The following is a 57,671-nucleotide window of genomic DNA, read 5'->3' as shown; positions in this document are numbered from 1 at the left end:
AGGCGCCTGCGCCGGTTTCGCCTTCGATTGACGAGCAGGCTTGAAATCCGCCGCAAGGCCCCCATTTATAAGTCAAGCGTTTAAGTGCTACCGCAGTTAGCCACCACTGCTGCGGCAACCAAATCCAAAGTTTCGGGAGAGTGAACATGGGCAAAATTATCGGTATCGACCTGGGGACTACCAACTCCTGCGTCTCCGTGCTGGAAAACGGCAAGGCAAAAGTTATTGAAAACGCTGAAGGCGCGCGTACCACGCCGTCGATCATCGCTTACGCCAACGATGGCGAAATCCTGGTTGGCCAGTCGGCCAAGCGTCAGGCCGTGACCAATCCGCATAACACCCTGTATGCGGTGAAGCGTCTGATCGGTCGTCGTTTCGACGAAGAAGTCGTGCAGAAAGACATCCAGATGGTCCCTTACAAGATCGTCAAGGCTGACAACAGCGACGCCTGGGTTGAAGTGAACGGCCAGAAAATGGCACCGCCACAAATCTCGGCTGAAATCCTGAAAAAAATGAAGAAGACCGCCGAAGACTATCTCGGCGAGACTGTGACTGAAGCGGTGATCACCGTTCCGGCCTACTTCAACGACAGCCAGCGTCAGGCCACCAAAGACGCCGGCCGCATCGCTGGCCTGGACGTAAAACGTATCATCAACGAACCAACCGCAGCCGCTCTGGCTTACGGCATGGACAAAGCCAAGGGCGATCACACCGTGATCGTTTACGACCTGGGTGGTGGTACTTTCGACGTTTCCGTGATCGAGATCGCTGAAGTCGATGGCGAGCACCAGTTCGAAGTACTGGCCACCAACGGTGACACGTTCCTGGGCGGTGAAGACTTTGATATTCGTCTGATCGACTACCTCGTCGACGAATTCAAGAAAGAAAGCGGCATGAACCTCAAGGGCGACCCGCTGGCCATGCAGCGCCTGAAAGAAGCCGCTGAAAAAGCCAAGATCGAACTGTCCTCGAGCCAGTCGACCGACGTGAACCTGCCGTACATCACTGCAGACGCCACCGGTCCTAAGCACCTGAACGTGAAGATCTCCCGCGCCAAGCTCGAAGCTCTGGTGGAAGACCTGGTTCAGCGCACCATCGAGCCTTGCCGCATCGCAATGAAAGATGCCGGTATCGACGTTGGCGCGATCAACGACGTGATCCTGGTGGGCGGTCAGACCCGTATGCCACTGGTTCAGAAGCTGGTCACCGAGTTCTTCGGTAAAGAAGCTCGTAAAGACGTCAACCCGGACGAAGCGGTTGCCATGGGTGCTGCTATCCAGGGCGCGGTACTGGCCGGTGACGTGAAAGACGTTCTGCTGCTCGACGTCAGCCCGCTGACCCTGGGTATCGAAACCATGGGTGGCGTGATGACCGCGCTGATCGAGAAAAACACCACGATTCCTACCAAGAAATCGCAAGTGTTCTCGACTGCCGACGACAACCAGGGCGCCGTGACCATTCACGTGCTGCAAGGCGAGCGTAAGCAAGCCGCACAGAACAAGTCCCTGGGCAAGTTCGATCTGGCCGACATTCCACCAGCTCCACGTGGCGTGCCACAGATCGAAGTGACCTTCGACATCGACGCCAACGGCATCCTGCACGTAGGTGCGAAGGACAAGGCTACCGGCAAGACTCAGTCGATCGTGATCAAGGCCAACTCCGGTCTGTCCGACGAGGAAATCGAGCGCATGGTGCGTGATGCCGAGGCGAACGCCGAGGAAGACCGCAAGTTCGAAGAACTGGCCGCTGCCCGCAACCAGGGTGACGCACTGGTTCACTCGACGCGCAAAATGGTTGCCGATGCCGGCGATAAAGTGAGCGCTGAAGAGAAGACTGCAATCGAAGCGGCCGTAGTTGCCCTGGAAGCCGCTGTTAAAGGCGACGACAAGGCTGCTATCGACGCCAAGGTTGAGGAGCTGTCCAAGGTCTCCGCTCCAGTGGCGCAGAAGATGTACGCCGAACAGGCTCAGCCTGCTGAAGGCGCTGCACCGCACGACGACAAGGCGGAAAAGGCTGACGACGTTGTCGATGCCGAGTTCGAAGAAGTCAAAGACCACAAGTAAGTTGTTGGTCGGCCGGTTGACTGCCTCAAGGCGGTGACTGGTAGGATGTCGCCGCGCGGGAGCTTGCTCCCGCGTTGGCGTATCTGGAATACGCGAATTTTTACAGCATGCGACAGCGGTCGCGTGTTGTTGGTATGGCCGGGAATGCTCCTGCTTTTCGTGCCGCAAGTACCGCAAGAATCAAAGACCAGGATCGTTGAATTGACGTGAGTTGGGTCCGGGCCTGTATTGGGGCTCAACGAGTTCGGCAAACTCAGGAGGGTTTTGTCGGACGTCCTCAAGAGTGCAAAGACTTATGGCAAAGCGTGACTATTACGAAGTGTTGGGTGTTGAGCGTGGCTCAAGCGAAGCGGACCTGAAAAAGGCCTACCGTCGCCTGGCAATGAAGCATCACCCGGACCGTAATCCCGATGACAAAGCGTCGGAAGACATGTTCAAGGAGGCCAACGAGGCCTACGAAGTGCTGTCCGACTCCAGCAAACGCGCGGCATACGACCAGTATGGCCATGCCGGTGTCGACCCAAGCATGGGTGGCGGCGGTGCCGGTTTCGGTGGTCAGAACTTCTCCGACATCTTTGGCGATGTCTTCAGTGACTTCTTCGGTGGCGGTCGCGGCGGTTCTCGTGGCGGCGCTCAGCGCGGCAGTGACTTGCGCTACACCCTGGAACTGGACCTCGAAGAAGCGGTGCGCGGTACGACCGTGAATATCCGCGTTCCGACGCTGGTCAACTGCAAGCCTTGCGACGGCTCCGGTGCCAAGAAGGGTTCTGCGCCCGTGACCTGCCCGACTTGCGGCGGTATCGGCCAGGTGCGCATGCAGCAAGGTTTCTTCTCGGTGCAACAGACCTGCCCGCGCTGCCATGGCCAGGGCAAGATCATTTCCGATCCGTGCGACTCCTGCCACGGCGAAGGTCGTGTCGAAGAGTACAAGACCCTGTCGGTGAAAGTGCCGGCCGGTGTCGATACCGGTGACCGCATTCGTCTGTCCGGTGAAGGCGAGGCGGGTGCCCAGGGTGGGCCGACTGGCGACCTGTACGTGGTGATCAATGTGCGCGAGCACTCGATTTTCCAGCGCGATGGCAAGCATCTGTTCTGCGAAGTGCCGATCAGCTTCGTCGATGCGGCGCTGGGTGGCGAGCTGGAGATTCCGACCCTTGATGGTCGGGTCAAGCTGAAGATTCCTGAGGGGACCCAGACCGGCAAGCAGTTCCGTGTACGTGGCAAGGGTGTCGCGCCTGTGCGTGGTGGTGGTGCTGGTGACTTGATGTGCCGTGTGGCGGTCGAGACTCCGGTCAACCTGAGCCGTCGCCAGCGTGAAATGCTCGAGGAGTTCCGTAGTTCGCTGGCGGATGACAACAGCCATTCGCCAAAAACCACCGGTTGGTTCGAAGGCGTGAAGCGTTTCTTCGGCGATTTGTAAGGAGGCAGGCATGCGACGTATTGCAGTGATGGGCGCCGCCGGGCGCATGGGCAAGACCCTGATTGAAGCGGTGCAGCAAACTCCGGGCGCCGGTCTGACGGCGGCGGTGGATCGCCCCGACAGCACGCTGGTCGGCGCGGATGCCGGTGAGCTGGCTGCGCTGGGTCGTATCGGCGTGCCTCTGTCCGGTGATCTGGATCGGGTGGTCGACGAGTTCGACGTGCTGATCGACTTCACGCACCCGACGGTGACCCTGAAGAACCTGGCTTTCTGCCGTAAACACGGAAAGGCCATGATCATCGGTACCACCGGTTTCAGCGTTGAAGAGAAGCAACTGCTGGCGGAAGCGGGCAAGGACATTCCGATTGTCTTCGCGGCCAACTTCAGTGTCGGGGTCAACCTGTGCCTGAAGCTGCTCGACACGGCCGCTCGCGTGTTGGGCGACGATGTCGATATCGAAATCACCGAAGCTCACCATCGGCATAAAGTCGATGCGCCGTCCGGCACTGCCGTGCGCATGGGTGAGGTGATTGCCGATGCGTTGGGTCGCGACCTGAAGAAAGTGGCGGTGTACGGTCGTGAGGGGCAGACCGGCGCTCGTGAGCGCGAGACCATTGGTTTCGCCACTGTACGCGCTGGCGACATCGTTGGTGACCACACCGTGCTGTTCGCTGCCGACGGCGAGCGTGTCGAGATCACCCACAAGGCTTCCAGTCGCATGACGTTCGCCAAGGGCGCGGTACGTGCTGCTTTGTGGCTGGACGGGCGCGAGCCTGGCCTTTACGACATGCAAGACGTGCTCGATTTGCGTTAATATGCACCCGAAATCGGGCTCGCGCACCGCGTTTGAGCCCGGTTTTGTTCCGCCAAGCGACGTCCTGTCGCATTCTCCAGCCTTTAAGGCTCATTGGCGGTAGACCAAAAAAGCCTTTTTCTGTAAGCTACAGCTTTAGTGTGTCCACTAAAAGCGCGCAGAATAATTCAGTGAAGAAGCGGGGTGACGTGTCCATACGTCACTCCGCTTTTTTACAACCTGCGATCGCCCTTTCAGGCTTTATTTACGGGAGGTCTTCTTGACTAAGCCAGCCATACTCGCCCTTGCTGATGGCAGCATTTTTCGCGGCGAAGCCATTGGAGCCGACGGTCAAACCGTTGGTGAGGTGGTGTTCAACACCGCAATGACCGGCTATCAGGAAATCCTTACCGATCCTTCCTACGCCCAACAAATCGTTACCCTGACTTACCCGCACATCGGCAACACCGGCACCACGCCGGAGGACGCCGAGTCCAACCGCGTCTGGTCTGCCGGCCTGGTCATTCGTGACCTGCCACTGGTGGCGAGCAACTGGCGTAACACGATGTCCCTGTCCGACTACCTGAAGGCCAACAATGTTGTGGCCATCGCCGGTATCGACACCCGCCGCCTGACGCGCATCCTGCGTGAAAAAGGCGCGCAGAACGGCTGCATCATGGCCGGTGACAACATTTCCGAAGCTGCCGCCATCGCCGCCGCCCAGGGTTTCCCTGGCCTCAAGGGCATGGACCTGGCGAAAGTCGTCAGCACCAAGGAAAGCTACGAGTGGCGCTCGACTGTCTGGGATCTGAAAACCGACAGCCACGCAACCATCGAAGCCTCCGAGCTGCCGTACCATGTGGTCGCCTACGACTACGGCGTCAAGGTGAACATCCTGCGCATGCTGGTCGAACGCGGTTGCCGCGTGACTGTCGTGCCTGCGCAAACTCCTGCCGCCGATGTGCTGGCACTGAAGCCGGACGGCGTGTTCCTGTCCAACGGCCCTGGTGATCCGGAGCCTTGCGACTACGCGATCCAGGCGATCAAGGATGTGCTGGAAACCGAGATCCCGGTCTTCGGTATCTGCCTCGGTCACCAGTTGCTGGCCCTGGCCTCCGGCGCCAAGACCCTGAAAATGGGTCACGGCCACCACGGTGCCAACCACCCCGTCCAGGACCTGGACAGCGGTGTGGTGATGATCACCAGCCAGAACCACGGTTTTGCCGTAGACGAAGCGACCCTGCCGGCCAACGTTCGCGCGATCCACAAATCGCTGTTCGACGGCACCCTGCAAGGTATCGAGCGTACCGACAAGAGCGCCTTCAGCTTCCAGGGTCACCCGGAAGCCAGCCCTGGCCCGAACGACGTAGCGCCATTGTTCGATCGCTTCATCACCGAGATGGCCAAGCGACGCTGATCGCTCGCCCTGATGTAGCAAAGCTTGAGGGTGGCCCTGTACCGGCGGCCCCCTCAAGGCTTCAGAGATTGAACAAGACGGCTTGCCGACTGACCTGCGGATTTGAGTGACAAACCCATGCCAAAACGTACAGACATTAAAAGCATCCTGATTCTCGGCGCTGGCCCGATCGTGATCGGCCAGGCCTGCGAATTCGACTACTCCGGCGCCCAGGCCTGCAAAGCCCTGCGCGAAGAGGGTTACCGCGTCATCCTGGTGAACTCCAACCCGGCCACCATCATGACCGACCCGGCCATGGCCGACGCCACCTACATCGAGCCGATCAAGTGGCAGACCGTTGCCAAGATCATCGAGAAAGAGCGTCCGGACGCGCTGCTGCCGACCATGGGTGGCCAGACCGCTCTGAACTGCGCCCTGGACCTGGAGCGCGAAGGCGTTCTGGAGAAGTTCGGCGTAGAGATGATCGGTGCCAACGCCGACACCATCGACAAGGCTGAAGACCGCTCGCGTTTCGACAAGGCGATGAAGTCCATCGGCCTGGCGTGCCCGCGTTCCGGTATCGCCCACAGCATGGAAGAGGCCAATGCGGTCCTCGAGAAGCTCGGCTTCCCGTGCATCATCCGTCCGTCCTTCACCATGGGCGGCACCGGTGGCGGTATCGCTTACAACCGTGAAGAGTTCGAAGAAATCTGCGCCCGTGGTCTGGACCTGTCGCCGACCAAAGAGCTGCTGATCGACGAATCGCTGATCGGCTGGAAAGAATACGAGATGGAGGTTGTCCGCGATAAGAAGGACAACTGCATCATCGTCTGCTCCATCGAAAACTTCGACCCGATGGGCGTGCACACCGGTGACTCGATCACCGTGGCTCCTGCACAGACCCTGACCGACAAGGAATACCAGATCCTGCGTAACGCCTCCCTGGCGGTACTGCGCGAGATCGGCGTGGAAACCGGCGGTTCCAACGTTCAGTTCGGTATCTGCCCGAACACCGGCCGCATGGTCGTGATCGAGATGAACCCGCGTGTATCGCGTTCTTCGGCCCTGGCTTCGAAGGCCACCGGCTTCCCGATCGCCAAGGTCGCGGCCAAGCTGGCTGTGGGTTACACCCTCGACGAGCTGTCGAACGACATCACCGGCGGCAAGACCCCGGCGTCCTTCGAACCGTCCATCGATTACGTCGTCACCAAGTTGCCACGCTTCGCTTTCGAGAAGTTCGCCAAGGCTGACGCGCGCCTGACCACCCAGATGAAGTCGGTGGGTGAAGTCATGGCCATCGGCCGTACCTTCCAGGAATCCCTGCAGAAAGCCCTGCGTGGCCTGGAAGTGGGCGTTTGCGGCCTGGACGAGAAGGTTGACCTGGCCAACCCGGAAAGCATGAGCGTACTCAAGCGCGAGCTGACCGTGCCGGGTGCCGAGCGTATCTGGTACGTGGCGGACGCCATGCGCGCCGGCATGACCGTCGAAGACATCTTCGGCATGACCATGATCGACCCTTGGTTCCTGGTGCAGATGGAAGACCTGATCAAGGAAGAAGAGAAGGTCAAGACCCTGGGGCTGACCAGCATCGACCGCGATCTGATGTTCCGCCTCAAGCGCAAAGGCTTCTCCGATATGCGCCTGGCCAAATTGCTGGGTGTGACCGAGAAGAGCCTGCGCGCTCACCGTCACAAGCTGGAAATCTTCCCGGTCTACAAGCGCGTCGACACCTGCGCCGCCGAGTTCGCCACCGATACTGCCTACCTCTACTCGACGTACGAGGAAGAGTGCGAAGCGGCGCCATCGGGTCGCGACAAGATCATGATCCTGGGTGGTGGTCCGAACCGCATCGGCCAGGGCATCGAGTTCGACTACTGCTGCGTACACGCGGCACTGGCCCTGCGCGATGACGGCTACGAGACCATCATGGTCAACTGCAACCCGGAAACCGTTTCCACCGACTATGACACTTCCGATCGCCTGTACTTCGAACCAGTGACCCTGGAAGACGTGCTGGAAATCGTTCGCGTCGAGAAGCCGAAAGGCGTGATCGTCCAGTACGGCGGCCAGACTCCACTGAAGCTGGCTCGCGCCCTGGAAGCCGCCGGCGTGCCGATCATCGGTACCAGCCCTGACGCCATCGACCGTGCCGAAGACCGTGAGCGCTTCCAGCAGATGGTCCAGCGCCTGAACCTGCGTCAGCCGCCAAATGCCACCGTGCGCAGCGAAGACGAAGCGATTCGTGCCGCCAGCAAGATCGGTTACCCGCTGGTGGTGCGTCCGTCCTATGTGCTGGGCGGTCGTGCGATGGAAATCGTCTACGAAGAAGAAGAACTCAAGCGCTACCTGCGCGAAGCGGTGCAAGTGTCCAACGACAGCCCGGTGCTGCTGGACCACTTCCTCAACTGCGCCATCGAGATGGACGTGGATGCGGTCTGCGACGGCAAAGACGTTGTGATCGGCGCGATCATGCAGCACATCGAGCAGGCTGGTGTTCACTCCGGTGACTCCGCGTGCTCGCTGCCGCCGTACTCGCTGCCAGCGCACATCCAGGACGAGATGCGTGACCAGGTCAAGAAAATGGCTCTGGAACTGGGCGTAATCGGCCTGATGAACGTTCAGTTGGCGCTGCAAGGCGACGACATCTACGTCATCGAAGTCAACCCGCGTGCTTCCCGTACCGTGCCGTTCGTTTCCAAGTGCATCGGTGTTTCCCTGGCAATGATCGCGGCTCGCGTCATGGCCGGTAAGACCTTGAAGGAAATCGGCTTCACCAAGGAAATCATCCCGAACTTCTACAGCGTGAAAGAGGCGGTGTTCCCGTTCGCCAAATTCCCCGGCGTTGACCCGATCCTCGGCCCGGAGATGAAGTCCACCGGTGAAGTGATGGGCGTGGGCGACACCTTCGGTGAAGCGTTCGCCAAGGCCCAGATGGGTGCCAGCGAAGTGCTGCCGACCGGCGGTACTGCGTTCATCAGCGTACGTGACGACGACAAGCCGCTGGTTGCGGGCGTGGCCCGTGATCTGATCAACTTGGGCTTCGAAGTGGTTGCCACTGCCGGTACTGCCAAGCTGATCGAGGCGGCAGGCCTGAAAGTGCGCCGTGTGAACAAGGTGACCGAAGGTCGTCCGCATGTGGTCGACATGATCAAGAATGACGAAGTCACGCTGATCATCAACACCACCGAAGGTCGTCAGTCGATCGCTGATTCGTACTCCATTCGTCGTAATGCCTTGCAGCACAAGATTTACTGCACCACCACCATTGCTGCTGGCGAAGCCATCTGTGAAGCGCTGAAATTCGGTCCCGAGAAGACCGTGCGCCGCTTGCAGGATCTACACGCAGGATTGAAGGCATGAGCATAACGAAATACCCAATGACCGTTCAGGGCGCTCGCGCCCTGGAAGAAGAGCACACTCACCTGACCAAGGTCGTTCGTCCGAAGCTCAGCCAGGACATCGGTACGGCCCGCGAGTTGGGTGACTTGAAGGAAAACGCCGAATACCACGCTGCCCGTGAGCAGCAGGGTATGGTCGAGGCGCGCATTCGTGACATCGAGGGCCGGATTCAGAATCAGGTCATCATTGATGTCACGACCATTCCTCACACTGGCAAGGTTATCTTCGGTACCACCGTCGAAATCGCCAACGTCGAGACTGATGAAAGCGTCACTTACCACATCGTGGGTGAGGATGAAGCTGACTTCAAGCTTGGCAAGATTTCGGTCGGCTCGCCCCTGGCTCGTGCCTTGATCGGCAAGGAAGAGGGCGATGTGGTTGCGGTGAAAACGCCAAGTGGCGTTATCGAGTACGAGATTGTCGAAGTTCGCCACATCTGAAAGCCGGCGCCCGTTTCATGCGGGCGCCATGCTTTGGCAACTGACCCAGATGTTGTGGGTCGGCGGCCTGTGGCTGTTGCAAATCGGTCTGTTGCCGGTGCTGGGGCGAATTGGCCTGGCGCCGCTGCTGATCGACGAAATCGCAGGCATGCTCAATACGCTGGTAGTGGGATTCGCTACGGCGTGTGTGATTTTTCAGGCTTTGGTGCTGGTTAAGGCCGAGGGCCCTGGCAGTCTATGGCGGGATATTCGCGGGCAACTGCTGTTGATGGCGCTGTGTGCGTGCGCGATGTACTTCGCGGTGCGTTTCGGCTGGCCGGATGCGCTGCGTTGGCAGGCCTTCAGCTATCTTGTTCTGGGCTTTTCCGGGCTGGTGCTGGTGTTGCAGCCGGTGCCGGGATGGAGTGGCAGGGTGCGCGAAGCACACCCTTGACCCTTGTCATCACTTGAAGCGATGGACGTTCGACAGCTGCTTGTTGACGCTGAAGTTCTTGCGGTAGATCAGTGCCATCTTGCCGATGACCTGGACCAGATCCGCTTTGCCGACCTTGCAGAGCTCTGCAATGGACGCCAGGCGCGATTCGCGATCGAGGATGTTGAGCTTGATCTTGATCAGCTCGTGATCCGCCAATGCGCGTTCGAGTTCGGCTAACACACCTTCAGTCAAACCATTGTCTGCCACAATCAATACTGGTTTCAGATGGTGGCCAATGGATTTGTACTGTTTCTTCTGCTCTTGAGTGAGCGGCATAATCTGACCCCTGCGTCTGATCTTGTAAAAAGCGGCGGCCAGTTTACCCGAGCGAGTCCGGGACCGCCCAGTTAATCACGACCCGTTTTATTTCCGAGGTATCCCGTGGCCCGTTCCAAGACAAGCCTTAACTGGCTGAAAGAACATTTCAACGACCCATTCGTCAAAATGGCACAAAAAGACGGGTACCGTTCCCGCGCCAGCTACAAATTGCTGGAGATCCAGGAAAAGGATCGTCTGATCCGTCCGGGCATGAGCGTAATTGACCTTGGTGCGGCTCCCGGTGGGTGGTCCCAGGTGACCAGTCGTCTGATTGGCGGGCAGGGTACGCTGATCGCTTCTGACATTCTGGAAATGGACAGCATCCCGGACGTGACCTTCATTCAGGGCGACTTTACCGAGGACGCCGTGCTGGCCCAGATCCTCGATGCCGTCGGAAATAAGGAAGTAGACCTTGTGATTTCCGATATGGCCCCCAATATGAGTGGATTACCGGCCGTAGACATGCCGCGAGCGATGTTCCTGTGCGAATTGGCACTGGATCTTTCGACTCGGGTGCTCAAGCCCGGTGGTGATTTTTTGATCAAGATCTTTCAGGGCGAAGGCTTCGACGAGTTCCACAAGAGCGTTCGCCAGCAGTTCGACAAGGTGCAGATGCGCAAGCCGACCTCGTCGCGCGACCGTTCTCGCGAGCAGTACCTGCTGGGTCGCGGTTTCCGCGGGCGCAGTGAAGGTTGAGTGAATTTTCGATCAGGGTGATAGGTTTTTTGTATTACGCCTTGTCAGAATTAGCGAATATTGTGTAGGAAGTGTTTCACAAAGGGTTACAGACGGCGCCTGCCAAGTTGTAGGTAATGTAGTAAGTTAGGCCGGTGAATATCATGCGAAGCGCGCGTCAGTAGCGGAGCTTGCTTCAGAGGGTAGTTAATTGAACGATATGGCAAAGAATCTGATCCTGTGGTTGATCATCGCGGCTGTCCTGGTGACGGTGATGAACAACTTCTCCAGCCCTAACGAGCCGCAGACCCTCAACTATTCCGACTTCATCCAGCAGGTCAAGGATGGCAAGGTCGAGCGCGTGGCGGTTGATGGCTACGTGATTACAGGCAAGCGCAACGATGGCGACAGCTTCAAGACCATTCGTCCCGCGATCCAGGACAACGGCCTGATCGGTGACCTGGTGGATAACCACGTCGTGGTCGAAGGCAAGCAGCCTGAACAGCAATCCATCTGGACTCAGCTTCTGGTCGCCAGCTTCCCTATCCTCGTGATCATCGCCGTATTCATGTTCTTCATGCGGCAGATGCAGGGCGGTGCCGGTGGCAAGGGCGGGCCGATGAGCTTCGGTAAAAGCAAGGCGCGCCTGCTCTCGGAAGATCAGGTGAAAACGACCCTGGCTGACGTCGCCGGTTGCGACGAAGCCAAGGAAGAAGTCGGCGAGCTTGTCGAGTTCCTGCGTGATCCGGGCAAGTTCCAGCGCCTGGGTGGCCGCATTCCTCGCGGTGTGCTGATGGTCGGTCCACCGGGTACTGGTAAAACCTTGCTGGCCAAGGCCATCGCTGGCGAAGCCAAAGTACCGTTCTTCACCATCTCCGGTTCCGATTTCGTCGAAATGTTCGTCGGTGTTGGTGCCAGCCGTGTTCGCGATATGTTCGAACAGGCCAAGAAGCACGCTCCATGCATCATCTTCATCGACGAGATCGACGCCGTTGGTCGCCATCGTGGTGCTGGCATGGGTGGTGGTCATGACGAGCGCGAGCAAACGCTCAACCAGTTGCTGGTTGAGATGGACGGCTTTGAGATGAATGACGGCATCATCGTGATTGCCGCGACCAACCGTCCTGATGTACTGGACCCTGCGTTGCTGCGTCCGGGCCGTTTCGACCGACAGGTTGTGGTCGGTCTGCCGGACATCCGTGGTCGCGAACAGATTCTCAAGGTTCACATGCGCAAAGTGCCGATGGGTGACGACGTCGCCCCGGCCGTGATCGCTCGTGGTACTCCAGGCTTCTCCGGTGCTGACCTGGCCAACCTGGTGAACGAGGCGTCGTTGTTCGCTGCCCGTGCCGGCAAGCGCATCGTCGAAATGAAAGAGTTCGAACTGGCGAAAGACAAGATCATGATGGGTGCCGAGCGCAAATCCATGGTCATGTCCGAGAAAGAAAAACAGAACACGGCTTATCACGAAGCGGGCCACGCCATCGTGGGTCGTGTCGTGCCTGAGCACGATCCGGTGTACAAGGTGTCGATCATCCCGCGCGGTCGTGCGCTGGGTGTGACCATGTTCCTGCCGGAAGAAGACCGCTACAGCCTGTCCAAGCGCGCACTGATCAGCCAGATCTGCTCGCTGTACGGCGGTCGTATCGCTGAAGAAATGACCCTGGGCTTCGACGGCGTGACCACCGGTGCCTCCAACGACATCATGCGCGCCAGCCAGATTGCGCGGAACATGGTGACCAAGTGGGGTCTTTCGGAAAAACTCGGTCCGTTGATGTACGCCGAAGAAGAGGGTGAAGTGTTCCTCGGTCGCGGCGGTGGCGGTCAGGGTGCAAGCTTCTCTGGTGAGACAGCCAAGCTGATCGACTCCGAAGTGCGCAGCATCATCGATCAGTGCTACGGCACGGCGAAGCAGATTCTCACGGACAACCGTGACAAGCTCGATGCGATGGCCGATGCCTTGATGAAGTACGAAACCATCGATGCCGAGCAGATCGACGACATCATGGCGGGTCGTTCGCCTCGCGAGCCGCGCGACTGGTCGGGTGGCACGGGCACTTCCGGTACCCCGCCGGCGGTGCAGGATGAGCGTCCGGAAACACCGATCGGTGGTCCTGCTGCTGACGTATAAGGTTTGAAATGACTTCTGTTCAGTCCTCGACCCGGTTGCCTTGCGGCAACCGGGTTCTTGATTTGGCCCAGACGCATGTCATGGGTATTCTCAATGTCACTCCTGATTCTTTCTCCGATGGCGGCCAATATAGCCAGCTCGACGCGGCCATGCGCCACGCCGAAGCCATGGTGGCGGCCGGCGCGACGCTGATCGATGTCGGTGGCGAGTCCACCCGTCCCGGTGCCAGGGTCGTATCGCCACTCGAAGAGCTGGAGCGCGTAGCCCCCATCGTCGAGCGCATCAGTCGCGAGCTGGATGTGATCATATCGGTCGATACCTCAACGCCAGCCGTCATGCGTGAAGCTGCGCGCCTGGGTGCCGGGTTGATCAATGACGTACGTTCGTTGCGTCGTGATGGTGCTCTGGATGCAGCGGCAGCCACCGGGCTTCCGGTTTGTCTGATGCACATGCTGGGCGAGCCGGGCGATATGCAGGACAATCCGCAGTATCAGGACGTTACAAGGGAGGTCGGAGAGTTTCTCGCCGAGCGCATGCATCAGTGTTCATTGGTGGGTATTCCCGCTGAACGGGTCATTCTTGACCCCGGCTTTGGCTTCGCTAAAACCTTGCAGCACAATCTAAGCTTGTTCAAACATATGGAGGCCTTGCATGCCTTGGGGCGGCCCCTGTTGGTCGGGGTTTCTCGAAAGAGCATGATTGGTCAGGCGTTGAGTCGTCCGGTGGGGGACCGACTGTATGGCGGTTTGGCGCTCGCGGCGCTGGCTTTGGCGAAAGGTGCGCGTATATTGCGCGTCCATGATGTAGCCGAAACAGTGGATGTGGTGCGGATGATCGCCGCAGTGGAATCAGCCGAATAAGAATGATGGAGCACTTATGAGCAAAAAATATTTTGGCACCGATGGTATTCGTGGACGTGTTGGTCAATACCCGATTACCCCTGATTTCATGCTCAAGCTCGGCTGGGCTGCTGGCATGGCTTTCCGCAAGATGGGCGCCTGCAAGGTGCTGGTCGGCAAGGACACCCGAATTTCCGGCTACATGTTTGAGTCGGCGCTTGAAGCAGGGCTGACGTCGGCAGGTGCCGATGTGATGCTGCTGGGGCCTATGCCGACTCCGGCAATCGCCTATCTGACGCGTACTTTCCATGCCGAGGCAGGCATCGTCATCAGTGCGTCGCACAATCCGCATGATGATAATGGCATCAAGTTCTTCTCCGGCAAGGGCACCAAGCTCCCGGATGAAGTCGAACTGATGATCGAAGAGTTGCTCGATACGCCGATGACCGTGGTTGAGTCGAGCAAGATCGGCAAGGTTTCGAGAATCAACGATGCGTCGGGGCGCTATATCGAATTCTGCAAGAGCAGCGTGCCGACCGGCACCAGCTTCACGGGCCTGAAGATCGTCATCGACTGCGCTCACGGCGCGACCTACAAAGTGGCGCCGAGCGTGTTCCGCGAGTTGGGCGCTGAAGTCGTCGTGCTGTCGGCGCAACCCAATGGATTGAACATCAACGACAATTGCGGTTCGACCCATATGGGGCCGTTGCAGGCTGCCGTCGTGGCTGAGAAGGCCGATCTGGGCATTGCTTTCGATGGCGACGGTGACCGCGTCCAGATGGTCGATCACACCGGTGCGGTGGTGGATGGTGATGAGCTGCTGTTCATCATTGCCCGTGACCTGCATGAGCGCGACAAGCTTCAAGGCGGCGTGGTCGGAACCTTGATGAGTAACCTGGGGCTGGAACTGGCCCTGGCTGACCTGGGTATTCCATTGGTGCGCGCCAACGTCGGTGACCGCTATGTCATTGCCGAACTGCTGGAGCGCAACTGGATCGTGGGTGGTGAAAACTCCGGGCACATCGTGTGCTTCAGTCACACCACCACCGGTGATGCAATCATTGCGGCGCTTCAGGTGTTGATGGCGCTGCGATCGCGTGACGAAAGTCTGGCGCAATCCCGGCAGGCGCTGCGCAAGTGCCCTCAGGTGTTGATCAATGTGCGATTCGGTGGCGGCGCAAGCCCTCTTGATCATCCGTCGGTCAAGGAAGCCAGCGAGCGGGTGACCAAGGCCATGGCGGGTCGCGGGCGTGTGCTGTTACGCAAGTCAGGAACCGAACCGCTGGTGCGTGTGATGGTCGAAGGCGAAGACGAAACGCAGGTTCGTGGCTATGCCGAAGAGCTGGCAAAACTGGTTACTGAAGTTTCTGCCTGAATTCGGCTTGCCAGCCATGATTGTGTTGGGTAACATCTGCGCCCACTTTGACCGACGAGGTACAGCATGCGTCGCCCTATGGTAGCTGGTAACTGGAAGATGCACGGTACCCGCGCCAGCGTCGCTGAGCTGATCAACGGCCTTCGTGACTTGGCGTTGCCGAGCAGTGTTGATGTCGCGGTATTCCCGCCTTTGCTGCATATCAATCAAGTGATTGATGGCCTGGAAGGAAAGTCGATTTCGGTCGGCGCGCAGAATTCTGCGGTGGAATCCGGACAAGGTGCGTTGACCGGTGAAGTTGCACCGAGTCAGTTGGTGGATGCAGGTTGTTCCCTGGTACTTGTCGGGCACTCCGAACGCCGCCAGATCATGGGCGAGCAGGACGCAGTGCTGATCCGCAAGTTCGCAGCGGCACAGGCATGTGGCTTGATTCCGGTGTTGTGCATAGGGGAGACCCTTGAGCAGCGTGAAGCCGGAAAAACTCTTGAGGTTGTCTCGCGTCAGCTGGGCAGTATCATCGAGGAGCTGGGTGTTGGTGTCTTTGCCAAGGCAGTGATCGCTTACGAGCCGGTCTGGGCCATTGGCACCGGGCTGACTGCAACGCCACAACAGGCGCAGGATGTGCATGCAGCCATTCGCGTCCAGTTGGCGGCAGAGAATTCTGAAGTCGCACAAGGTGTGCGGCTTCTATACGGCGGCAGCGTGAAGGCGGCCAATGCGGTCGAACTGTTCGGCATGCCGGATATCGATGGGGGTCTCATTGGTGGGGCTTCCCTGAATGCAGATGAGTTCGGTGCGATCTGTCGCGCCGCGGGAAACTGAAAAAATGCTGGAAACAGTCGTAGTCGTTTTTCATCTGCTGGGTGCATTGGGCGTAGTAGCTCTGGTTTTGCTGCAGCAGGGTAAAGGTGCGGATGCTGGCGCGTCTTTCGGAGCAGGTGCTTCAAATACTGTGTTCGGAAGCCAAGGTTCCTCTACCTTTCTTAGTAAGTTTACTGCTATACTTGCCGCAGGTTTTTTCATAACCAGCTTGGGGTTAGGTTACTTTGCTAAAGAGAAGGCTCACCAGCTGACTCAAGTAGGTCTCCCAAATCCAGCGGTACTGGAAGTTCCAAAGCAACAACCGGCTTCTGATGATGTCCCGGTGCTTCAAGAGCAAAAGTCGGCTACTCCAGCGACTGACGTGCCTCCAGCTCAAGAGCAGAAGTAAGAAGGGTTTCAAACGTAGTATTGCCGAGGTGGTGGAATTGGTAGACACGCAACCTTGAGGTGGTTGTGCCCATAGGGTGTAGGGGTTCGAGTCCCCTTCTCGGTACCAATTAGTCAGGAGAGCCCGCTGTTGCGGGCTTTCTTGCAGGTGGAAGGTTACATTGACCCTGTAGGGGATCGGTCGTATACTTCCGCCCCAGCTTTGTCGCGGGGTGGAGCAGTCTGGTAGCTCGTCGGGCTCATAACCCGAAGGTCGTCGGTTCAAATCCGGCCCCCGCAACCAGTTTAAGGAGCCCCTTTTAAGGGGCTTTTTGTTAGCTGGACACTTTCAACGCCGCTGTTCGACGGCGTTTCAAGGATGGGCGTTTCGCCCATTTTTTTATTTTGCATAGCATGCACATACATGCACTAGGGGGTTCAGGTGTCGAGCAAGCTAGAAGAGTTGCAGGCCTTGCTGGCCCCGGTGGTCGTGGCCCTAGGCTATGAATGCTGGGGTATCGAGTTTTCGGCTCAGGGTCGTCACTCGATGTTGCGCGTTTATATCGATAAAGAAGGCGGCGTGCTGGTGGACGATTGCGCCATCGTCAGCCGTCAGATCAGCGGTGTGCTGGATGTTGAAGATCCAATCTCCGTTGAGTACACCCTTGAAGTTTCCTCGCCTGGCATGGAACGCCCTCTGTTCACTCTTGAGCAGTTTGCAAAATTTGCCGGTGAACAAGTGAAGATCAAGCTGCGCTCGCCTTTTGAAGGACGACGCAACTTTCAGGGCCTTCTGCGCGGCGTAGAAGAGCAGGATGTCGTGGTGCAGGTAGATGACCATGAGTTCCTGTTGCCGATCGATATGATCGACAAGGCCAACATTATTCCCAGTTTTGACTGAGGCGTGCCAGATACTGCGGATCCCGCGGATCCAATGGCTTGCGAAAGGCGAGGCGTACGATGAGCAAAGAAGTACTGCTGGTTGTTGAGTCGGTATCCAATGAAAAGGGCGTACCGGCAAACGTGATTTTTGAAGCGCTGGAGCTGGCCCTGGCCACTGCTACCAAGAAGCGTTTCGAAGACGAAGTTGATCTGCGTGTGGAAATCAACCGCCACACGGGTGCATACGAGACATTCCGTCGCTGGACGGTCGTCGAAGAAGCAGACCTGGACGATCCGGCCATCGAAACCTGGCCGAGCAAGGTTGCCGAAACGCATCCTGGTGCCAAGGTCGGTGACGTCGTAGAAGAGAAGATCGAGTCCATCGAGTTCGGCCGCATCGCTGCACAGACTGCCAAGCAGGTCATCGTGCAGAAAGTTCGCGAAGCCGAGCGCGCTCAGGTTGTTGACGCTTACCGCGAGCGCCTGGGTGAAATCATCTCCGGCACCGTGAAAAAAGTCACCCGCGACAACGTGATCGTTGATCTGGGCAACAACGCTGAAGCGTTGCTGGCCCGTGAAGACATCATTTCTCGCGAAACTTTCCGGGTTGGCGTGCGTCTGCGTGCGCTGCTCAAGGAAATCCGCACCGAGAACCGCGGCCCGCAGCTGATCCTGTCGCGTACCGCGCCGGAAATGCTGATCGAGTTGTTCCGCATCGAAGTGCCGGAAATCGCCGAAGGCCTGATCGAAGTAATGGCTGCGTCCCGCGACCCGGGTTCGCGCGCCAAGATCGCGGTCCGCTCCAAGGACAAACGCATTGATCCGCAAGGCGCTTGCATCGGTATGCGCGGTTCGCGCGTCCAGGCAGTGTCCGGCGAGTTGGGCGGTGAGCGTGTGGACATCGTCCTGTGGGACGATAACCCGGCTCAGTTCGTGATCAATGCAATGTCGCCGGCTGAAGTGGCGGCAATTATCGTTGACGAAGATGCCCATGCAATGGACATCGCCGTTGGCGCAGACAATCTGGCTCAGGCCATCGGTCGCGGTGGTCAGAACGTGCGTCTGGCCAGCCAGTTGACTGGCTGGACCCTGAACGTGATGACCGAATCGGACATCCAGGCTAAGCAGCAAGCAGAAACCGGCGACATCCTGCGCAACTTCATCGACGAGCTGGAAGTCGACGAAGACCTGGCACAGGTGCTGGTAGATGAAGGCTTCACCAGCCTGGAAGAGATTGCCTACGTACCGTTGGAAGAAATGCTCAACATCGACGGCTTTGACGAAGAAACCGTCAACGAGCTTCGCGCTCGTGCCAAGGATCGTTTGTTGACCAAAGCCATCGCTACTGAGGAAAAGCTGGCAGACGCCCATCCGGCCGAAGACCTGCTCTCGCTTGAGGGTATGGACAAGGATTTGGCGATGGAACTGGCGGTGCGCGGCGTAATTACCCGCGAAGACCTGGCCGAGCAGTCTATTGACGACCTGCTCGACATCGACGGCATTGACGATGATCGTGCCGGCAAGTTGATCATGGCCGCCCGAGCCCACTGGTTCGAGTAATTAGGCGCGGCCTGAGGAGAGAAGTGCATGACGCAAGTCACGGTGAAACAACTGGCCGATGAGGTCAAAACACCGGTAGAGCGCCTGTTGCAGCAGATGCGTGAGGCAGGTCTGCCGCACACCGCCGCCGAAGAACATGTGACTGACAGTGAGAAGCAATCGTTGCTGACTCACTTGAAAAGCAGCCACAAGGCGAAAGTGGAAGAACCACGCAAGATTACGCTGCAGCGTAAAACCACCAGCACCCTGCGTGTTGCTGGCAGCAAGAGCATCAGCGTTGAAGTACGCAAGAAGAAGGTCTTCGTACAGCGCAGCCCGGAAGAAATCGAAGCCGAGCGCAAGCGTGAACTGGATGAACGTCGCGCAGTAGAAAATGCTGCTCGTCAGAAGGCTGAAGAAGAAGCCAAGCGTCGCGCCGAAGAAGAAGCGCGTCGCCAGCCTGCTGCTGCGTCGACCGCTCAAGCCGTACCTGTTGCAGCGCCTGCTGCGGTGGCCGAGCCAGTTCGCGAAAGCGCACCGGTTGTGGCGGCTGCTCCAGCGCCTGCGGCCGATACCCGCAAGCGTGACGAACAGCGCCGTCCGGACAAGCCACGTGCCGACGACAGCAATCGTCGCGGTAGCGGCGATGGCGAGCGCAAAAACGCTCCGCATCGTGCTTCGGTCAAGGAAAAGGCTCCGGCTCCACGTGTTGCCCCACGTACTACCGACGAAGAAAGCGATAGCTTCCGTCGTGGTGGTCGCGGCAAGGCCAAGCTGAAGAAGCGCAACGCCCACGGTTTCCAGAGCCCTACCGGCCCTGTCGTGCGCGAAGTGAAGATCGGCGAAACCATCACTGTTGGCGATCTCGCCCAGCAGATGTCGGTGAAGGCTGCTGAAATCATCAAGTTCATGTTCAAACTGGGTACTCCAGCGACCATCAACCAGGTACTGGATCAGGAAACTGCCCAGTTGGTTGCCGAAGAGCTGGGCCACAAAGTGACCCTGGTCAGCGACACCGCCCTGGAAGACTCCCTGGCCGAGTCCCTGAAGTTTGAAGGCGAGGCAGTTTCCCGTGCACCAGTCGTGACCGTAATGGGCCACGTTGACCACGGTAAGACTTCCCTGCTCGACTACATCCGTCGTGCCAAGGTTGCTGCTGGCGAAGCCGGTGGTATCACCCAGCACATCGGCGCATACCACGTTGAAACCGACCGTGGCATGGTGACGTTCCTCGACACCCCTGGTCACGCTGCGTTTACCGCAATGCGTGCCCGTGGTGCCAAGGCGACCGACATCGTGATCCTGGTGGTTGCAGCGGACGACGGCGTGATGCCGCAGACCATTGAAGCTGTCCAGCACGCGGTAGCGGCTGGTGTGCCACTGGTTGTTGCAGTGAACAAGATCGACAAGCCAGGTGCTGACCTCGATCGCATCCGTAGCGAACTGTCGGTTCACGGCGTGACGTCGGAAGAGTGGGGTGGTGACACTCCGTTCGTACCGGTCTCGGCGAAGATGGGTACTGGCGTCGACGAACTGCTCGAAGCCGTATTGCTGCAAGCCGAAGTCCTGGAACTGACTGCAACTCCTTCGGCTCCTGGCCGTGGCGTTGTGGTTGAGTCCCGTCTGGACAAGGGCCGTGGCCCGGTGGCTACCGTTCTGGTTCAAGACGGTACCCTGCGCCAAGGCGACATGGTCCTGGTCGGTTCGAACTATGGCCGTGTACGTGCCATGCTCGACGAGAACGGCAAGCCAATCAAGGAAGCCGGTCCGGCCATCCCTGTCGAGATCCTCGGCCTGGACGGTACCCCGGATGCTGGCGACGAGATGAGCGTGGTTGCCGACGAGAAGAAAGCCCGTGAAGTGGCTCTGTTCCGTCAAGGCAAGTTCCGCGAAGTCAAGCTGGCCCGTGCTCACGCCGGCAAGCTGGAAAACATCTTCGAAAACATGGGTCAGGAAGAGAAGAAGACGCTCAACATCGTCCTCAAATCCGACGTCCGTGGTTCGCTGGAAGCGTTGAACGGTGCCTTGAACGGCCTGGGTAACGACGAAGTGCAAGTGCGTGTAGTGGGTGGCGGTGTCGGTGGTATCACCGAATCCGACGCCAACCTGGCACTGGCCTCCAACGCTGTACTGTTCGGCTTCAACGTGCGTGCCGATGCCGGCGCGCGCAAGATCGTCGAGCAGGAAGGTCTGGATATGCGTTACTACAACGTGATCTACGACATCATCGAAGACGTCAAGAAAGCCCTGACCGGTATGCTCGGCAGCGATGTTCGCGAGAACATCCTGGGTATCGCCGAAGTGCGTGACGTGTTCCGTTCGCCGAAGTTTGGCGCGATCGCCGGTTGCATGGTTATCGAAGGTGTTGTGCACCGTAACCGTCCGATCCGTGTACTGCGTGAAGACATCGTTATCTTCGAAGGCGAGCTGGAATCCCTGCGCCGCTTCAAGGATGACGCATCCGAAGTACGTGCCGGCATGGAATGCGGTATCGGCGTGAAGAGCTACAACGACGTCAAGGTCGGTGACAAGATCGAAGTCTTCGAGAAGGTGCAGGTTGCTCGCAGCCTCTAATTCGCGCACTTCAGGAGCCGTGACGGGGCGTCGCATGCAAATGCGCAGCTCGTCACCAGGACTCTAAACGCAACGCCCGGTCTGGCTTTTGTCAGGCCGGGCGTTTGCCGCTTTCAGACCTTACGGGTTTCACCGTGGGGCAGTAACAGGTAACAAGACATGGCAAAAGAATATAGCCGTACCCAACGCATCGGCGATCAGATGCAGCGCGAGCTTGCACAACTGATCCGTCGTGAAGTCAAAGACCCGCGCGTCGGCCTGGTCACCATTACCGCAGTGGAAGTCAGCCGTGACGTCGGTCACGCCAAGATCTTCATCACCGTGATGGGGCAGGACAGCGCCGAAGAAATTGCACAAAGCATCAAGGTGCTCAACTCCGCCGCCGGTTTCCTGCGTATGCAGCTGGCTCGCGAGATGAAACTGCGCAGCGTTCCACAGCTGCACTTCCACTACGACGAAAGCGTCGTGCGTGGTGCGCATCTGTCGGCATTGATCGAGCGCGCAGTGGCTGAAGACAATCAGCATCCGGTTGCGGCAGAAGCCGAAGACACCAAGGAGTAATCGGTGGCTCAGGTCAAACGTATCCGTCGTAACGTCAGCGGCATTATCCTTCTCGACAAGCCGCTGGGGTTCACCTCCAACGCGGCCTTGCAGAAGGTTCGCTGGTTGCTGAACGCCGAAAAGGCAGGTCATACCGGCAGTCTCGATCCCTTGGCCACCGGCGTGTTGCCGCTGTGCTTTGGCGAGGCCACCAAGTTCTCACAATACCTGCTCGACTCCGACAAGGGTTATGAAACCCTGGCGCAACTGGGCAAGACCACCACCACGGCGGATGCCGAGGGTGAAGTTTTGCAGGAACGCCCGGTGACCGTTGGTCGCCCCGATATCGAGGCTGTACTGCCGAAATTTCGTGGGCAAATCAGTCAGATACCGCCGATGTACTCGGCGCTCAAGCGTGATGGCCAGCCGCTGTACAAGCTGGCTCGTGCAGGCGAAGTAGTGGAGCGCGAACCGCGTTCTGTTACTATTACGCGCTTGGAATTACTGGCCTTCGAAGGTGATACTGCGCGGCTGGCGGTGGATTGCACTAAAGGCACCTATATCCGCACCCTGGTGGAGGATATCGGTGAGCAACTCGGTTGTGGCGCTTACGTTGCAGAACTGCGACGTACCCAGGCCGGGCCATTCACCCTGGCGCAGACGGTTACCCTCGAAGAGCTGGAAGCGGTACATGCCGAAGGCGGCAACGAAGCGGTCGATCGCTTCCTGATGCCATCGGACAGCGGCCTGCTGGATTGGCCACTGTTGCAGTTCTCGGAAGCGAGTGCGTTCTACTGGCTCAACGGCCAGCCGGTACGTGCCCCGGATGCTCCGAAGTTCGGCATGGTGCGGGTACAGGATCACAATGGTCGTTTCATCGGTATCGGTGAAGTGAGCGAAGACGGGCGCATCGCGCCGCGTCGACTGATTCGGTCAGAATGACCGAAACCAGTCTGTGTAACAGCAGACTGGCGAGGGTGGCTGTCAACAGGCACGGTCACTACTCATTTTTAGATACAGGGATTTGTCCCTGGCCTGTTGAAACTGTTTTTCGACAAACAGTTTCCTGATAAAAGGATTGCCTCATGGCTCTCGACGTTCAAGAAAAAGCTCAAATCGTAGCTGACTACCAGCAAGCTGTTGGTGACACCGGTTCGCCAGAAGTGCAAGTTGCACTGCTGACCGCCAACATCAACAAACTGCAAGGTCACTTCAAGGCCAACGGTAAAGACCACCACTCCCGTCGTGGTCTGATCCGCATGGTTAACCAGCGTCGTAAGCTGCTGGACTACCTGAAAGGCAAGGATCTGGGTCGCTATCAGACTCTGATCGGTCGCCTGGGTCTGCGTCGCTAATAAGCGATTGCGCTAGAGGTTGGTTGTCTGTCGTGCACCAGCGGGTTTCCCGTTGGCGCATGGCAGGCTCCCAGCCTCAAGTTTTATCTGGATACCTGCTTTGCCTGAGTAGCACCTGGACAAACCGGTCGGGCCGACTCCCGACATTGCCCAAGAATTTCGCAAGAAACCAGTTCCCCCAAGAGCCACAAAGAAGGTAGGACACCGTGAACCCGGTAATCAAAAAATTCCAGTTCGGTCAGTCGACCGTTACCCTCGAGACTGGCCGTATCGCCCGTCAGGCCTCCGGCGCAGTATTGGTCACCGTTGACGACGACGTCAGCGTATTGGTGACCGTAGTCGGTGCAAAACAAGCCGATCCAGGCAAGGGCTTCTTCCCTCTGTCTGTTCACTACCAGGAAAAGACTTACGCTGCCGGTAAGATCCCTGGCGGTTTCTTCAAGCGCGAAGGCCGTCCTTCCGAGAAAGAAACCCTGACTTCCCGACTGATCGACCGTCCGATCCGTCCGCTGTTCCCCGAAGGCTTCATGAACGAAGTGCAGGTTGTCTGCACCGTCGTTTCCACCAGCAAGAAGACCGATCCGGACATCGCTGCGATGATCGGTACCTCGGCTGCTCTGGCAATCTCCGGCATTCCTTTCGATGGCCCGATCGGCGCTGCCCGCGTTGCCTTCCACGAAAGCACCGGCTACCTGCTGAACCCGACCTACGAGCAACAGGCTGCCTCGAGCCTGGACATGGTCGTTGCCGGTACTTCGGACGCCGTGCTGATGGTTGAATCGGAAGCCAAAGAGCTGACCGAAGACCAGATGCTGGGCGCGGTACTGTTTGCTCACGACGAGTTCCAGGTTGTGATCAACGCCGTCAAGGAACTGGCCGCTGAAGCTGCCAAGCCGACCTGGACCTGGGCACCTGCGCCAGAAGCCACCGAACTGCTGGGCGCTATCCGTGCCGAGTTCGGCGAAGCGATCTCCCAGGCCTACACCATCACCGTCAAGGCCGACCGTTACGCTCGCCTGGGCGAGTTGAAGGACCAGGTCGTTGCCAAGCTGTCCGGTGAAGAAGGCCAGCCTTCTTCCAGCGAAGTCAAAGCGGCTTTCGGCGAAATCGAATACCGCACCGTTCGCGAAAACATCGTTAACGGCAAGCCACGTATCGACGGTCGCGACACCAAGACCGTACGTCCGTTGAACATCGAAGTCGGTGTTCTGCCAAAGACCCACGGTTCGGCTCTGTTCACTCGTGGCGAAACCCAGGCTCTGGTCGTTGCAACACTGGGTACTGCCCGTGACGCACAACTGCTGGACACCCTGGAAGGCGAGAAAAAAGACCCGTTCATGCTGCACTACAACTTCCCTCCGTTCTCGGTAGGCGAGTGTGGTCGCATGGGTGGTGCTGGTCGTCGCGAAATCGGTCACGGCCGTCTGGCCCGTCGTTCGGTTTCGGCCATGCTGCCTGCCGCTGACGTGTTCCCGTACACCATCCGTGTTGTGTCGGAAATCACCGAATCCAACGGTTCGAGCTCGATGGCTTCCGTTTGTGGCGCTTCCCTGGCCCTGATGGACGCTGGTGTGCCAATGAAGGCGCCGGTTGCCGGTATCGCCATGGGTCTGGTTAAAGAAGGCGAGAAATTCGCCGTCCTGACCGACATCCTGGGTGACGAAGACCACCTGGGCGACATGGACTTCAAGGTAGCGGGTACCGCCAAAGGCGTCACCGCGCTGCAGATGGACATCAAGATCAAGGGAATCACCGAAGAGATCATGGAAATCGCTCTGGGCCAAGCCCTGGAAGCGCGCCTGAACATCCTCGGCCAGATGAACCAGATCATTGGCCAGTCGCGTACCGAATTGTCGGCCAACGCTCCGACCATGATCGCGATGAAGATCGACACCGACAAAATCCGTGACGTCATCGGTAAAGGCGGCGCGACCATTCGTGCGATCTGTGAAGAAACCAAGGCTTCGATCGACATCGAAGACGACGGTTCGATCAAGATCTTCGGCGAAACCAAGGAAGCGGCGGAAGCTGCTCGTCAGCGCGTTCTGGGCATCACCGCTGAAGCCGAGATCGGCAAGATCTATGTCGGTAAGGTTGAGCGCATCGTCGACTTCGGCGCATTCGTCAACATCCTGCCGGGCAAGGACGGTCTGGTTCACATCTCCATGCTGAGCGATGCTCGCGTTGAGAAAGTGACCGACATCCTGAAAGAAGGCCAGGAAGTGGAAGTACTGGTACTGGACGTGGACAACCGCGGCCGTATCAAGCTGTCCATCAAAGACGTGGCGGCAGCCAAGGCTTCGGGCGTTTAATCAAGCCTCACGCCTGACCGCTTCAACGTTATAAAAAATGCCCCGCAGTGAAAGCTGTGGGGCATTTTTTTGTCGGCAGGAAATTGAGACGTTCCGGAAGTTGCCTGCCCCTGAAGTCAGTGCTAGGTTTAGCCCACCGCCCGTGTAGCTCAGCCGGTAGAGCAGCGCACTCGTAACGCGAAGGTCGCAGGTTCGATTCCTGTCTCGGGCACCAGCAACACTTGTTTTCAGATGATCCCGAATGGTTCTGAAGGCCAGAAAAACCATGCTTGATACGGTTTTTTTGCGTCAGAGAGATCCTTGATGATCCAGATCCATCTTCCATTCCCCAGATCAACGAGAACGCCATGACAATAAAAGAATTGACCCAAGAAGCCCGACACGAAGAAGCACTGAAAAAGTACGTGCTGGATGTGCCGGATCTGATGGAGGAGATCAAGGACCTGAGTCCCGATGATCAGAAAGACCAGATTCAATGGGCTTTCGAGGACGAGGCGGAAGCCCAGGGCCTGCAGCCGTGGGAGCTGACGCTCAAGTACACCTCAACGCCGGAAGAATACGAAGCAGAACGCCTGAAGCTGCACAAAGAAGCGGCCGAGGTGTTGGGCGTCGAGTGGGAAGAGTACTGCGAGATGAACAATCTGGTGGTCTGACAAAAAACGCCAGCCTTGAAGAGGCTGGCGTTTTTCATGCGGCGCGGCGCGATCAGAGGCTCAGTCGCATCGACAGGTCTACCGCCTTCACATCCTTGGTCATCGCACCAATCGAAATATAATCCACCCCGGTTTCGGCGATGGGCAGCAACGTATTTTCGTTGATCCCGCCGCTGGCCTCCAGCTTGGCCTTGCCGGCGTTCAGGCGCACGGCTTCGCGCATGTCGTCCAGGCTCAGTTCGTCGAGCATGATGATGTCGGCACCGGCCGCCAGCGCTTCTTTCAATTCATCCAGGCTTTCCACTTCAATCTCGACCGGTTTGCCCGGGGCGATCTTGTGCGCGGCGGCGATGGCCTGCGCGATGCCGCCGCTGGCGGCGATGTGGTTTTCCTTGATCAGGAAGGCGTCATACAGGCCGATGCGGTGGTTATGGCAACCGCCGCAGGTTACGGCGTACTTTTGCGCCAGGCGCAGCCCCGGCAGTGTTTTGCGGGTGTCCAGCAGCTTGACCTGAGTCTCGGCCACGAAGTCCGCCAGGTATTGCGCACGGGTCGCCACGCCGGAGAGCAGTTGCAAGAAGTTGAGGGCGCTGCGTTCGCCGGTCAGCAGCGAACGTGCAGGGCCTTCGAGGTGGAACAGCACCTGATTGGGTGTCACCCGTTCACCGTCGGCAACCTGCCAGTGCACCGCCACCCGTGGGTCCAGTTGCCGAAACACGTTATCCACCCAGGCGGTGCCGCTGATGACGGCCGCATCGCGGGTAATGATGGTGGCTTTGGCCAGGCGTTCGGCCGGGATCAACTGTGCGGTGATGTCGCCGCTGCCGATGTCTTCACGCAACGCACGGCGCACGTTGGCTTCGATTTCGGCGGTCAGATCGGCGAGACGTAGATTCGGCATAACGGACTCCACAAACAAAGTGGCTCGATTATAGGGCCATGGCACGGACCAACCCAAGGCATCAGAGCGTTACGTTGGCACTGGCGCCTGCATTTGGTCGAATCCCTGCCGTTGTCGCGTTGTTCATTGTTGCCGAGCAAACGCCTGTTTGAGAGCTGATGCAGAGTTTTCTGGCGCAAAGGGGAGCTTTTCAAGATAATCCGCCTTGTATTTGACGTCATGAGTTTGACGAGTCGAGGCAAAACCGTTCCTGGGAGACCGAATGCACAACGACGGGAATGTAGTGCCTTTGCACAAGGCAACTACCGACCAGGTGGCTCACTCGCCACTCGCCCGCCTGCCGGCGATTCTTCTCCAGGTTCGCGACAAGGCCGCGCAACAGCTGCGGCACGGATTGCAGGCGTTGTTCGATAACGCCGACGACACCCTCTTCGAAATGGCCGACCGCGCCCACTGTGACGTCGAACAGAACATCTTCTTTCAAGCGATGCGCGATTTGCGCCTCAAGCGCAAAAGCATCGAACGGGTTTTTCTCGAACAGTTTTTCGCCGCGTTTATCCGTCTCGCCCAATACGAAAGCGTGCTTGCGGCTTTGCCCCAGACCCTGGATACCAATACCTCGACGGTGCAACCCGATGACGAGCGCGAGCGCACGGTCGCAGTGCAAGCGATGGTCAACCGAGTGCTGGACCGCGACGGTTTCGCCTTGGACCAACTGACGGCCCGGCTCTGTGCCTTGTTGGGCAAGGAGCCGGGCGATCTGCACAATCCCCTGGGTCCGGCGATGTTCTGCGAGTACTTTTTGCAAGCCGCACGCCAGTTGGGGCTGGAGATCAAGGTCAAGCTGATCATCCTCACTTTGTTTGAGCGCTATGTCCTCAGCGAGGTCGATCAGCTTTACGCAGAAGCCAATCAGTTGCTGCTCGCCATCGGTGTGTTGCCCGACCTGAAACCGGCCCCGGTGCGTCGCACCACGGACCGACCTGACCAAAGCGTCACGGGCGGACTGACCGACGAGGGCCCCGATCCGATTTCCACGCGAGATCTGTTGCGCCTGCTTTCGCACTTGCAGCAATACGTGCCGGCACCGGCGGCCGTCGATGATTTCGATCTGCGCAATCAACTCGAACTGTTGTTGACCCGGGTCAGCGTCAAAAGCGGCAGGTCGCGGGTTTTCGGGGAGGCCGATGAGGATGTGATCAACCTGGTTGCCCTGCTTTTCGAATGCATGCTCGATGATCGCAACCTGCCGGACTCCCTCAAGGCGCTGGTCGGCCGAGTGCAGATTCCACTGGTCAAGGTGGCGCTGCTCGACAAGAGCTTCTTCAGCCGCAGCAGTCATCCGGCGCGACGTCTGCTCAACGAAATCGCCAACGCGGCCATGGAGCGGGGAGCCTGTGACGATCATGAGCGTGACAGCCTGTACGTGCGCATCGACCAGGTCGTACAGCGCCTGTTGAATGACTTTGTCGATGACCCGGCGATATTTTCCGAATTGCTGGCTGATTTTCTCGCGGTTACCCAGGACGAGCGAAGCCGCATTGACCTGGCCCCGGAGCTGCGCAACGGCGTGGCGCGAATGCTTGACGATACCTTGCTGTTCGAGCGTGCACTGGAGTCGGTGATCGGCAACCTAAAGCGTCTCAATCGCGGCAAGTGATCGCGCCCCGGGGGATTATCGCGGCATACTGTGCCAATACTGTCGACATTGAAGGAATCGGTATGCAGTTGGACCCCGCGAGCGGTTGGATTCAGGGTGCGCATGTCTGCCCCTCACCCAACTTCAATGCGCGCCCCACAGGCGAAATTTCCCTGCTGGTGATCCATAACATCAGCCTGCCGCCGGCGCAGTTCGCCACCGGCAAGGTGCAGGAGTTTTTCCAGAATCGTCTGGATGTCACCGAACACCCCTATTTTGAAGGGATCGCGGATTTGCGGGTGTCGGCGCATTTTCTGATCGAGCGAGACGGTACTGTCACCCAGTTTGTTTCGTGCCTTGAGCGTGCGTGGCATGCGGGTGTCTCGTGCTTCGAGGGGCGGGAAACCTGTAACGATTTTTCCGTGGGCATCGAGCTCGAAGGCACGGATGATCTTCCGTTCACCGACGCGCAATACAGCGCGTTGACAGCCCTGACCCGCCAGTTGCAACAGGCGTTCACGGCAATCACCACAGAGCGCATCTGCGGGCACAGCGACATTGCACCGGGGCGCAAAACCGATCCAGGGCCGGCGTTCGACTGGGCACGCTATCGTGCCGCCCTGGCACAAGAGGAAGGACGATGAGTTTTCTGGTGTTGCTGTTGGCGGTGTGGATCGAGAAGTTCTCGGCCCTGCGCCATCGGGTTCAGCGTGACAATGGCTGGACACACGAGCTGAACAAGCTTGAAGCCAGCCCGCGACTTTCGAACCGACCATGGCTGGTGCTGGCGGCACTGGTCTTGTTGCCGGTGGCGTTGCTGGCTTTGCTGCTGGTTGTCATCGAGCCGGTGGCCTATGGGTTGTTGGCGTTGCCAATTCATTTGCTGGTGGTGATCTACAGCCTGGGGCGCGGTGATCTGCTGGGCGATCTCGGGCCGTTCCGCGATGCCTGGCGTCGGGAGGACCTGCAAGCGGCGGCCCATGTCGCCAAGCGCGACCTGGATATCTGCGCAGACAATGGTGAACAGCTACTGGAACAGGTCGAAGGGCATTTGCTGTGGGAGGCCTACCAGAGCTTTTTCGCGGTGATTTTCTGGTACTTCCTGTTGGGTCCGGTCGCGGCGCTGAGTTATCGCCTGCTGGCGCTGGCCGAAGAGCACGGGAAAACCCCGGCGGTGGTCGAGCGCGCCGGGCAACTGCGTCACGCCTTCGACTGGTTGCCGGTGCGCCTTCTGGCGGCGAGCCTGGCGTTGGTCGGCAATTTTGTCGCGGTCAGTCGGGTCATGCTGCATGAGCTGCTGAACTGGAATATCAGCGCCGCGCAATTGATCGTGAAAGTCGGGCTGGTGGCCGGTGAAATTCCGGCGCCGGTGGCTGGCGTGGAAGGTATCAACAATCTGGACCGTATCTGGGCGCTGCTGCTACGTGCGGCGGTGCTCTGGTATGCCGGGTTTGCGTTGTGGACGGTCCTGCATTAGTCCGGCAGTCAGAGCCATTGTGGCGAGGGAGCTTGCTCCCGCTGGGCGACGCAGTCGCCCCCCATTCAATTCAACAACGACTGCTGCGCAGCCGGACGGGAGCAAGCTCCCTCGCCACGGGGGCGATCACTTGTCCGAAGTGTTTCGCCCTGTCGTTAACCTTAAGTTACAAAACCTCCTGCCGATTTAAGTTATACAGAGATAGCGTCGAATAGTGGCTATCTGCCGTCTGTCTGCGCCTGCCAATAAAAAAAATAAGAAATTGAAGGGAGACATCCAGTGAAGAGCTTGCTCTATCCCGCTGTCGCACTGATGAACCGCCTGAGCTTCGGCATGAAGTTCAGCCTGATCAGCGTACTGTTCCTGGTGCCGATGCTGGTGACCAACTTCTATCTGGTGCGTGACTCCTACCGCGAATTCCAGGGCACGCGCATCGAACTGCAAAGTCTCGACCTGTTGGGCAGCAGCCTGGCGTTGCGGCGTGATCTGGAAACCCTGAACAACCTGGTTCAGATCAATGTCAGCCTCGGCCAATCCGGCAAGGCCGGCAATGTCGAATCGAAGATCAGCGCCCTTGAGCAGAGTATTCTGACTCGCCTGCAAGGGCTGGCGGCGATGACCAGCGACCCGGAGCAGGTCGCGGTGTTTGATGGCAAACGCGATGAAATGATCGCCGCGTTCAAGGCCCAGCAAACGGAAAACTCCCTGCAAAGCAAAAGTGCCCTGATCGGCAAGCTGGTGGGCAGCGCGCAGATTTTCAGCCAGCTCATCACTAATCAGTCCGGCCTCAGTCGCGACAACCAGAGCGACATGCGCCAGTTGAGTGAGCTCGTCACCCTCGTCACGCCACGAGTCACCCAGCTCCTGGGCGAAGGTCGGGCAATGGGGTCTTACTCGTTGGGGCAGGGGTTCATCAACTCGGCTTCGAGTACCCGTTTCGATGAGTTGCTGGCGCAGATTGAAAAGCTCCAGGCCGAGTATGGCCTGAAGTTGCAGGATGCCCTGGGTTCCAGCAAAGCCGCACGCGATAACCTGGCCGCTCAGGCCGATAGCAGCCGGGCATCCTTGAAGAAAGCCAGCGAGCTGTTCGAAGAACAAGTGGTCATGGCCGATACCCTCGACGCGCCGTGGCAGGGTTTTTACGATCAGGTCAGCGCCCTGATGGACCAGACCTACCAACTCAACGAAGCCACCCTGAAGTATCTGGGCCCGCAGTTGCAGCAACGCCTGGAGCAGAACCGCACGCACATGGTCTTGCAGGCCGTGGCGCTGTCAGTCGTGTTTGTGTTGATCTTTTATCTCTACGGCGCGTTCTACGTCTCGACCCGCACCACGCTCAAGCGCCTGGGCGCGGTGATGGACAAGGTGGCGGCCGGCGATATGACCGTGACCTTCAGCGCCCATAGCCGTGATGAGCTGGGGGAGTTGGGCGAGGTGTTCAACGGCACCGTGAAAAAAATCCATGACCTGATCGAGCGGGTGGGGCAGACCGTCAGTGAAGTCGAGCGTCAGGCCGGGCAAGTGGAAAGCGTTTCCGCGCAAAGCAACCAGGCCGTCGCCGGGCAGCGCACGCAGATCGAACAAGTGGCCACGGCCATGAACCAGATGTCGGCCACATCCCAGGAGGTCGCGCGCAGTGCCGCCGCGGCAGTGAGCAGTGCCCACAGTGTCAACGATGAAACCATCAGTGGCCGCGGCCTGGTGGAGTCGCAACAAGGCAGCATTGCCGCGCTGGCCAACGAGATCGATCAATCGGTACTGGTGATCAACCAACTGGCCAGCGACAGCCAGTCCATCAGCCGCGTGCTCGAAGTGATCAAGAGTATCGCCGAGCAGACCAACCTGCTGGCGCTCAATGCCGCCATCGAGGCGGCACGGGCCGGCGAGCAGGGGCGTGGTTTCGCCGTGGTAGCCGATGAAGTCCGGACCCTGGCCAAACGAACCCAGCAATCGACCGAAGAAATCGAGCAGATGATCGCCAGGCTCCATGGCGGTGTCGGCGCGGCGGTCAAGGCCATGGGCACCAGCCATGAAATGGCCAGCGGCACGGTCGGGCAGTCGGAGAAGGTCCAGCGGGCGCTGGAAAACATCCTGGGCGCGGTCGGCATGATCGTCGACCAGAACCAGCAGATTGCCGCGGCCGTGGAGCAGCAAACAGCCGTGGCCCACGACATCGACCAGAACATCGTCGAGATCAATCGCGCCGGAGAGCGTACCGCTGAAGGCGCACATCAGACCGAAGATGCCAGCCGGGCGTTGTCGGCCCAGGTCGTGGAGTTGAAGCAGTTGATCAGCGCATTCCGGGTCTGAAATTCTCCTCGGTACCCTGTGGGAGCGGGCAGTCATGACCAGTTAAACAACTCGCAGGCATTGGCCGTACTGGCCGCGGCCAATTGCTCGGGGCTGATTGCCATGATGTCGGCCAGTGCCGCGCAGATCGCTGGCAGGTGTGCGGGGCTGTTGCGCTGGCCGGGGAACATGGCAGGGGCCATGTCCGGCGAGTCGGTTTCCAGCACCACAGAATCCAGTGGCAGCTCGGCGAGCACGCGGTGCATGCGCAGCGCCTGCGGCCAGGTCGCGGCACCGCCGAGGCCCAGTTTGAAGCCAAGCTTGATGTATTCCCGGGCTTCTTCCTTGCTGCCGGCAAAGGCGTGGATGATGCCGGCCCGTTTCAGGCGAAACCGTTTGAGCGTGGCAATCACCGCCGCATGGCTACGCCGCACATGGATCAAGGCCGGAAGGTCGAAATCCGCCGCCAATTGCAATTGCGCCTCGAACAACGCCTGCTGGCCGTCGCGGTCCAGGGTTTCGATGAAGTAGTCCAGGCCGATCTCGCCGACCGCACACAGTTGCCGATGGCCGGCCAGGCGAGTCAGCCAGTCGCCGAGTTCGCTCAGGTGTTCCGGTTGATGATCGTCCAGGTACACCGGGTGCAATCCGAACGCGGCGTGCAGGTCGGGGTCACTCTGCACCAACTCCCAGACCCGCTGCCAATTGGCCTGATAAACCCCCAGCACCACCATCCGCCGCACTCCGAGGGCGCGGCTTTCGGCCAGCAGGGCCTGACGGTCGGCGTCGAAGTCTGGAAAGTCCAGATGGGTGTGGGTGTCGATCAGCTCCACGGTTCAGTCCTGGCGAATACGCTGCTTGAACGTGCGCGCGATGGCTTGCACGCCGGGCCGGTAATCCGACTGCTCGACGGCTGCCAGGGCCAGCGCGAGGGCCATGTCGGCGATCAGCTGGTGTTGCTGGGCCATGGCGTTGACCGGCAGCGGCAGGAAGTCCAGCAACTGGGTGTCGCCGAACGTGCCGAGGCGCAGCGGGCGGTTTTTCAGCGGGAAGTCGTGCAGCGCATCGAACACACCCTGAAGCAGCACGTAGGATGTGGTCACCAGGGCATCGGGCAAATGGCCCAGGCGCTGCAGCAACTCTTCCATCAATTGTTTACCGCACTCGCGGCTGAAGGACTCACCTTCTTCGATCAGCACCTCACCGTTGAACCCGGCGAGCGCCTCTTTGAAGCCGGCGGAGCGTTCCTGACTGATGCTGAGCTCCGGGCGGGCGCCGATCAGCGCGATCTGTTTGGGCAAGGGATCGAGCAGGCTGCGGGTCAGTTGCAGGCTGGCCTCGCGGTCGTCACTGATCACCGAGCAGAAATGCTCGGGTTCCATGACCCGGTCGATGGCGATGATCGGAATGCCCTTGGCCTGCAATTGGCGATAACTGTCGTCGCCGGCCGGCAGGCAGCTGGCAACGATCAGTGCGTCGCAGCGCCGGGCGCGGAACAGTTGCAGCAGTTGCCGTTCGCTGTCCGGTGCATCGTCGGAACTGGCGATCAGCAACTGATAACCCCGGGCCCGCGCACCTTGCTCCAGCAATTTGGCGATTCGCGCGTAACTGGGGTTTTCCAGATCCGGCAGAATGAACCCCAATGTGCGGGTGTGCCGGCTGCGCAAACCGGCAGCCTGTGGGTTAGGCGTGAAGCCATGTTGTTCGACGACCGCGCGCACGCGTTCGACGGTAGCGCTGCTGATGCGCTGTTGTTCGGCCTTGCCATTGATGACATAGCTGGCGGTGGTGACGGACACACCGGCCAACTGGGCGATATCACTGAGTTTCAACCCGCTGTTTCCTTGTTTTTTCGAGATTGCCTCGACATTTTCGTCAATCCTAACCGATTAAGGCAGGCGACCATTGTCGCAACGCATCCGACAAGTTGGACTTCAAGGATGGGCCAATATCGAGTAACGTGCCAATCGAACTAGATTAAACGTTTCAGCAGGCGTATTTTCTACGTTTTAGGCGCCTTTGGCCGGTTCTGCCGTGAAACCGCCAAAAGCGATGACCAAGCGCCTAAGCTGACTCATTCAAAACAATACCTGGTGCCCCAAGGCGCCAAAAAGGAGAAAGCATGCTCGAGCTCACTGTAGAGCAGATTTCCATAGGCCAATCGGCTGTGGATAAGTCCGCAGCGCTGCAATTGCTGGCCCGGCATCTGGTCGCCGACGGCCTGGTTGCCGAGGGGTATCTCGCCGGTTTGCAGGCACGGGAAGCCCAGGGCTCGACCTTTCTCGGTCAAGGTATTGCCATCCCCCACGGTACGCCCGAAACCCGCGACCTGGTGTTCACCACCGGTGTGCGCCTGATGCAGTTTCCCGATGGCGTGGACTGGGGCGACGGTCATATCGTTTACCTGGCGATCGGTATCGCCGCCAAATCCGATGAGCATCTGCATCTTTTGCAATTGCTCACCCGCGCCCTCGGCGAGACTGATCTGGGCCAGGCCCTGCGTCGCGCCGGTTCCGCCGAAGCCTTGCTGAAGTTGCTCCAAGGCGCGCCGCAGGAGTTGGCGCTGGATGCGCAGATGATCGGCCTCGGTGTGGCGGCTGAAGATTTCGAAGAGCTGGTCTGGCGCGGCGCACGCTTGTTGCGGCAGGCCGACTGCGTGAGCAACGGTTTCTCCGCCGTGTTGCAACAGGTCGAAGCGCTGCCCCTGGGCGATGGCCTGTGGTGGCTGCACAGCGAGCAGACGGTGAAGCGTCCGGGCCTGGCCTTCGTCACCCCGGACAGACCGCTGCGCTATCTCGGCCAGCCACTCAATGGACTGTTCTGCCTGGCCAGTCTCGGTGAGGCCCATCAAGCCCTGCTCGAACGCCTGTGCGCGTTGTTGATCGAAGGACGTGGCCATGAGTTGGGCCGCGCCACCAGCAGCCGCAAAGTCCTCGAAGTGCTCGGTGGTGAAGTGCCCGCCGACTGGCCCAGCGCACGAATTGCATTGGCCAACGCCCACGGTCTGCATGCGCGGCCGGCGAAAATCCTCGCGCAACTGGCAAAGAGTTTTGAAGGTGACATCCGCGTGCGCATCGTCGATGGCCACGACAGCGCGGTATCGGTAAAGAGCTTGAGCAAGTTGCTCAGCCTCGGCGCCCGTCGGGGGCAGGTCCTGGAAATCATCGCCGAACCGGGCATCGCGGCGGATGCGTTGCCGGCCTTGTTGGCCGCCATCGAAGAAGGCCTCGGTGAGGAAATCGAACCGCTGCCGCCGGTAAGCCAGGTGCACGAAGTGGTTGCCGATATGGCTGAAGTGGTCCTCGCCCCGATATCCGGCAGCGTGGTTCAGGCGATTGCCGCCGCTCCAGGGATCGCTATCGGCCCGGCGCATATTCAAGTGCTGCAAACCATCGATTACCCGTTGCGTGGCGAATCCGCCGGTATCGAGCGTGAGCGTCTCCAGCAAGCCCTGGCACAGGTACGCCGTGACATCCAGGGCCTGATCGAGCGCAGCAAGAGCAAAGCCATCCGCGAAATCTTCATCACCCACCAGGAGATGCTCGACGATCCGGAATTGACTGATGAGGTCGATACGCGCCTCAAGCAGGGCGAAAGCGCCGAGGCGGCGTGGATGGCCGTGATTGAAGCGGCGGCCCGGCAGCAGGAAGCATTGCAGGATGCCTTGCTCGCCGAGCGAGCGGCCGACTTGCGCGACATCGGACGCCGGGTGTTGATGCAACTCAGCGGCATCGAAACCCCGAGTGAACCGGACCAACCGTACATTCTGGTGATGGACGAGGTCGGCCCGTCCGACGTCGCGCGTCTGGACCCCGCTCGCGTGGCGGGGATCCTCACCGCCCGGGGTGGCGCTACTGCGCACAGTGCGATTGTCGCCCGGGCGCTGGGCATTCCGGCGCTGGTCGGCGCTGGCCCCGGCGTGTTGCTGCTGGCGCCGGGCACGCCGTTGCTGCTCGATGGCCAGCGTGGTCGCCTGCATGTGGACGCTGACCCGGCGACCTTGCAGCGCGCCACGGTCGAACGCGATACCCGCGAGCAGCGCTTGAAGGCGGCTGCGGAACGGCGTCATCAACCGGCGCTGACCACCGATGGCCACGCCGTCGAAGTGTTCGCCAACATTGGTGAAAGCGCTGGCGTGACCGGCGCGGTGGAGCAGGGCGCCGAAGGCATCGGCCTGTTGCGCACCGAACTGATTTTCATGGCCCACCCGCAAGCGCCCGACGAGGCGACCCAGGAAATCGAGTACCGCCGCGTCCTCGACGGTCTGGCCGGGCGACCGCTGGTGGTGCGCACCCTCGATGTCGGTGGCGACAAACCGCTGCCGTACTGGCCGATTGCGAAGGAAGAGAACCCCTTCCTCGGCGTGCGCGGCATTCGCCTGACCCTGCAGCGCCCGCAGATCATGGAAGCGCAACTGCGCGCCTTGCTGCGGGCTGCCGATAACCGTGCGCTGCGGATCATGTTCCCGATGGTGGGCAGCGTCGACGAGTGGCGCCAGGCCCGTGACATGACCGAACGCCTGCGCCGGGAAATCCCGGTCGCCGACCTGCAATTGGGGATCATGATCGAAGTGCCGTCGGCGGCATTGCTGGCGCCGGTGCTGGCCCGGGAGGTCGACTTTTTCAGCGTCGGTACCAACGACCTGACCCAATACACCCTGGCCATCGACCGTGGCCATCCGACGCTGTCGGCCCAGGCCGATGGCTTGCATCCGGCGGTGCTGCAACTGATCGACATCACCGTGCGCGCGGCCCATGCCCACGGCAAATGGGTCGGTGTATGCGGTGAGCTGGCGGCCGACCCGCTGGCAGTACCGGTGCTGGTCGGCCTCGGGGTGGATGAACTCAGCGTCGGGGCGCGCAGCATTGCCGAAGTCAAGGCGCGGATTCGCGAACTGGACTTCACTCAGACTCAAACCCTTGCCCGACAGGCCCTGGCCGTGGGCAGCGCCAATGAAGTGCGCGCATTAGTGGAGGCCCTGTAATGGCCCGGATTCTTACCCTGACCCTCAACCCGGCGCTGGACCTGACCGTCCAGTTGCCGCGCCTTGAAGCCGGCCAGGTCAACCGCAGCGATGTGATGCACACCCACGCCGCCGGCAAAGGCGTGAACGTGGCGCAAGTGCTGGCGGACCTCGGGCATCAGCTGACCGTCAGTGGCTTTCTTGGCGAAGACAACCTGCAAGCGTTCGAAACATTGTTCGCCAAACGCGGTTTTGTCGATGCCTTTATCCGTGTTCCGGGCGAGACCCGCAGCAATATCAAACTGGCGGAAAGCGAAGGGCGCATCACCGACATCAACGGGCCGGGGCCGCAGGTCAGCGAAGCGGCGCAGCAGGCCTTGATCGATCGACTGGAGCAGATTGCCCCGGGCCACGATGCGGTGGTTGTCGCCGGAAGCTTGCCATTGGGCGTCAGTGCTCAATGGTTGCAGGCGTTGATCTTGCGCTTGAAAAACCTGGGGCTGAACGTCGCCCTCGACACCAGCGGCGAGGCGCTGCGTGCAGCGCTGAAAGCGGGGCCGTGGCTGATCAAACCCAACACCGAAGAGCTGGCCGAGGTGCTGGACTGCGAGGTTGTGTCGGTCAGTGCCCAGGCCTTGGCGGCGGAGCGCTTGCACGCTCAGGGCATCGAGCATGTGGTGATTTCCCATGGTGCCGAGGGTGTGAACTGGTTCAGCGTCGGTTCGGCACTGCATGCCACGCCACCCAAGGTCAGCGTCGCCAGCACGGTGGGCGCGGGTGATTCGTTGCTGGCTGGGATGCTCCACGGTTTGCTCAGTGCCGATACGCCTGAGCAGACCTTACGCACCGCCACGGCGATTGCCGCGATGGCAGTGACCCAGATCGGATTCGGCATTGGCGACGCAGCGCAACTGGCGCAGCTCGAACAGGGTGTGCGCGTGCGTCCCCTGACAGAACAATAAGAGGGTTTGTCATGAAGTTAGCCATCGTTACGGCCTGCCCGAACGGCATGGTCACCAGTGTGCTGTGTGCCCGGCTGCTCGATGCCGCGGCCCAGCGCCAGGGCTGGAGCACCAGCGTCGAAGTCACCGATGCCGCGCATCCCGAAAAACAACTGTCGGCGGCCACCCTCGATGCGGCCGAGTGGGTACTGCTGGTGACCAGCGCGCCCGTGGACATGTCGCGGTTTGTCGGTAAGCGGCTGTTCCAGAGCACTCCGGCCCAGGCCCTGCAGGATGTGGAAGCCGTGCTGCAGCGAGGAGCGCAGGAGGCTCAGGTTTACGCCGCTGAAGTGTCCGTCGTCGAACCGGTGGCGGTCGTCGAGAACGCGCCGCGACTGGTGGCCGTCACCGCGTGCCCGACGGGTGTCGCTCACACGTTCATGGCCGCCGAGGCCTTGCAGCAAGCGGCCAAGCGCCTGGGCTATGACCTGCAGGTGGAAACCCAGGGGTCGGTCGGTGCGCGCAATCCGTTGAGCGCGCAAGCCATTGCCGAGGCCGATGTGGTGCTGCTGGCGGCCGATATCGAAGTCGCCACCGAGCGTTTCGCCGGTAAGAAAATCTATCGCTGCGGCACCGGCATTGCTCTCAAGCAAGCTGAAGCGACCTTGAAAAAAGCCCTGGCCGAAGGCCAGCAGGAAAGCGCTTCGAGCACCGCCAAGACAACGGCCAAACAAGAGAAGACGGGCGTCTATAAACACCTTCTGACCGGCGTGTCGTTCATGTTGCCGATGGTGGTGGCCGGCGGCTTGATGATCGCCTTGTCGTTCGTGTTCGGCATCACCGCATTCAAGGAAGAGGGCACGCTGGCGGCGGCGTTGATGCAGATCGGCGGCGACACTGCGTTCAAGCTGATGGTGCCTCTGTTGGCGGGTTATATCGCCTATTCCATTGCCGACCGTCCTGGCCTCGCGCCGGGGATGATCGGCGGTATGCTGGCGAGCACCCTGGGCGCCGGTTTCATCGGCGGGATCATCGCCGGTTTTCTGGCTGGTTATGCGGCCAAGGCGATCAACCGATATGCGCGGTTACCGCAAAGTCTCGAGGCGCTCAAGCCGATCCTGATCATTCCGCTGCTGGCGAGTCTGTTCACCGGTCTGGTGATGATCTACGTGGTCGGCAAGCCGGTGGCCGGGATGCTTGCCGGGCTTACGCATTTCCTCGACAGCATGGGCACCACAAATGCGATTCTGCTCGGTGTGCTGCTGGGCGGCATGATGTGCGTCGACCTCGGCGGGCCGATCAACAAGGCAGCCTATGCGTTCTCGGTGGGCTTGCTGGCGTCGCAGAGCTACGCGCCGATGGCGGCGACCATGGCGGCCGGCATGGTGCCGCCGATCGGTCTGGGCATCGCCACGTTCATTGCCCGGCGCAAGTTCGCCCAGACCGAGCGCGAAGCCGGTAAAGCGGCGCTGGTGCTGGGGCTGTGCTTCATCTCCGAAGGGGCGATTCCGTTTGCGGCCAAAGACCCGCTGCGGGTGATTCCGGCGAGCATCGCCGGCGGTGCGCTGACCGGTGCGTTGTCGATGTACTTCGGCTGCAAACTGATGGCGCCCCACGGTGGGTTGTTCGTGTTGGCGATCCCGAATGCGATCAACCATGCGCTGCTTTATTTGTTGGCGATTGTGGCGGGGAGCCTGTTGACGGCGGTGGTGTATGCGCTGGTGAAACGGCCGGAGACGGTGGAGTTGGCACTGGAGCCGGCCAGGGCCTGACACCATTAACTGTGGTGTTGGCGGGATCTGTGTCATGCCAGGGTCATAGGGCCATGCTTTAGTTTTTCCTTTTTCAGGGAGAACTCCATGAGCGATTTCAACCTCGGGCGCCGTCGTGTCATGCAAGCGGTCGGCGCCGGGCTGTTGTTGCCGGGGCTGGCGCCGGCGGTGATCGCTTCGGTCAAGGATCGGCCGCAACTCACCGACGGCGTGCAGTCCGGCGACCTGCTGGGCGACCGGGCGATCATCTGGAGCCGCTGTGACCGCCCCGCGCGGATGGTGGTGGAGTGGGACACCCGCAGCCTGTTTCCCAACCCTCGGCGATTCGTCTCGCCCCTGGCCGATGCACGCACCGATTTCACAGCCCGGGTCGAACTCACCGGGCTGCCCGCCGATCAGGCGATTTTCTATCGCGTGCAGTTCGAGGACGCCCAGAGCGGCGTTGCCAGCGAACCCTGGTTCGGTCACTTGCGCAGCGTGCCGCAAACCCGCCGTGACATCCGTTTCGTCTGGAGCGGCGACACCGTCGGCCAGGGCTTCGGCATCAACCCGGACATTGGCGGCATGCGCATCTACGAAGCAATGCGCCTGCGCCTGCCGGACTTTTTTATCCACAGCGGCGACACCATTTACGCCGACGGCCCGATCCCGGCGCAGCTCACCACGGAAGACGGCCGGGTATGGCGCAACATCACCACCGAAGCCAAGAGCAAAGTCGCCGAGACCCTCGATGAGTATCGCGGCAATTATCGCTACAACCTGATGGACGAAAACATCCGTCGCTTCAACGCCGAGGTCCCGCAGATCTGGCAGTGGGACGACCACGAAGTGGTGAACAACTGGTCGCCGGGCAAGCAGCTGGATGCGCGTTACCAGGACAAGGATATCCACAGCCTGGTGGGCCGCGCACGCCAGGCCTGGCTCGAATACGCGCCAATGCGCTTGCAGAGCGGCGATGGTGGCGGGCGGATCTATCGCAAGCTCGGTTACGGCCCGCTGCTCGATGTATTTGTACTCGACATGCGCAGTTATCGCGGTGCCAACGATGACAACCTGGGCGCTGAAAAACCCTTCCTCGGGCGTGAGCAACTGGACTGGCTCCAGCGCGAAATGCAGGCGTCGAATGCGCAATGGAAAGTCATCGCCGCCGACATGCCTATTGGCCTGGGCGTACCCGACGGCGAAGTCAGCCCCGGTGTCGCGCGCTGGGAAGCGGTGGCCAACGGTGACCCAGGCCCGGCCCAGGGGCGTGAACTGGAAATCGCTGAATTGCTCGGTTTCCTGCGGGCGCAGCAGGTGCGCAATTTCCTGTTTCTGACTGCGGATGTGCATTACTGCGCGGCCCATCATTACCACCCGGATCGGGCAGCGTTCCAGGATTTCGAACCGTTCTGGGAGTTCGTCGCCGGACCGTTGAATGCCGGTAGCTTCGGGCCTAATCCGCTGGATAAGACCTTCGGCCCCGAAGTGGTGTTCGAAAAGGCGCCGCCCGCGCAGAACGTCTCGCCGTTTGCCGGCTTTCAGTTTTTTGGCGAGGTGAATATCGATGGTCAGAGCGGGGAGTTGAGCGTGGTGTTGCGGGATCTGGACGGGGTGTCGGTTTTTGAGCAGAAGTTGCAGCCGGTTTGATGCACACCCAAGCCACTGTGGGAGCGAGCAGGCTTGCTCCCACAGTGGCTTGGGGGGTGTCAGTACACGTCGCGGCGGTAGCGGCCCTGTTCGATCAGGCGCTCCACTTCGTCGGCGCCCAGCACTTCGTTGAGTACCTGGTCCACGCCCGAAGCCATGCCTTGAAGGCTGCCGCAGATGTAGATCACCGCACCATCCTCCAGCCACGTCTTGAGCTCGGCTGCCGATTCACGCAGACGATCCTGTACGTAAATCTTTTCGGCCTGGTCGCGGGAAAATGCCAGGTCGAGACGCGCCAGGTCACCATTGATCAGCCACTCCTCCAGCTCCTTTCGGCACAGGTAGTCGTGCTCGCGATGGCGCTCGCCAAACAGCAGCCACTGACGTTGCTGACCATCGGCAATCCGGGCCTTGAGCAGGCTGCGCAACCCGGCCAGCCCCGTGCCATTGCCCAGCAGGATCATCGGCACCGGTTGGGCCGGCAGATGGAAACCACTGTTGCGCCGTACGCGCAGGCTGATGGCGCTGCCCACCGGCGCGTGTTCGGTCAGCCAGCCGGAACCGACACCGAGGTTGCCGTCGGCATGCACTTCCTGACGCACGATCAACTCCAGCACGCCATCGGCCGGGATCGACGCAATGGAGTACTCGCGCATGGCCAGCGGCACGAGGGCCTCTGCCAACGCTTGGGCGTGCAGGCCGACCAGGTGGGCGCGGTTCTCCGGCAATTGGCGGCTGGCCAGGGCCTGTTCGAGGGTTTCTTCCAGGCCGTTGAGTCGCACCTTGGTTTCACCGTGGATCCCCATGCCGTCGAGGAAGTGCTCGATGGCCCACGGGCAATTGCGCGGCATCACTTCCACCAGGTCGCCCGCCAGCCAGCTGCTGGTGGAAGGCGGCTTGAGGCCCAACAAGTACACCGGCGAACCGCTGCTGTCCGGGTTGAGCAGTTCACGATGCAGCAGGGTCCAGTTGTCGTAGCTGGGCGCTTGCCAGGTATCAACGGGGGCCTGGCCGGTCAACAGGCCCAGTTGCTGTTGCCAGTGGCGCAAGGCGTAAGGGTCACCGCTATCGACCTCCACCGGGGCGAACAGGGTCTTTGCACCCTGTTCGCCCAACCAGGCATGCAGGCGTTTGGCGAAACCGCAGAAGTGTTGATACTGCCGGTCGCCCAACCCAAGGACGGCATAATTCAGGCGTCCCAGGCTCGGTGCCCGGCCCAGTACCTTGCGCTCGAAACCGCGGGCGCTGTCCGGTGCTTCGCCGTCGCCGAAGGTGCTGACCACGAACAAGGCATTGTTCGATTCATGCAAGTCCTGCTCGCTGACGTCCGCCAACGGCTGCACTTTGACCGGCAAGCCTGCAGCCTGCAATTGCCCGGCGGTCTGCCACGCAAGTTGCTCGGCAAAACCACTTTGGCTGGCGAAGCCGATCAGCCACGCGGGCGCGTCGCTGGCGGTTTGCACCAGGTCTTTGCGTGCATCCTTGATCTTGCGTTTTTTGCGCCGACGATCCAGGTACAGCATCCAGCCGGTGATGAAGAACAGTGGCATGGTCAGTGAGGTGATGGTCAGGAGGATGCGCCCGACGATGCCGAAGTAACTGCCAACGTGCAGCGCATAGATGCTGGTCAGCAACTGCGCCTTGAGGCTCTTGTCACTGTAGCGATCCACCCGTTTGACCACACCGGTGGCCGGGTCGAGGGTGATCTGGTTCAGGGCGCGGTCGTGAGGTGAAGTTTTCAGCAGGAAGAACACGGTCGCCGGTTGACCGGCCACGGGCGGCATGCGCACGTTATAGGAACTGAGTTGCGGGCCGGCCGCGCTGTAGATGCTGCTCCACATCGCCGCGTAATCGGCCGTCGGTGCCGGACCGCTTGGCGCAGGCCCGCGTCCGCCGCGAACGCGTTCGCTCTGCGGTGAGTCGGAGAGCAAGCGGGTCAGTCCCTTGTTGTACCACTCGTAGGACCAGGACAACCCGGTCAGCGCCGCCAGGAGGTAAAACACCAGGCACCAGGTACCGGCCACCGAGTGCAGGTCCCAGTTGAAACTGCGGCCCTTTTTCTTCCAGTCCAGGGTCAGCCAGGCGCGCCAGCTTTTCCACTGGCGAGGCCAGCGCAGGTACAGGCCGGACAGGCAGAAGAACACCAGGATCAGCGTGCACGCGCCGGTGATCTGCCGACCCGTGTCGCCCATGGCGAGGAAGCGGTGCAGTTGCAGCATCAGGCCGAAGAAGCCCTGGCCGGAGGCATCGCCAAGGAGCTCGGCGGTGTACGGGTCGAAGTAGCGCATCTCGCCACGGCGCTCACCCGGCGGCGGGGTGAACCACACTTTGGCGGCGTTGCCGCTGTCGGTTTCCACCGTGAGCATCGAGACTTTTTTGCCCGACGCGGCTTCGATGTGCTCCACCAGTTCGACAGGCGGCAGCACACCGGCGACCTGTTTTTCGACCTGGAATACAGACGGGTTGAGTGTGCTCAGGATTTCATCCTGAAACGACACCGCCGCCCCGGTGATGCCCATAAGGGCCAGGACCAGCCCGGCGCTGATGCCGAAAAACCAGTGCAACTGGAACAGGGTTTTCTTCAACACGTCGCTCGCCTTGTTCGTTCAAGTTGATTCATCACGGCGCGCATTATGCCGTGGGGTTGTCGAGAAGCATTCTTTTTTACGCACAAAAGCCCCGTTCAGTTGAACGGGGCCTGGCCTTTCAAGCGCAGTCCATGTGGGAGCAAGCCCGCTCCCACAGTTTCTACATCTATCAGAAGTGGAAGTTGGTGCTCAGCAAAGCGGTACGACCGGCCGCCTGGTTGGCGAAGTGAGTCGAGAACGCCTTGTCGTAGTAGGTTTCGTCGGTCAGGTTCTGCACGTTCAGTTGCACGTCGACGTTCTTGGTCAGCTTGTAGGCCGCCATCGCGTCGTAACGAACGTAGGAATCGACCATGGTGGTGTTGGCGGCACTGCCGAACACGTCATCGACATAGAACGCACCGCCACCGATGGTCAGCCTTGGCGTGACCTGATAGGTCGTCCACAGGCTGGCGCTGTTTTTCGGCGTGTTAGGCAGTTCGTTGCCATCGTTGGCTTTGTTTGCCGGCATGTCGCCGCCATCGACTTGTTCACTGTCCATGTAGGCATAACCGGCGAAGACCTGCCATTTGTCGGTGAGCTTGCCGGTGGCCGACAGTTCGACACCTTGAACGCGGGTTTTGCCGACGTTTTCGTACGTCGTGGTGTTGGTCTGCACACGAGCGTTTTCTTTCTCGGTGCGGAAGATGTCGGCGGTCAGGGACAGACGATCATTCAGTAGGTCCCACTTGGTGCCGATCTCGTAGTTCTTGGTGGTTTCCGGCTCCATGTCGCTTTTCAGCAGGTTACCGTTGCGATCCGGCGTGCCGCCCAGCGGGTTGCCTTCCGAACCTTCGCCCAGGGTGTTGCCCGGTGGCGTGGCAGATGTCGCGTAGGACGCATAGATGCTGCCGTTTTCGGCTGGTTTGTACACCACGCCGAACTGACCGGTAACGAATTCGCTGGTGTCATCGCCTTTGGACGTGGTCACGCTGGAACCGTTGAAGGTTTTGTAGTCGGTGTCGAAATGGTCGTAGCGCAGCCCCATGTTCACCAGCCACTGTTCGGACAACGTCAGTGTATCGAACACATACAATGCGTAGGTGTTGGCCTTGGTTTCGGTGCCCGCATAGTTGCGCGAGATGGCGCCGCTCCACGGATCATTTGGAGTCGGGTTGGACAGCGAGGTACAGTTGTAACCGCTTGGCGCGCCGATCATTGCCGGCGAGCAGTTGGTGGTTACCGCTGCTGTTCCCGGGGTGGTGTCCGTGTTGACGTTGTACGAGGATTTTTCACTTTCCTCATGGGTGTATTCGACACCGGTGGAGAAGCTGTTCTTGAATCCGGCGATGTAGACATCACCAAACAGGTCGGTCTGGTTGGTGGTGGTCTCGGTGTTGCTCACGCGGGTGTTCGCCCGACGCCAGACACTGCCGTTGTTGACGTTGCCTTTACTGTCGTCCGGCTGGGTCAGGATGTAGTCCTGCATGCTGGAGCCGTGACGCAGGGTGTTCTTGATGGTCAGCGAGTCGCTCAGGTCGTGCTCGATGGCGAAGGTCGCCGTGTCGGTGCGGGTCTTGCGGAAGTCGCGATCGGTCAGGCCATAGAAATTGCTGCTGTCGCCGCCGTCATTCGGCTTGTCCGGGTTGGATTTGGTACGGGCGGCCGAGCCTCCGGTCGGGATGCTGTACGGAATACCCGAGTCCGGCAGGTCGTTGCTTTCGAGGTGGTAGTAGTCGAGGTTGACGCGGGTGTCGGTGCCCAGGCCGAAGGCCAGGGACGGTGCAACACCCCAACGGTCGTAGTTGACGCTGTCACGTCCGGCGACGTTGCTCTCGTGGCTCAGCAGGTTCAGACGGCCGGCGGCGGTATCGGTGAACTGGTAGTTGCCGTCAAAGGTGTAGCGCTGGGTCTGGTCGGAACCCCAGGTGAAACCACCGTCGAGCGAGTCGCCCAGGTGAGCTTTCTTGCTGACCAGGTTGATGCTGCCGCCCGCAGCGCCACGGCCGCCGATGGCGGAGTTCGGGCCCTTGCTGACTTCGATCGATTCAACGGCGAAGATTTCGCGGCTCTGGGAACCGGTGTCGCGCACGCCGTCCAGGTAAGTGTCGCCCTGGGCGTCGAAGCCGCGGATGAACGGACGATCACCCTGGGGGTTGCCACCTTCACCGGCACCGAAAGTGATGCCAGGAACGGTGCGTAGCGCGTCCTGCATATTGAGGGCGCCGGTGTCTTTGAGAACCTGTTGCGGAATGACGGTTACCGAGCGCGGCGTGTCGATCAGCGGCGCGGTGTACTTGGGCGAGGAGGCTTTCTCTACGTTGTAGGTTGTCTCGTCCTGGGCTTCGCCGGTGATGGCGGTGGCGCCCAGCGAAATCACTTTGTCAGGGGCTTTTTCGTCGGTTTTTTCCGCCGCGAAAACCATGTGGCCCGCAGACCCGGCAGTTATCGCCATGCCGATGGCCGATGCGAGCAGACGTGGTGAACTGACCGGTACTTGTGGTTGTTGACGCGACATTTGAATTCCCCTCCCCAAGGATTTGAGGCCGCGGAATATAGTGTAAATAAGTATTTGTAACAATTGCGAAATATTGCTATTCGCACTGAATTTACAATCTTTACAATTTAACCTTACGGTTTCTGCTGACTCATTCGTCAGATGTGTTTTACACAGGCAATAAGAATCAATACCATTGGCATTCCTTTGGTTTCAGGTGCCTTTGTCATGCTGCTGCACATTCCCGGCCTGTTTGAAAAAGACGAGGTGCAGCGCATTCGCGAGGCTCTGGAGCAGGCCGATTGGGCTGATGGCAAGATCACCGCCGGCTACCAGTCGGCCAAGGCCAAGCACAATTTGCAGCTGCCCGAAGGGCATCCGCTGGCCAAGGAGATCGGCGCGGCGATGCTGGAGCGGCTGTGGAAAAATCCGCTATTCATGTCAGCAGCCTTGCCGCACAAAGTCTTTCCACCGTTGCTGAACTGTTACACCGCCGGTGGCAGTTTCGACTTCCATATCGACAACGCGGTGCGTCAGCCCAAGGGCGGCATCGAGCGGGTGCGCACGGATTTGTCCGCCACGCTGTTCTTCAGCGAGCCGCAGGATTACGACGGCGGCGAGCTGGAGATCCAGGACACCTTTGGCACTCAACGGGTGAAGCTGCCTGCCGGCGACATGGTGCTTTACCCAGGCACCAGCCTGCACAAGGTCAATGCGGTGACACGCGGAACGCGACTCGCCTCGTTTTTCTGGACGCAAAGCCTGGTGCGTGAAGACAGCCAGCGCACCCTGTTGTTCGAGATGGACGGGGCCATCCAGCAACTGACCCGCGATGTGCCCGATCATCCATCGCTGATCCGCCTCACCGGTACCTATCACAACCTGTTGCGGCGCTGGGTCGAGGTGTAAGTGGCGGATTTCCGTTTACGCCGCGAGGAAATGCTCGACGGTGAGCGCCTGCGCGCGATGCTCGACGAAAGTCCGGCCCGGGCGGCCCAGGCGATTCTGATCGCGGCCCGCGAAGACGTCCTCGATGCGCAGGCGTTGCTCGGGCAGATTTTGCTGGACGGGCAGGGCATTGCTCAGGATCGGCCGCTGGCACTGCGTTGGTTCGATATCGCCGCGCGACGCGGGCATGTGATGGCGCGCAACATGCTCGGCCGTTGTCATGAGCATGGTTGGGGCTGTGCTGCCGATACATCGCTAGCGGCCAGGCATTACCGACTTGCCGCCAGTGCAGGGCTGGATTGGGCGATGTACAACTACGCCAATCTGCTGGCGACCGGTCGCGGGGTGGTTGAGGACCAGTTTCAAGCACTGAGTCTCTATCGCCGTGCGGCTGAGTTGGGCCATGCAAAATCGATGAATCTGTTGGGACGGTATCTGGAAGAAGGGCGGGTTTGTCCCGCGGATCCGGCTGCGGCTCGTAACTGGTATCGACGTTCGGCCGAGGGTGGGGATTTTCGCGGGCAGTTCAGCTTTGCAGCGGTCTTGACCGACGAAGGGAATATCGAGGATGCGTTGCTCTGGCTGCACAAGGCGCTGGCCGGGGGAAATCTGAATTTTCTGCGGGTGGCGAGTCAGGCGCTGATGGGCGCGACCGATCCGAGGATTCAGGCACTGGCCGACGATTACGCTCGCCGCTGCGCCGATCTGCAGCGAACTCAATCCATGTAGGAGCTGCCGAAGGCTGCGATCTTTTGATCTTGCTTCTAAAGGTCAAAAGATCGCAGCCTTCGGCAGCTCCTACCGAGGCGAATTTCAGGCACAAAAAAACCCATGACATGTCATGGGCTTTTGTTTTCTACGCAGTATTTACACGTAGAACGACTTCAGCGGCGGGAAGCCGTTGAATTCAACAGCACTGTAGCTGGTGGTGTACGCACCGGTCGACAGCCAGTACAGGCGATCACCGATGGCCAGGTTCAGCGGCAGGCCGTACTTGTAGTTTTCGTACATGATGTCGGCGCTGTCGCAGGTAGGACCGGCGATGACCACTTCTTCCATCTCGCCTTTCTTCTCGGTCCAGATCGGGAACTTGATGGCTTCGTCCATGGTTTCGATCAGGCCGGAGAACTTGCCCACATCCGTGTACACCCAACGCTCGACGGCGGTACGGGATTTACGCGCAACCAGCACCACTTCACTGACCAGGATGCCGGCGTTGGCGATCAGCGAACGGCCTGGTTCCAGGATGATTTCCGGCAGGTCATCACCGAAGTCTTCCTTCAGGAAACGGATGATTTCCTCGGCGTAGGTTTCCAGGCTGTTGGTGCGGGTGATGTAGTTGGCCGGGAAGCCGCCGCCCATGTTGATCAGCTTCAGGTGGATGCCGTCTTCTTCTTTCAGGCGCTCGAAGATCACTTTGACCTTGGCGATCGCGGCGTCCCAGACGCTGATGTCGCGCTGCTGCGAACCAACGTGGAACGAGATGCCGTAAGGCACCAGGCCCAGGTCGCGAGCGAGGATCAGCAGGTCCATGGCCATGTCGGTCTGGCAGCCGAATTTGCGCGACAACGGCCAGTCGGCGGTGGTCGAGCCTTCGGTCAGGATGCGTACGTAGACTTTCGAGCCCGGAGCGGCCTTGGCGATGTTGCGCAGGTCGGCTTCGGAGTCGGTGGCGAACAGGCGCACGCCCTTCTCGTAGAAGTAGCGGATGTCCTTGGACTTCTTGATGGTGTTGCCGTAGCTGATCTGGTCGGCGCTGACGCCGCGATCGAGCACTTTGTCCAGCTCATAGATAGAGGCGATGTCGAAGCTCGAGCCTTTCTCTTTGAGCAGGTCGATGATTTCCACGGCCGGGTTGGCCTTGACCGCGTAGTAGACCTTGGCGAATTCGAAACCGGCGCGCAGGTCGTCATAGGCCTGGCTGATCATCGCGGTGTCGATCACCACGAATGGGGTTTCCTGTTTGTCGGCGAACGCCTTCATTTTCTGAAAGGTTTCACGCGCGAAATAGTCTTCGACCTGGATCGACATACCTGGGAGCTCCTAAAGGCAAACGTTGTTAATCAATGGGTGCAAATGAACGTCCTCCGTATCCCCACTTTGGTTCGCCTACTTCCCAAGGCATGTCGCCGAAAGCAAAAAGGCCATGGGAAGTGCAGCTTTCCCTTGGCCTTGCTGTCTCGTCGTCAGTACTTGAGCCGGATGGATCGTTTCCAGCATGGACGTTCGGCGCGAACTTTAGGGCGTGAGGGGCTTGAGATCAACAAAAAATGTCGCGTTTTTGCACTCTTCTGACGCGCGTTGCGGACATCACTCTTTGTAACCGACCCAGATGACAGTCGGATGTTCCCGAGGAATTATGAAGTGTTAAGAATACCTGCACGTTCGACGCTTTTGTGCGCTAAGTCGCTAGTGAATACGATAGCGTCAACATCGGCGACGTTGGCTGCGAAAAGGTGCGTTGAGAGGGGATTTGGCTATTCCGTAGCGTGTTTTCGGACTGATTTTGCAGACGCTACTGTTGATATTTTTTTCCGGCCTGCGAATCACTGGAAAATTGCATGGAACCTGTGGGAGCGAGCTCGCTCCCACAGGTTTTGTATTTTTACCGGGTAATGTGAGCTGTCAGGCGACCACTGCCTCGGCAGGCGACACGATGTTGGTCTTCATTCCTCGCGAACGACCTGAGCTCAAGTAACCTGCAATCGACTCCTGCGTCACCTCACCCAAAAACACCCGCTCGGCATCCATCACCGGCAACCACGCTCGATTGAATTCGTACATGCGCGACAGCAGGATGCGCAAATGTTCGTCGTACGCCGCCGTGGCATTGAACTCGCGTTGGTACTGTGCGCAGGTGCCGGTCTGACGGTGCAGGTCGCGACGTCGTACGTAACCCAGGGCTTTATTCTCGGCACAAGTGACCACCACATAGCGTCGGTCATGCTCGTCCATCAACTCCAGCGCTTCAGCCACCGGGGTTTGCGGGCTGACGGATGGGGCGTTGTCCGCCGCGTCTTCGGCTTTCACCAACAGCAGACGCTTGAGCGTGCTGTCCTGGCCGACGAAGTTGCTGACAAACTCATCCGCCGGATGCGCGAGCAGGGTGTCCGGGTGATCGATCTGCAGCAGCTTGCCGGCGCGGAAGATCGCAATCTTGTCGCCGAGCTTGATAGCCTCGTCGATGTCGTGGCTGACCATGATCACGGTCTTGTTCAGCGCCCGCTGCATTTCGAAAAATTCGTTCTGGATCATCTCGCGGTTGATCGGGTCGACCGCACCGAAGGGTTCGTCCATCAGCAACAGCGGCGCATCGGCGGCCAGTGCGCGAATCACGCCGATCCGCTGTTGCTGCCCACCGGACAATTCCCGTGGGTAACGATGCAGATACTGCTTGGGTTCGAGCTTGATCATGCTCATTAACTCGCGGGCGCGGTCGTGGCATTTCTGTTTATCCCAGCCGAGCAGTTTCGGCACCACGACAATGTTCTCCTCGATGGTCATGTTCGGGAACAGGCCGATCTGCTGGATCACGTAGCCGATGTTGCGGCGCAGGGTCACTTCGTCGAGGCCGGTGGTGTCTTCGCCGTTGATCAGGATCTTGCCCGAGGTCGGTTTGATCAGGCGGTTGATCATTTTCAGCGTGGTGCTTTTACCGCAACCCGATGGCCCGAGGAACACGCAGATTTCGCCTTCATTGACGGTCAGGCTTACCGAGTCCACGGCTTTCACATCTTTGCCGTTGCTTTGGAAGGTCTTGCTGAGGTTTTGAAGTTCGATCATTTCAGGAGTCCTTTTGGAGTCAGCGAACGTTGCAGCCATTGCAGAAGCAGGTCGGCGAAGATGGCCAGCACACTGACCAGAACAGCGCCGACAATCAGCATCGACATGTCGCTGCGGCTGATGGAAGCGAGGATGAGTACGCCCAGGCCGCCGGCGCCAATGGTGGCGGCGATGGTCATGACGCCGATGTTCATCACCACGGCCGTGCGCACTCCGGCGAGGATCACCGGCACGGCGATGGGCAGTTCGACCATGCGCAGGCGCTGGCCGAAGGTCATGCCGATGCCGCGGGCGGCTTCGCGGATGCCCGGTTCGACGCTGGTCAGGGCCAGGTAGGTGTTACGCATGATCGGCAGCAGCGAGTACAGGAACACCGCGGTAATCGCCGGCATCGGCCCCAGGCCCTGGCCGAACTTTGAGTAGAACGGCAGCAGCAGGCCGAACAGGGCAATCGACGGCACGGTCAGCAGCACCGTGGCGCTGGCTTGCAAGGGGCCGGCGAGACTCGGGAAGCGCGTCATCAAAATGCCCAATGGCACGCCGACCAGAATCGCCAGGGTCACGGCAATGCCGACCAGGGTGATGTGTTGCCACGTCAGGTGTAAGACCAATGGCCAGTCGAGATGGGAAAAGGCGTTCAGGAATTCCATGACTTTTCCTCCTTAATTGATCGGGTGTTGGCGCAGGAAATCGGCGGCGACGGCTGAAGGACTTTGGTGCTCGACGTCGACCCGGGCGTTGAGTTCGCGCATGGTGTTGTCGTCGAACAGTTCAGCCAGCGGCTTGAGCTGAGCGGCTAATTGCGGATGCGCATCGAGGTAGGCCTGACGCACCACCGGTGCGGCGGTGTAGTCGGGGAAGTAGTGCTTGTCGTCTTCCAGCAGTTTCAGCTTGAAGGCGTTGAGGCGACCGTCGGTGGTGTAGACCAGGCCGGCAAACACCTGGCCGTTACGCAGCGCGGTGTAGACCAGGCCGGCGTCCATCTGCCGGATATTCTTGCGGGTCAGGTTCATGTCGTAGAGCTTGACCATGCCATCCAGACCGTCCGAACGGTTGGCGAACTCGGTATCCAGCGCCACCAGATTGTTGGTCCCGGCTTCCTTGCGCAGCACCGTGTTCAGCTCACTGATGGTGTTGATCCGTGGGTATTGGTCGGCGACGTTCTTCGGCAGGGCGAGGGCGTAGGTGTTGCTGAATTTCGACGGGGTGAGCCAGACCAGGCCTTTTTTCGCGTCGAGTTCTTTTACTCGTGCGTAGGACTGTTCGCTGTCGAGTTTTTCAGTGACATGGTTGTAGGCCACCAGCGACACGCCGGTGTATTCCCAGAGCATGTCCAGCTGGCCGCTTTCGTGGGCGCTGCGGGCCAGATTGCTGCCCAGGCCGCCGGTCACTTGCACTTCGTAACCCTTGGTGCGCAGGTACTGCGAAGTGATTTCCGCCAGCAGGGTTTGTTCGGTGAACACCCGGGCGCCGATGCGGATCAAGGGTTTATCGGCGGCTTGGGCAAATCCTGCGAACAGCAGGACGCAGCCTAGTAAAAAGCTTGATGTTTTCATGACGATTCCTTTGCCGGGGCTTAAGACGGGCGCAAGCCGCGTTCGAGCCAGAGGCGGCTGGCGAGTGTCACCAGGCCGTCGAGCAACAAGGCCAGCAAGGCGGTGCAGGCCGCGCCGAGCAGTAATTGCGGCTGATTGTTCAGGGCAATCCCGGGGAAGATCAGGCTGCCGAGACTGTTGGCGCCGATCAGGAACGCCAGCGGCGCGGTCCCCACGTTGATCGCCAACGCCACGCGAACACCACCGATGATGATCGGCACCGCGTTGGGCAATTCGACTTTCCACAGCACCTGGCGCGGGGTCATGCCGATGCCGACGGCGGCTTCCTTGAGCGACCCCTGAACGTTTTTCAGGCCTTCATAGGTGTTGCGTACGATGGGCAGTAGTGAGGCGAGGAACAGGGCGAAGATGGCCGGACCGCTGCCGATGCCGAGGATGCCCAGGGCGATGGCCAGGACGGCAAGGGGCGGAACGGTGTTGCCGATGTTGAAGAACTGCATGAAGCGTTCGGCGCGGCCGACCATGGACGGGCGGCTGAGGAGGATGCCGGCAGGAATGCCCACGACAAGGGCGGCCAGCATGGAAGCGAGGACGAGAACCAGATGAGCTTGCAGATAAAACAACAAATCGTCGCGGTAAAGTTCGATCGTGTTGATGCCGATCCATTGGATCAGCAGGGCCAGAAGGGCGATTACCAGCGCGCCTCCTATCAGCCCTTTGCCATAGTGGATAGCCACAGGCGGACTCCTTTTTTCAGTCGGCAAACACTCTTTCGTGTGGCAACGCCATTCCTGGCTGCCGAAAAAATGATCGCGATAAGCAGCTCGAACAGGCCGGCAAAGCGGCATGCATCGAGCCATGAGCACAGCCTCGTCAGGCCGATTTGCAGGTGTTTCAGGCCCCCGACGAGTGGTCGTAACGGGGGAGTGGACGTCTCCGGGCTTTAAAAGGTTCCCATCTGCGGGAGCATTTGGCCACCCCTAATGTGCTCAACGGTTCGGTTCTTGGATCAACTTGGGCTATAATCTGCGCCCTTTTTTGAATCACCTGCCAGGCGATTTCCCATGACCAAACAGGCCGCCGAAGTCGCGAAACGCCGCACTTTCGCCATTATTTCCCACCCCGATGCCGGTAAGACCACCATCACCGAGAAGCTCTTGCTGATGGGCAAGGCGATTGCGGTAGCCGGTACGGTGAAATCTCGTAAATCCGATCGCCATGCCACCTCCGACTGGATGGAAATGGAAAAGCAGCGTGGTATTTCCATTACCACGTCGGTCATGCAGTTCCCGTATCGCGAACACATGATCAACCTGCTCGACACCCCGGGCCACGAAGACTTCTCCGAAGATACCTACCGCACCCTGACCGCGGTGGACTCGGCGTTGATGGTTCTCGACGGCGGTAAAGGTGTAGAGCCACGGACCATCGCCCTGATGGACGTCTGCCGTTTGCGTGACACGCCGATCGTCAGCTTCATCAACAAACTCGACCGTGACATCCGCGACCCGATCGAACTGCTCGACGAAATCGAAGCGGTCCTGAAGATCAAGGCGGCGCCGATCACCTGGCCGATTGGTTGCTACCGCGACTTCAAGGGCGTGTATCACCTCGCCGATGACTACATCATCGTGTACACCGCCGGTCACGGCCACGAACGCACCGAAACCAAGATCATCGAGAAGCTCGACTCCGATGAAGCCCGCGCCCACCTGGGTGACGAGTACGAGCGTTTCATCGAGCAGCTGGAACTGGTGCAGGGCGCCTGCCACGAGTTCAACCAGCAGGAGTTCCTCGACGGTCAGTTGACCCCGGTGTTCTTCGGTACGGCACTGGGCAACTTCGGTGTCGACCACGTCCTCGACGCCGTCGTCGATTGGGCGCCGCGCCCGCTGGCACGCGTGGCCAACGAGCGTACCGTGGAGCCGGTGGAAGAGAAGTTCTCGGGCTTCATCTTCAAGATCCAGGCGAACATGGACCCGAAGCACCGCGACCGTATCGCCTTCATGCGTATCTGCTCCGGCAAGTACGAAAAAGGCATGAAGATGCGCCATGTGCGCACCGGCAAGGACGTGCGGATCGGCGACGCGCTGACCTTCTTCTCCTCCGAGCGTGAGCAACTGGAAGAAGCCTTTGCCGGCGACATCATCGGCCTGCACAACCACGGCACCATCCAGATCGGCGACACCTTCAGCGAAGGCGAAACCCTGGGTTTCACCGGTATCCCGCACTTCGCCCCGGAACTGTTCCGCCGCGTGCGTTTGAAAGATCCGCTGAAATCCAAGCAACTGCGCCAGGGCCTGCAACAGCTGGCCGAAGAAGGCGCGACCCAGGTGTTCTTCCCGGAACGCAGCAACGACATCATCCTCGGCGCCGTCGGTGTGCTGCAGTTCGATGTGGTCGCCAGTCGTTTGAAAGAGGAATACAAGGTCGAGTGCTCCTACGAGCCGATCACGGTTTACTCGGCACGCTGGATCGAATGCAGCGACAAGAAGAAGCTTGAGGAATTCTCCAACAAGGCTGTGGAAAACCTGGCACTGGACGGCGGTGGTCACCTGACCTACCTCGCACCGACGCGGGTCAACCTGGCCCTGATGGAAGAGCGCTGGCCGGACGTGAAATTCCGTGCGACGCGTGAGCATCACTAAGCGCTGAGTTGAAATACCCAAAACCCCGTTTGTGAAAGCAGCGGGGTTTTTTGTTACCTGACGCAATCCCCTGTAGGAGCGAGCCTGCTCGCGAAGAATTCAGACCCGCCGTGTTTATTCAGGCAGCACGCGTCATCATTGATGACCATCGTCGGAACGCAGCCTGTCGCGGGCTAGAATCAATGCACTTGACCGCTGGCCGAATCACCTTGGCGGACCAGAATCTCATTGTCCTTGCTGATGGATTGCTTGATATTGTGACCGATGAGGCCTATCACCTGACCCTCCTGTGAATACGTCACCTCGACATACCCCCCGCCAACATACTCCACGCGATAAATACGCAACTGATCGACGGTTCGCATCGCGAAGGATTCAATCTCGAATAGATCCTCGACCCCAATTGATTTGGGGATCATATTCTCGATCGTGATATTTCCCGCGTCATGCAGGAACACTATTGCCCCGTCCGGGCGAGTGACTTTCACGCCGCCCTCTACCTTTTCCACCACATCGCCAGAAACCTGGGCGCCAACGAAGTTACCTTCGCGGTCTACCTGAACATTGCCCTCGCCTGCAGCCGTTTCAGCTCCTTGTGGGACTGTCTCAAACTCTACGTTTATTTTGCCTGCTTTAAGTTTGGTCATTGTGCTGCTCCTTGCAGTTGCCGGAATTGGCGGTGTTTTAGATTTCTGCCTTGCTGGCGCAACAAGCGGCCAGCGCGCAGCCAAAAACAGATCAGGAAATCTCAGGACTCACCGAACAGACTCCATCTAATGTTTTCTTCGCCGACGGTGACCCGGTCGGCGAGCAGGAAGCGGCTATGGCGGCGCTGGACATTCAGGGTCGGCATGATTTCGCCTTTTTCGAAGCGTTGGATCTTGTCGACGATGCCTTCGGCTTTCCAATAGCCACTCTGCGGGCAGGCCTGGCCGCTGTTGCAGGTCAGCCTGGGGTAAGGCTCCCGGATGAAATCGGAAGAGTCCGGCAGCGGTCGGCCGGAGGCGGGGTCGAGGAGTTTGGCCTTGGCCAGTTGGTTGATCAGTGCTTCGCTGGGCTTTTCTGGCGGGACGTTGGCCCGGCGGGCTTCGAGCCATTGGAGTTTGCCGTCCCAGGCAGGGAGCTTGGTCGGTGGTAGGGGGAGGATTTCGTTGATTTCGGGGACTTTGGGGTTGGCGTAGGAGTAGCCCGAGAGGATTTTCCAGATTTTTTTGTAGCGATCGGCGCGTTCGATGTCTTCCGGTTGACCAAAGTAATCCAGCTTGTCGGTTGGTTCCGGGCCGCGAAATCCATCATTTAACCAGGCAGCAGCGCTTTCATTACCTGCGGCTACGCCCATCTGGAATATTTCGAGTGCCTCCTTGTATTGCCCCTTGTTTTTAAGATGAATACCCAGATCGACAGCAGCCTCACCATCTCCCTGTTCTGCTGCGCAACGGCGCAACTGCCGCGCAACGTCCGGGGCAATGTTGATCGGCGCCAACTTGTCAGCGACATAGGCTTGAGCTAGCGCATTACCTTCATCGGCGGCTTTGCGGTAGTAACGCAACGCCATTTCGTGATCTTTCAGTAGTCCCGCCGAACCGTTCTGCAGGAAAATGCCGACAAAGTAATATCCCGTTGCCACTCCCGCGTTGATCAGTTGCTCACTCATGCGCAAATGCTCTTCGCCACGGAGTTTGAAAGTACCGCGCATC

45 protein-coding genes, 3 tRNA genes and 1 pseudogene (1 of these 49 running past the window's edge) are annotated in these 57,671 nt (G+C 59.6%); 36 read left to right on the top strand and 13 right to left on the bottom strand.

All coding sequences use genetic code 11. From position 1 onward, the window contains the following. From grpE to ACM6G4_RS06375, 8 genes are all read left to right on the top strand, one after another. On the top strand, window positions 1-44 hold the end of the coding sequence (grpE, locus tag ACM6G4_RS06410; RefSeq protein ID WP_056728221.1) for a nucleotide exchange factor GrpE. Its footprint begins 523 nt before the window's first position; 44 of the gene's 567 nt are visible here — the last part of the coding sequence; its start codon lies off the left edge, out of view; the stop codon is at window positions 42-44. Between the two features lie 102 nt (window positions 45-146). After that, window positions 147-2,063 carry a molecular chaperone DnaK gene (gene dnaK / locus ACM6G4_RS06405; RefSeq protein ID WP_056728222.1) on the top strand — a complete coding sequence of 639 codons (1,917 nt, stop codon included), beginning with the start codon at window positions 147-149 and terminating at the stop codon, window positions 2,061-2,063. A 295-nt stretch (window positions 2,064-2,358) separates the two neighbouring features. Further along, complete coding sequence (gene dnaJ / locus ACM6G4_RS06400) at window positions 2,359-3,483, top strand: molecular chaperone DnaJ (protein WP_056728224.1); 1,125 nt, start codon at window positions 2,359-2,361, stop codon at window positions 3,481-3,483. 10 nt (window positions 3,484-3,493) lie between these two features. Then, the gene (dapB, locus tag ACM6G4_RS06395) at window positions 3,494-4,297 is read left to right on the top strand and encodes a 4-hydroxy-tetrahydrodipicolinate reductase (protein WP_056728226.1); all 804 of its coding nucleotides are present in this window, start codon (window positions 3,494-3,496) and stop codon (window positions 4,295-4,297) included. 259 nt (window positions 4,298-4,556) lie between these two features. Next, window positions 4,557-5,693: a glutamine-hydrolyzing carbamoyl-phosphate synthase small subunit gene (gene carA / locus ACM6G4_RS06390; protein WP_046038697.1), complete on the top strand. Its 1,137-nt coding sequence runs from the start codon at window positions 4,557-4,559 to the stop codon at window positions 5,691-5,693. Between the two features lie 117 nt (window positions 5,694-5,810). Further along, a complete protein-coding gene (gene carB, locus ACM6G4_RS06385; protein ID WP_056728228.1) occupies window positions 5,811-9,032 on the top strand; it encodes a carbamoyl-phosphate synthase large subunit in 3,222 nt (1,073 codons plus the stop codon). Window positions 9,033-9,034: 2 nt separating this feature from the next. Next, the gene (gene greA, locus ACM6G4_RS06380) at window positions 9,035-9,511 is read left to right on the top strand and encodes a transcription elongation factor GreA (protein ID WP_056728592.1); all 477 of its coding nucleotides are present in this window, start codon (window positions 9,035-9,037) and stop codon (window positions 9,509-9,511) included. Window positions 9,512-9,539: 28 nt separating this feature from the next. After that, window positions 9,540-9,944, top strand: coding sequence for an MFS transporter (locus ACM6G4_RS06375; protein WP_414913286.1), 405 nt, complete (start codon window positions 9,540-9,542; stop codon window positions 9,942-9,944). Between the two features lie 9 nt (window positions 9,945-9,953). Here the strand turns inward: ACM6G4_RS06375 and ACM6G4_RS06370 are convergent, their stop codons facing one another. Next, on the bottom strand, window positions 9,954-10,262 hold the full coding sequence (locus tag ACM6G4_RS06370; protein ID WP_007942889.1) for a YhbY family RNA-binding protein: 309 nt from the start codon (window positions 10,260-10,262) through the stop codon (window positions 9,954-9,956). A 105-nt stretch (window positions 10,263-10,367) separates the two neighbouring features. Here ACM6G4_RS06370 and rlmE point away from each other — a divergent pair, with 105 nt between their 5' ends. From rlmE to ACM6G4_RS06285, 17 genes are all read left to right on the top strand, one after another. Continuing rightward, window positions 10,368-11,000 (top strand): 23S rRNA (uridine(2552)-2'-O)-methyltransferase RlmE, encoded by a 633-nt coding sequence (gene rlmE / locus ACM6G4_RS06365; RefSeq protein WP_056728233.1) that lies wholly within the window; start codon window positions 10,368-10,370, stop codon window positions 10,998-11,000. A 199-nt stretch (window positions 11,001-11,199) separates the two neighbouring features. Further along, window positions 11,200-13,110, top strand: a complete 1,911-nt coding sequence (gene ftsH / locus ACM6G4_RS06360; RefSeq protein WP_056728235.1) for an ATP-dependent zinc metalloprotease FtsH — start codon at window positions 11,200-11,202, stop codon at window positions 13,108-13,110. Between the two features lie 8 nt (window positions 13,111-13,118). Further along, window positions 13,119-13,970, top strand: a complete 852-nt coding sequence (folP, locus tag ACM6G4_RS06355; RefSeq protein ID WP_056728237.1) for a dihydropteroate synthase — start codon at window positions 13,119-13,121, stop codon at window positions 13,968-13,970. Window positions 13,971-13,986: 16 nt separating this feature from the next. Next, the gene (gene glmM, locus ACM6G4_RS06350) at window positions 13,987-15,324 is read left to right on the top strand and encodes a phosphoglucosamine mutase (RefSeq protein WP_056728239.1); all 1,338 of its coding nucleotides are present in this window, start codon (window positions 13,987-13,989) and stop codon (window positions 15,322-15,324) included. Between the two features lie 66 nt (window positions 15,325-15,390). Next, entirely contained in the window at window positions 15,391-16,146 is a 756-nt protein-coding gene (gene tpiA, locus ACM6G4_RS06345) for a triose-phosphate isomerase (protein ID WP_414913285.1), read from the top strand. A 4-nt stretch (window positions 16,147-16,150) separates the two neighbouring features. Continuing rightward, window positions 16,151-16,534, top strand: a complete 384-nt coding sequence (secG, locus tag ACM6G4_RS06340; protein WP_017336473.1) for a preprotein translocase subunit SecG — start codon at window positions 16,151-16,153, stop codon at window positions 16,532-16,534. Between the two features lie 22 nt (window positions 16,535-16,556). Beyond that, window positions 16,557-16,642: transfer RNA gene (locus tag ACM6G4_RS06335), tRNA-Leu, on the top strand. A 97-nt stretch (window positions 16,643-16,739) separates the two neighbouring features. Beyond that, window positions 16,740-16,816, top strand: a tRNA-Met gene (locus tag ACM6G4_RS06330). Between the two features lie 138 nt (window positions 16,817-16,954). Further along, the gene (gene rimP / locus ACM6G4_RS06325) at window positions 16,955-17,413 is read left to right on the top strand and encodes a ribosome maturation factor RimP (RefSeq protein WP_007915250.1); all 459 of its coding nucleotides are present in this window, start codon (window positions 16,955-16,957) and stop codon (window positions 17,411-17,413) included. 59 nt (window positions 17,414-17,472) lie between these two features. After that, window positions 17,473-18,954, top strand: coding sequence for a transcription termination factor NusA (nusA, locus tag ACM6G4_RS06320; protein WP_007900474.1), 1,482 nt, complete (start codon window positions 17,473-17,475; stop codon window positions 18,952-18,954). A 27-nt stretch (window positions 18,955-18,981) separates the two neighbouring features. After that, the gene (gene infB / locus ACM6G4_RS06315) at window positions 18,982-21,507 is read left to right on the top strand and encodes a translation initiation factor IF-2 (RefSeq protein ID WP_056728243.1); all 2,526 of its coding nucleotides are present in this window, start codon (window positions 18,982-18,984) and stop codon (window positions 21,505-21,507) included. Between the two features lie 159 nt (window positions 21,508-21,666). Continuing rightward, on the top strand, window positions 21,667-22,068 hold the full coding sequence (gene rbfA / locus ACM6G4_RS06310; protein WP_007973108.1) for a 30S ribosome-binding factor RbfA: 402 nt from the start codon (window positions 21,667-21,669) through the stop codon (window positions 22,066-22,068). Window positions 22,069-22,071: 3 nt separating this feature from the next. Next, a complete protein-coding gene (gene truB, locus ACM6G4_RS06305; RefSeq protein WP_056728245.1) occupies window positions 22,072-22,989 on the top strand; it encodes a tRNA pseudouridine(55) synthase TruB in 918 nt (305 codons plus the stop codon). Window positions 22,990-23,132: 143 nt separating this feature from the next. After that, window positions 23,133-23,402, top strand: coding sequence for a 30S ribosomal protein S15 (gene rpsO, locus ACM6G4_RS06300; protein ID WP_015093441.1), 270 nt, complete (start codon window positions 23,133-23,135; stop codon window positions 23,400-23,402). A 206-nt stretch (window positions 23,403-23,608) separates the two neighbouring features. Then, entirely contained in the window at window positions 23,609-25,714 is a 2,106-nt protein-coding gene (pnp, locus tag ACM6G4_RS06295) for a polyribonucleotide nucleotidyltransferase (RefSeq protein ID WP_007915263.1), read from the top strand. 138 nt (window positions 25,715-25,852) lie between these two features. Beyond that, window positions 25,853-25,928, top strand: a tRNA-Thr gene (locus tag ACM6G4_RS06290). A gap of 133 nt (window positions 25,929-26,061) precedes the next feature. Then, on the top strand, window positions 26,062-26,367 hold the full coding sequence (locus ACM6G4_RS06285; RefSeq protein ID WP_056728247.1) for a DUF6388 family protein: 306 nt from the start codon (window positions 26,062-26,064) through the stop codon (window positions 26,365-26,367). 52 nt (window positions 26,368-26,419) lie between these two features. On the opposite strand, the gene nadC is transcribed toward ACM6G4_RS06285, so the two are convergent. After that, a complete protein-coding gene (gene nadC, locus ACM6G4_RS06280; protein WP_056728249.1) occupies window positions 26,420-27,268 on the bottom strand; it encodes a carboxylating nicotinate-nucleotide diphosphorylase in 849 nt (282 codons plus the stop codon). Between the two features lie 262 nt (window positions 27,269-27,530). On the opposite strand from nadC, the pseudogene ACM6G4_RS06275 reads away from it, so the two are divergent. The 4 genes and pseudogenes from ACM6G4_RS06275 to ACM6G4_RS06260 form a co-directional block, all read left to right on the top strand. After that, a pseudogene (locus tag ACM6G4_RS06275) lies at window positions 27,531-28,817 on the top strand (DUF1631 family protein); the annotation flags it as partial. A gap of 173 nt (window positions 28,818-28,990) precedes the next feature. Next, window positions 28,991-29,551: a 1,6-anhydro-N-acetylmuramyl-L-alanine amidase AmpD gene (ampD, locus tag ACM6G4_RS06270; protein WP_056728251.1), complete on the top strand. Its 561-nt coding sequence runs from the start codon at window positions 28,991-28,993 to the stop codon at window positions 29,549-29,551. After that, window positions 29,548-30,384, top strand: coding sequence for a regulatory signaling modulator protein AmpE (gene ampE / locus ACM6G4_RS06265; protein ID WP_414913284.1), 837 nt, complete (start codon window positions 29,548-29,550; stop codon window positions 30,382-30,384). The genes ampD and ampE overlap by 4 nt, the downstream gene beginning before the upstream one ends. A gap of 279 nt (window positions 30,385-30,663) precedes the next feature. Then, window positions 30,664-32,694, top strand: coding sequence for a methyl-accepting chemotaxis protein (locus ACM6G4_RS06260; protein ID WP_414913283.1), 2,031 nt, complete (start codon window positions 30,664-30,666; stop codon window positions 32,692-32,694). Window positions 32,695-32,726: 32 nt separating this feature from the next. Here the strand turns inward: ACM6G4_RS06260 and ACM6G4_RS06255 are convergent, their stop codons facing one another. Together ACM6G4_RS06255 and cra are read right to left on the bottom strand one after the other, a co-directional pair. Further along, window positions 32,727-33,506 carry a TatD family hydrolase gene (locus tag ACM6G4_RS06255; RefSeq protein WP_056728257.1) on the bottom strand — a complete coding sequence of 260 codons (780 nt, stop codon included), beginning with the start codon at window positions 33,504-33,506 and terminating at the stop codon, window positions 32,727-32,729. Between the two features lie 3 nt (window positions 33,507-33,509). After that, window positions 33,510-34,505 (bottom strand): catabolite repressor/activator, encoded by a 996-nt coding sequence (gene cra / locus ACM6G4_RS06250; protein ID WP_414913282.1) that lies wholly within the window; start codon window positions 34,503-34,505, stop codon window positions 33,510-33,512. Between the two features lie 290 nt (window positions 34,506-34,795). Between cra and ptsP the strand changes: the two genes are divergently transcribed. From ptsP to ACM6G4_RS06230, 4 genes are all read left to right on the top strand, one after another. Then, window positions 34,796-37,657, top strand: a complete 2,862-nt coding sequence (gene ptsP, locus ACM6G4_RS06245; RefSeq protein ID WP_056728260.1) for a phosphoenolpyruvate--protein phosphotransferase — start codon at window positions 34,796-34,798, stop codon at window positions 37,655-37,657. Continuing rightward, window positions 37,657-38,598: a 1-phosphofructokinase gene (gene pfkB / locus ACM6G4_RS06240; protein WP_056728261.1), complete on the top strand. Its 942-nt coding sequence runs from the start codon at window positions 37,657-37,659 to the stop codon at window positions 38,596-38,598. The genes ptsP and pfkB overlap by 1 nt, the downstream gene beginning before the upstream one ends. Before the next feature lie 11 nt (window positions 38,599-38,609). After that, a complete protein-coding gene (locus ACM6G4_RS06235; RefSeq protein ID WP_056728262.1) occupies window positions 38,610-40,349 on the top strand; it encodes a PTS fructose-like transporter subunit IIB in 1,740 nt (579 codons plus the stop codon). 87 nt (window positions 40,350-40,436) lie between these two features. After that, window positions 40,437-41,978, top strand: coding sequence for an alkaline phosphatase D family protein (locus ACM6G4_RS06230; protein ID WP_414913281.1), 1,542 nt, complete (start codon window positions 40,437-40,439; stop codon window positions 41,976-41,978). 59 nt (window positions 41,979-42,037) lie between these two features. On the opposite strand, the gene ACM6G4_RS06225 is transcribed toward ACM6G4_RS06230, so the two are convergent. Continuing rightward, window positions 42,038-44,566: a PepSY domain-containing protein gene (locus ACM6G4_RS06225; RefSeq protein WP_414913280.1), complete on the bottom strand. Its 2,529-nt coding sequence runs from the start codon at window positions 44,564-44,566 to the stop codon at window positions 42,038-42,040. Window positions 44,567-44,735: 169 nt separating this feature from the next. Then, window positions 44,736-47,060: a TonB-dependent receptor gene (locus tag ACM6G4_RS06220; protein WP_414913279.1), complete on the bottom strand. Its 2,325-nt coding sequence runs from the start codon at window positions 47,058-47,060 to the stop codon at window positions 44,736-44,738. Window positions 47,061-47,267: 207 nt separating this feature from the next. Between ACM6G4_RS06220 and ACM6G4_RS06215 the strand changes: the two genes are divergently transcribed. Next, a complete protein-coding gene (locus ACM6G4_RS06215) occupies window positions 47,268-47,948 on the top strand; it encodes a Fe2+-dependent dioxygenase (RefSeq protein WP_414913278.1) in 681 nt (226 codons plus the stop codon). Window positions 47,949-47,978: 30 nt separating this feature from the next. Continuing rightward, the gene (locus tag ACM6G4_RS06210) at window positions 47,979-48,716 is read left to right on the top strand and encodes a tetratricopeptide repeat protein (protein ID WP_414913298.1); all 738 of its coding nucleotides are present in this window, start codon (window positions 47,979-47,981) and stop codon (window positions 48,714-48,716) included. A gap of 138 nt (window positions 48,717-48,854) precedes the next feature. Here ACM6G4_RS06210 and ACM6G4_RS06205 read toward each other — a convergent pair whose 3' ends face one another. The 5 genes from ACM6G4_RS06205 to ACM6G4_RS06185 all read right to left on the bottom strand — a co-directional run bounded on the left by ACM6G4_RS06205 (window position 48,855) and on the right by ACM6G4_RS06185 (window position 54,063). Continuing rightward, entirely contained in the window at window positions 48,855-50,018 is a 1,164-nt protein-coding gene (locus ACM6G4_RS06205) for a type III PLP-dependent enzyme (protein WP_150727471.1), read from the bottom strand. A 594-nt stretch (window positions 50,019-50,612) separates the two neighbouring features. After that, window positions 50,613-51,770, bottom strand: coding sequence for a betaine/proline/choline family ABC transporter ATP-binding protein (locus ACM6G4_RS06200; protein WP_414913277.1), 1,158 nt, complete (start codon window positions 51,768-51,770; stop codon window positions 50,613-50,615). Continuing rightward, a complete protein-coding gene (locus ACM6G4_RS06195; protein ID WP_056728273.1) occupies window positions 51,767-52,420 on the bottom strand; it encodes an ABC transporter permease in 654 nt (217 codons plus the stop codon). The genes ACM6G4_RS06200 and ACM6G4_RS06195 overlap by 4 nt, the downstream gene beginning before the upstream one ends. A 12-nt stretch (window positions 52,421-52,432) precedes the next feature. Next, on the bottom strand, window positions 52,433-53,326 hold the full coding sequence (locus tag ACM6G4_RS06190; protein WP_056728278.1) for a glycine betaine ABC transporter substrate-binding protein: 894 nt from the start codon (window positions 53,324-53,326) through the stop codon (window positions 52,433-52,435). 20 nt (window positions 53,327-53,346) lie between these two features. Beyond that, window positions 53,347-54,063: an ABC transporter permease gene (locus ACM6G4_RS06185; RefSeq protein ID WP_056728281.1), complete on the bottom strand. Its 717-nt coding sequence runs from the start codon at window positions 54,061-54,063 to the stop codon at window positions 53,347-53,349. Window positions 54,064-54,390: 327 nt separating this feature from the next. Here ACM6G4_RS06185 and ACM6G4_RS06180 point away from each other — a divergent pair, with 327 nt between their 5' ends. Further along, window positions 54,391-55,974, top strand: a complete 1,584-nt coding sequence (locus ACM6G4_RS06180) for a peptide chain release factor 3 (protein ID WP_414913276.1) — start codon at window positions 54,391-54,393, stop codon at window positions 55,972-55,974. A 179-nt stretch (window positions 55,975-56,153) separates the two neighbouring features. Here the strand turns inward: ACM6G4_RS06180 and ACM6G4_RS06175 are convergent, their stop codons facing one another. Both ACM6G4_RS06175 and ACM6G4_RS06170 read right to left on the bottom strand, forming a co-directional pair. Further along, a complete protein-coding gene (locus ACM6G4_RS06175) occupies window positions 56,154-56,621 on the bottom strand; it encodes a hypothetical protein (RefSeq protein ID WP_414913275.1) in 468 nt (155 codons plus the stop codon). A 101-nt stretch (window positions 56,622-56,722) separates the two neighbouring features. After that, on the bottom strand, window positions 56,723-57,671 hold a 949-nt coding region (locus ACM6G4_RS06170; protein WP_414913274.1), incomplete at its 5' end, for a sel1 repeat family protein.

The organism is Pseudomonas sp. IT-P258 (assembly GCF_949767825.1).
Lineage (GTDB): Bacteria > Pseudomonadota > Gammaproteobacteria > Pseudomonadales > Pseudomonadaceae > Aquipseudomonas > Aquipseudomonas monachiensis.
This window is presented reverse-complemented; position numbering and strand designations above follow the sequence as displayed.

Excerpts from the sequence above, each read along its gene's own strand:
- dnaK (WP_056728222.1), top strand. The coding sequence starts at position 147 with ATGGGCAAAATTATCGGTATCGACCTGGGGACTACCAACTCCTGCGTC.
- dnaJ (WP_056728224.1), top strand. The coding sequence starts at position 2,359 with ATGGCAAAGCGTGACTATTACGAAGTGTTGGGTGTTGAGCGTGGCTCA.
- dapB (WP_056728226.1), top strand. The coding sequence starts at position 3,494 with ATGCGACGTATTGCAGTGATGGGCGCCGCCGGGCGCATGGGCAAGACC.
- carB (WP_056728228.1), top strand. The coding sequence starts at position 5,811 with ATGCCAAAACGTACAGACATTAAAAGCATCCTGATTCTCGGCGCTGGC.
- ACM6G4_RS06375 (WP_414913286.1), top strand. The coding sequence starts at position 9,540 with ATGCTTTGGCAACTGACCCAGATGTTGTGGGTCGGCGGCCTGTGGCTG.
- ACM6G4_RS06370 (WP_007942889.1), bottom strand. The coding sequence starts at position 10,262 with ATGCCGCTCACTCAAGAGCAGAAGAAACAGTACAAATCCATTGGCCAC.
- ftsH (WP_056728235.1), top strand. The coding sequence starts at position 11,200 with ATGGCAAAGAATCTGATCCTGTGGTTGATCATCGCGGCTGTCCTGGTG.
- folP (WP_056728237.1), top strand. The coding sequence starts at position 13,119 with ATGACTTCTGTTCAGTCCTCGACCCGGTTGCCTTGCGGCAACCGGGTT.
- glmM (WP_056728239.1), top strand. The coding sequence starts at position 13,987 with ATGAGCAAAAAATATTTTGGCACCGATGGTATTCGTGGACGTGTTGGT.
- tpiA (WP_414913285.1), top strand. The coding sequence starts at position 15,391 with ATGCGTCGCCCTATGGTAGCTGGTAACTGGAAGATGCACGGTACCCGC.
- secG (WP_017336473.1), top strand. The coding sequence starts at position 16,151 with ATGCTGGAAACAGTCGTAGTCGTTTTTCATCTGCTGGGTGCATTGGGC.
- nusA (WP_007900474.1), top strand. The coding sequence starts at position 17,473 with ATGAGCAAAGAAGTACTGCTGGTTGTTGAGTCGGTATCCAATGAAAAG.
- infB (WP_056728243.1), top strand. The coding sequence starts at position 18,982 with ATGACGCAAGTCACGGTGAAACAACTGGCCGATGAGGTCAAAACACCG.
- rbfA (WP_007973108.1), top strand. The coding sequence starts at position 21,667 with ATGGCAAAAGAATATAGCCGTACCCAACGCATCGGCGATCAGATGCAG.
- rpsO (WP_015093441.1), top strand. The coding sequence starts at position 23,133 with ATGGCTCTCGACGTTCAAGAAAAAGCTCAAATCGTAGCTGACTACCAG.
- ACM6G4_RS06285 (WP_056728247.1), top strand. The coding sequence starts at position 26,062 with ATGACAATAAAAGAATTGACCCAAGAAGCCCGACACGAAGAAGCACTG.
- nadC (WP_056728249.1), bottom strand. The coding sequence starts at position 27,268 with ATGCCGAATCTACGTCTCGCCGATCTGACCGCCGAAATCGAAGCCAAC.
- ampD (WP_056728251.1), top strand. The coding sequence starts at position 28,991 with ATGCAGTTGGACCCCGCGAGCGGTTGGATTCAGGGTGCGCATGTCTGC.
- ampE (WP_414913284.1), top strand. The coding sequence starts at position 29,548 with ATGAGTTTTCTGGTGTTGCTGTTGGCGGTGTGGATCGAGAAGTTCTCG.
- ptsP (WP_056728260.1), top strand. The coding sequence starts at position 34,796 with ATGCTCGAGCTCACTGTAGAGCAGATTTCCATAGGCCAATCGGCTGTG.
- pfkB (WP_056728261.1), top strand. The coding sequence starts at position 37,657 with ATGGCCCGGATTCTTACCCTGACCCTCAACCCGGCGCTGGACCTGACC.
- ACM6G4_RS06235 (WP_056728262.1), top strand. The coding sequence starts at position 38,610 with ATGAAGTTAGCCATCGTTACGGCCTGCCCGAACGGCATGGTCACCAGT.
- ACM6G4_RS06230 (WP_414913281.1), top strand. The coding sequence starts at position 40,437 with ATGAGCGATTTCAACCTCGGGCGCCGTCGTGTCATGCAAGCGGTCGGC.
- ACM6G4_RS06220 (WP_414913279.1), bottom strand. The coding sequence starts at position 47,060 with ATGTCGCGTCAACAACCACAAGTACCGGTCAGTTCACCACGTCTGCTC.
- ACM6G4_RS06215 (WP_414913278.1), top strand. The coding sequence starts at position 47,268 with ATGCTGCTGCACATTCCCGGCCTGTTTGAAAAAGACGAGGTGCAGCGC.
- ACM6G4_RS06210 (WP_414913298.1), top strand. The coding sequence starts at position 47,979 with ATGCTCGACGGTGAGCGCCTGCGCGCGATGCTCGACGAAAGTCCGGCC.
- ACM6G4_RS06205 (WP_150727471.1), bottom strand. The coding sequence starts at position 50,018 with ATGTCGATCCAGGTCGAAGACTATTTCGCGCGTGAAACCTTTCAGAAA.
- ACM6G4_RS06200 (WP_414913277.1), bottom strand. The coding sequence starts at position 51,770 with ATGATCGAACTTCAAAACCTCAGCAAGACCTTCCAAAGCAACGGCAAA.
- ACM6G4_RS06195 (WP_056728273.1), bottom strand. The coding sequence starts at position 52,420 with ATGGAATTCCTGAACGCCTTTTCCCATCTCGACTGGCCATTGGTCTTA.
- ACM6G4_RS06190 (WP_056728278.1), bottom strand. The coding sequence starts at position 53,326 with ATGAAAACATCAAGCTTTTTACTAGGCTGCGTCCTGCTGTTCGCAGGA.
- ACM6G4_RS06180 (WP_414913276.1), top strand. The coding sequence starts at position 54,391 with ATGACCAAACAGGCCGCCGAAGTCGCGAAACGCCGCACTTTCGCCATT.
- ACM6G4_RS06175 (WP_414913275.1), bottom strand. The coding sequence starts at position 56,621 with ATGACCAAACTTAAAGCAGGCAAAATAAACGTAGAGTTTGAGACAGTC.